Origin of the sequence: Xanthomonas cissicola (assembly GCF_008801575.1) — a bacterium.
GTDB classification, from domain to species: domain Bacteria; phylum Pseudomonadota; class Gammaproteobacteria; order Xanthomonadales; family Xanthomonadaceae; genus Xanthomonas; species Xanthomonas cissicola.
On sequence record NZ_VZPL01000019.1, the window covers coordinates 1 to 57,671 of the forward strand.

A 57,671-nucleotide genomic window follows, 5' to 3' on the forward strand; every position below is an offset into this window, starting at 1 on the left:
AACGGTTCATGCGTGTGTAGACCGTATGCCAGTTGCCAAAGCGCTTGGGTAGGCCGCGCCATTTGCAGCCATGCTCGGCAACGTAAAGGATGGCGTTGACCACTTGCAGGTTGGTCATGCTGACATTGCCGCGCTGCGCCGGCAGGCAGTGTTCGATCAGAGAAAATTGTGCTGGCGTGATCTCCATGCCCAATAGTTTAATCGCTCGGGCCATTAGTGTTAACAGGCCCTAGAAGGGGAAGCCCGCGTCCGATAAACGGGTGCGGTGATAGATTGCCGACGCCCTCCATTGCGAGAGGTCTGCTGCGTGGGTGGCTTGCGCTTGCGCGCGGTGGTGCGCTCAGTGATGCAGGTCGGTGCCGTCGCAATGCGCGCTTGTTCGCTGCGGATTGCAACGCGCCACGGCGTCGCCGTCGAAGCGAACCACGTAGCCGTTATCGGCCGGCTCGTTGATCGGGAAGTCGGTACTGAGCAATTGCGCGCCGCTGGCCAGCATGGCGTCGCGCCGCGCGGTGTCGTTGTGCTGCGCTTCTTTCAAGTCCGCATCGGTACGCGTAGGCACCAGATAGCCGGCCTTGACCAGCTTCTTGATGTCATCGGCAGGTCCGTCGTTGAGCTCGACGAAGGCTGCATCGTCTTCGCCCGGCACCGCATTGGTGAAACAGACCCGGCCGCGCAGCGACGGGTGTCCGGGCAGGTAGCTGGCGCCGGCAACGCGTTGGTCGAGCAGAAACACCACCTTGCCGCGCGCCTGGGCCAACGATGGCCAGCCGTGCGCGAGCACCGCCGCGTTGAGCGTGGGCGCGCGGCCGCGTACCTGATCGGGACTGATGTATTCGCCGGCTTGGAAGACCGAACGCACTTCGGCATCCAGCGCATCCATCGCTTTTGCATCGAAGGGTTCGGGTTGCACGCTGGGAAACGCCAACTGGATCGGCGCCTGCTTGGTTTCGAGCAGGATGAAGATGGGGACGTGGTCCGGATGCTGCTTCGACCATGCGCGGATTTCCTGCAGGCAGGCAATCAAGGGTTGGCAGTTGCTGCGCTGGTCCAGGTCCTGCACGTGCATGACCTTGAATCCGGGTCGGTCCATCACCCCAGTGGGTGCGCTTGCCGGTGCGGTCGGCAGACCGGCCTTGGCGATCTGCGCAACGATGGCCGGGTGTGCGTAGCGCCCGCCCTGTGCATCGGCGAAGACGTCCAGTTCGAGTTGGCGCACGCCATCGTTAAGTTGCTGCGTCAATGCGGGATGGCGGTAATCCAGCGCGGCAAACAGCGCCGGGTCCAGTTGCTTCAATAACGCCGCTTCGCTGGGCGCAAAGCCTGCGTGGTAGCTGTTGTGGCTGCCGATGTACTGCAGGTCGGTCAAGCGCGGCGCGGCTTGCGCGACAAGACTGCTCAGCAACAAGGCGGTAAAAATGGCGGCTCGCGAAGTTGTTCTTCGCTTTTGGCGCATCAACTTCGTTTTGCGATCGATGCCTGAGGTAAAAGCAGTAAATGCGTGAAAAAGGTGCATGCAGCACAGCCGGAAAGCGACGAGGTCGCCATCATCACGGCCCAGTTTGACGCATATCTTTCCGCTGTGTGTCCGTGATGCGTCAGTGCTTGTTACCGTGTGCTCGTGCCGTTTGTAAATCGCGGCATTTTTTTAAGAAGCAGCGGTCTGCCGCAATGCATAGGTCAGCAGCCGCGCCTGCAGGCGATCGCCAAGACTGTTTGGCGCTTCCAGCGCCATGCGTTGCAGACAGGCGATACCGTTAGCGTCCGATGCTTCGCGCGTGAGCAGGGCGCGGGCCACCGTGGCGATCTTTCCGCCAGTGCTGGCGGTTGCGCCTTTGAGCCAGCCCAATGCGGGTAGCAGACGCTGTTCGATCTTGGTGAAGTCGCTGCCAAGCGGGTAATCGGGCAAGCTGCCGTCGCGTCGAAATGGCGCCAGCGCCTGTTCCAGTGCCCGTGGTGTGTTGCGCTGCGCGCGTGGCGGCAATTCCGGTGCGATACGCAGCTTGCGCGACCGTTCCGCCTGGGCAAGCAGTTCATCCTGGAAGCGGGCGTCGCAGATGGCGGCCATTTCCAATACACAGTCCTGATCGGTCTTGTGGCGCAGGTCGGCGATGCCGTATTCGGTGATGTAGAGATCGCGCAGATGGCGTGGAATGGTGGTGTGGCCGTAGTTCCAGCGCAGGTTGCTGGCGGTGTGTGCGCCAGCCTCGCGGGTGGCGCGCAGCATCAGGGCGCTACGTGCCTGCGGCAGTGCATGCGCCATCGCCACGAAGTTGTACTGCCCGCCAACCCCGGACACGATGCGGCCATCTTCCAGCCCGTCGGAGACTGCCGCACCCAGCGCGGTCGCCATCATGCAGGAGTTGAAGAAGCGTGCATTCTTGCGTTTCAACCGGTTTAACGTCTCGTTGCCGCCATAGAGCTGATTGATCTCGCTGATGCGGCGCATGCCGATCGCCGCGCGTGTCGATGCATCCAGATCGCGCAACCATTGATATAACGCCGGCGAGCCGAGGTAGAAGGCGCCATGCAGGAACTCGCCTTCGGCAGCAAGCCGTGCGTGGTCGGCGGCGTCGGCGCTGCCATCGGCAATGCGCTGCATCAGCGGCAGGTCGTCATGCACCTTGCGACGGATCACGCCGCTGTCCACCAATTGCTTGAAGCCTTCGTTGAGCATTTCGCTGCAGCCGTACAAGCCGATGGCGAACGGCTCCAGGCCGCCGCTGGACTGCACGGCCGGGTGCTGCTCCAGTGCCGGATCCAGCGCATGCAGCACGCGGCGATAGGTCGCGTTGTCGGTATGCCGCAGCACCAGCGCATGGCTCAGCGCATCGGCCAGCGTGCCGATGCCAATCTGCAAGGTGCCGCCATCGCGCACCAGGGCACTGGCATACAAGCCGATGGCGTAGTCGACGCTGTTCACCGCTTGCCGCGGCAAGCCGAACAGCTGTGGAAACGGGCCTGGCAAATCGATGATCAGATCGAAGAACGCGGCATCTACCGCTGCGGCGCCTCCCATCCATGGCAACTGCGCATCGACTTCCGCCACCAGCATCGGGCGCGGCAAGCCGAGTGCCTGCACCGCATCCAGCGTGTCCTGGGTGATGTCGTTGTTGCACGACAACGACAGCCGCGTGCCGCCCGGTTCGCGCGCCACTTTTTGCACGATCAGGTTGGGCGCGCGTTGCGCCACCGCTGCGGCGGCATGCGTGTAGTTGAGGCTCGTGTAGTCGGCCTGGGCCTGGGCGGAATGCAATAGCCCGCCGGACTGCATGTAGAACTCTTCCACCTGCACATGCGCGGGCAAGGCATCGCGCAGCATGGCGTCGACATAGGCAAGGCGAGGGAAATCCTCGCCAAAATGGCGCGCGATGAACGGTGCGGCAAAGCGCGCCTGGAGTCCGGCACCCGGCCTGGGGGGATTGAGCGAGAGCGCCGTGTAAATCGCCAGTGGCCGCGACGGCGTGTCCTTGAGCTGTGCGTAGAGCGCGTTCAACAGGCGGTGCGGCTTGCCGATGCCCAGTGGTGCGCCCACGCGCAGCGGGCCGTCGATGCGTTGCAGGATCCGCTCCACGGCGGCGCTTAGATCGGTGAGATGCTCGGTCATCCGCGCAGAGTAGCCGAGCCGGTCGCGTGCTGCCTGCATCTCATACTCGTGCGCCATGCTCGGCCGCCATCAATGCGGGCAGGTGTCGGGAGCCCGTTCGATCACTGCTTGACAATCAATCCGTTTACGCGCGTAATCGGTAAAAATTACGGGTGTAATCGCATGCCGATCAGTGACGCAGAAGCGGTAGTGATGCACGTGCTCTGGGAGGATGCGCCGCGCACGGCAGAAGAGGTGATCGCCGCGTTGGCGCATACCGGCTGGGCCGAACCCACCATCAAGACCTTGCTGAATCGGCTGCTCACCAAGGGCGCGGTCGCGGCAGAAAAACACGGCCGCAAATATCACTACGCGCCCCTGCTGGCGCGCGAACAGTGGGTGCAGCAGCAGAGCGAAGGCTTGCTGCAGCGGCTATTCGGCGGGCGCGTTGCGCCGCTGGTGGCGCATTTCAGCGAACGCGGGAAACTCAGCGCGTCCGACATAGCCGAACTGAAGCGCCTGCTCCAGGAGTTGGACGATGCACCTTGACTTGCCTTTGCTGTTGCGCATCACGCTGTATGGCAGCGCCGCATTGCTGGCCTGTCTGGTGCTGCGGCGCGCACTGCGTGGCTGGCTGGGCGCAACAGCGGCGTATGCGATCTGGGCCGTTGTGCCGCTCGCCGTATTGGCAGCTGCAATACCGGGGCCGCCGATATCGGCAGCGTTGCCGAAGATGCCGGCGATGGTCGCGATGCCGCTCAATCTGCAAAGCAGCGAACATGCATGGGCGGGACAACTGCTCGCTGTGTGGGTAACCGGTGCGGTCGCGATGGCCGTTGCGCTCTGGTGGCGACAGCACCGTTTCGTGCGCCGCCTGGGTGTATTGCATGCGCTCGACGGCGAAATATGGGCGGCAACGCGCGATGTCGGCCTGCCGGTGTCTGTGGGTCTCTGGCGCCCACGCATCGTGCTGCCGATGGATTTCGATACGCGCTACAGCGCCGCCGAACGTACCTTGATCCTGGCCCACGAGCGCCTGCATCTGCGGCGCGGCGATCTGTATGCCAATCTGCTGGCGGCACTGTTGCTGTGCATCGGCTGGTGCAATCCGTTGATGCACCTGGCATGGCGCGCGTTTCGGCTGGATCAGGAACTGGCCTGCGACGCAGAGGTGCTGACGCGTTACCCAGGCAAGCGCCGCAGTTATGCCACCGCGATGCTCAAGACCCACGGTGGTGCCGGCTGGACGCCGACGGCCTGCCGTTGGAATGCGCCGCACGCGCTCACCCAACGCGTGGCTGCATTGCTGAAGCCTGCGGTGGAGATGCCCCGCGCGCGATGGAACCTGCGCGTCGTGGTGGCGATGGCGGTGATGCTCAGTGGCGCATGCTGGGCGTTCCAACCTGCACGATTGCAGGGCATGCGCGTACCCGGCAATGCGCTGGATTTCCGCACCATGCAGCCGCCCAGGTATCCGCCTGACGCGGTCGCTGCAGGCCTGGCGGGATTTGTCGAACTGCAGATCGCAGTGAGCCCGACTGGAACACCCGAGCATATCGCCATCGTGCGCAGCACTCCGGCGGGCGTGTTCGATCAGACCGTGCTCGACGCAGCACGCCACTGGCGCTTCACAGCTGCGCTGGAGGATGGCAAGGCAGTGGCGTCCGAGGTGCGCGTGCCGGTGAAGTTCGAACTGGATCCACCAGACACGGCACCGGCGGTTGCGGATATCCATCCCGGTACCGAAGCTGCTGCACGCCCACACGCTGCCGACCGGTCCGAACGTGTTGCCCGCTGTGCGCCTGCGGGATGCGCCTCACGCGGAGGGTTGCAATGAACCGCTGCCTGATCGGCAGCCTCGCCCTGATGCTGGCCATGAGTAGTTGCGCCACGCGCCAGCTCGCGGAACGGCAACGCAGCCAGCGCGAGGATTCGGTGGATCAACGCATGTTGCCTTCACAGCCGGACTGCGGCGCTACGGGTGTCCAACCCTACACACTGGCGCCGACGCAACGCTTTCGCATGCCACGCGCGTTGCGCAGCGAGGCCCCGGTGCTACCTGCCGATTCGCCGCGCCAGAGCCTGGCGCCCACCACCGTCTGCGCGCATCTCATTCTGAGCGTAGAGGGTGCGGTGCAGCGCGTGGATCCGATGTCCGACCGCGACGAATGCGCCGCCGGGTTGCTGCCGGACAACGCCGACCTCATGCAAGCGGTGCGTACTACCGCGCTGCGATGGCAGTTCGTTCCAGCCACGATATGCACCTATGCACCAGGGGTTACCCAGCCGGCAGCACCGGACGACTGCACCGACGCCACCCAGATCGAGCCGGTACCGGTGACGCTGTCGTTCGCGTTCACCTTCGAGGTGCGGCAAGGCAGGGTGAGTGTGCGGACCGGGAAGTTGGTGCGATAGCTGCTGCAGCCGTTGCGCAGCGTGTCCCAGTCACAACCAACGCTGGGCCGTCTTGCAACGCGTCGACGCAAGCGCCCTATCCACGCCCACACCACCGTCAATCCAGCACATGCACGCTGTCGGCAATGCGCTGTACTTCATCGGGGTTGTGGCTGACGTAGAGCATCGGCAGGCGAATCTCGTCGCGCACGCGCTGCAGGTAGGGAATCAATTCTTCGCGGCGCGCCTGATCCAGGGCCGACAGCGGTTCGTCGAACAGCAGAATCGCCGGTTGCGCCAACAACGCGCGGCCAATCGCCACGCGCTGCGCTTCGCCGCCTGAGAGGTTGCGTGGCCGGCGTTGCAGCAGCGGTGCAATGCCGAGCAAGGCCACCACATCGTCGAAGCCGAAGAGCGCCGTGCTGCGCGCATGCCGGCCGTAGCGCAGGTTGCGCCGCACATCCAGATGCGGGAACAGCCGCGCATCCTGGAACACATAACCGATCCGGCGCTGGTGCGTGGGCAGATCGATGCCTTGCCCGGCGTCGTACAGGCAGCGCCCATCGATACGGATATGCCCGGCCTGCGGGCGCACCAGGCCGGCGATTGCGTTGAGCACCGTGGTCTTGCCCGCGCCGGAGGGGCCCACCAGCGCCACGACGCGCGCGTCGTCCCGGATGCGGATGCGGCGCTCGAATGTACCGCGGTGCAGCTGCAGATCGATATCCAGCATCAGTCCTCCTCGCGCGGATGCGGCCTGCGCACCAGCCATTCGGACAGCAGCAACGCGGCCAGCGAAATCGCCAGCGCCACCCCGGCCAGCCGCCAGATGCCCGATTCCATCCCCGGGACCTGCATCAGCCCGTAGATGGCCGACGGCAAGGTTTGCGTTTCGCCGGGGATATTCGACACGAAGGTGATGGTGGCGCCGAACTCGCCGAGCGCCTTGGCGAACGCGAGCACCACGCCGGCGACCAGGCCTGGCCAGGCCAGCGGCAAGGTGATGCTGAAAAACACCCGCCACGGCCCGGCGCCCAGCGTGGCGGCGGCCGCTTCCAGGCGACGATCGGTGGCTTCGATGGACAGACGAATCGCGCGCACCATCAACGGAAATCCCATGACCGCGCACGCCAGCGCCGCGCCGGTCCAGCGGAAGGCGAACTGGATCCCGAGGTGTTCCAGCAACCAGCTGCCCACCGGGCCCTGCGTGCCCAATACCACCAAGAGCGCATAGCCGGTGACCACCGGCGGCATCACCAAGGGCAGATGCAGCAGCGCGTCCAGCAGGGCCTTGCCGGGGAAGCGGCGCCGCGCCAGCAGCCAGCCGCAGGCAATGCCCGGCGGCAGGCTGGCGAGCGCTGCCACGATCGCGACCTTGAGACTCAAGCCGATCGCGGTCAGCTCTTCCGGGGTGAACATCGACAAACGGTGCGCCTCAATCCTTCAGCGAAAAACCACGGCGCGCAAAGATCGCCTTGGCCGGCTTGCTTCCCAGCCAGCTCACGAATGCGGCGGTGGCGGGGTTGCTGCTGTTCTTCAATGCAGCGACCGGATACACGATGGCGTCATGGCTGTCGTCGGGGAAGGTGGCGACCACGCGCACCTTGGCATCGGCGCGCGCGTCCGAGCCATACACGATGCCCAGCGGCGCTTCGCCACGCGAGACCAGCATCAATGCCGCGCGCACGCTTTCCGATTCGGCGAGACGGTTGCTGACGCTATCCCATTGGCCGAGCTTGCGCAGCGCAGCGGCGGCGTATTTACCGGCCGGCACGCTGGCGGTCTGACCAACGGCCAGGCGCCCGTTCTCGCCAAGCGCCTTGGCGATGGCGCCGGGCGCGCGTGGATCCACGCGCAGCTTGCTGCTCGCCGGCGCAACCAACACCAGCGTATTGCCGAGCAGGTTGTGGCGCTGCGCGGGCAGTACCAGGCCGTGCTGTTGCAGATAGTCCATCCACTCCAGGTCGGCCGAAAAGAACACGTCCGCCGGTGCGCCTTGTTCGATCTGGCGTGCCAGCGCAGAACTCGCTGCATACGACACCCGTACCGGCGTGCCGGTCGCTTTTTCGTACGCGGTGGCGGCTTCGTCCATCGATTCTTTCAGGCTTGCGGCCGCAAACACCGTCACCGGGGCGGTCTGCGCACTCGCCAGCACAGGCAACGTCAGCATCAGCACGCACAAGGCGCGCTGCCAGAAACCGATCATGCGCATCGAAGGCTCCTCACCAGAACAGGGCCCCGATCATAGCGGCTACGCGATGCGCACCGCGTGGCGAGCCGGCGCGCGCTACAGGACCACTCCGGCCCAGCGCCCGGCCTGAAGATTGGTTTGCAGGGCCGGGCGGATCAACTTGGGTTCGGGCAAGGTGGCATCGCGCGCCTGCCGCTGCGCCACGAAGGTCTCCACGTCCACGCCGTCGCGTACATGGATGTTGCTGCGCCGCTGCGCGCCAATGCTGGTTTGATGCGCCACCGCGCGCCCGCTCGGGCCATAGTCGTGGCAGACGAACACGCGGGTGCTCTCCGGCAGCGCGTACAGGCGCTTGATCGACGCAAACAGCTGGCGGGCATCGCCGCCCGGGAAATCGCAACGCGCGGTGCCCGCATCCGGCATGAACAACGAGTCGCCAGGAAACAGCGCATCGCCGATCAGATACGCAATGCTGTCGCTGGTGTGGCCGGGCACCGCGATGACGCGTGCTTCGATACCGCCAAGCTTGAAGCGCTCGTCATCGGCAAACAGATGATCGAATTGCGAGCCATCGGCACGGAAGTCGTCCGGCAATGCGTACTGCGGGGCAAGGGTTCGTTGCACTTGGCAAATTCCCTCGCCGATGCCGATGCGCGCCTGCGGCCAGTGCTGCTTCAGCCACTGCGCCGCAGACAGGTGATCGGCATGCGCATGGGTTTCCAGCAGCCAGTGCAACTGCCATCCGTGTTGCTCGATGGCGGTAAGGATGCCCTGCGCCGCCTGGCTGCCGATGATGCCGCTCTCGGCCGCGTAGTCCAGCGCCGGGTCGATCACCGCTGCCGCACCGGTGGCCGCATCGGCGACCACATAGGTGAAGGTGTTGCTGTCGGCATGAAAGAAGGCAAGTACCTGGGGCTGCATCGGCGTCTCCACGTCAGGGGCTGGCCAGTGCCGCGTTGAGGATGGCGGCTAGCCGGTCACCCGCGATGCGTAGCTGGGTTTCGGCGATCGGGCGATAGGTGGCGATGTAGGTGGCGGGTAGCACGTGCGCGCTCGGATAGACGCCCGGCGTGACGGCGATCTTGCACGACGCCTGCGCCCATGCCGCAGCCGGTGGTGGCAGGACCGCAGACACCGCGGTGGCGGCCGGCAATGCCAGCAAGCGTTGCAGGTACGCATCGTCGCTCAGATGGCGGTCGTTGAGCATGCCGCTGTCCCACAGCGCATGCAGGTTGCTGCCCTTGCCGTCGATCTGCAGCTGGAAGTCGTTGCCGCCCTTGTCGTGCGCATAGCCGGCGTGCATCGGCTGATGGATGTCGCCGACGAAATGCACCACGAACTTCAAGGCCTGGCGGCGTACGTCCAACGGCTGGGTGCGATCTGCGAGCAGGGCGGCTTGCTGGTCGAGCGCGGCGATCACGCAGTTGCCGTCCGGGCAGTCGCGCGGCGGCGAGTACGCGCAGTCGTGTTCGCCCAGGTTGACGTAGTGCCACGGCCCGGAGCGTTTGCCAAGGTCGGGGTCGTGCTCGCGCAACTCATCGGCCCACGTGGCCACGCCGTGCAGTGTCGGGTCCGGCTCGCCGGCCAGCAATTGCGCTACTTGCGTGCGTGCCTGCGTGCTCAGTTCGGTTTCGGCGATGCGCGCCACCAGGCGGTGGCCTTGCGGGCCCCAGGCCAGGGCGGTGGTGGGGTGGATCGCGGCGGCCATTGCCGTCGCAGCAACGAATGCAGAGAGGGAAAGTGTCTTCATCCGGCGATTGTACGCATCGCTCCGGGACGGTTTGATGGCCATCCCCGGAGCTGCGACAGCCATGCCTCAGCATGGTGCCGACACGTGCCTGGAGCACGCCCGGATGTGGCAAGCAATTGTCGGGCGGGTTTGCACGCAATGCGGCAACCGCAGCATCCGCGTAAGGTCATGCCGCACCGGGCAGTGGCCGTCCCCATCTGGCGGTGAGCGCAGTCGCGTTGCCAGGCGCTCTTAATAATACACCAGGTACGACACACCGAAGGTCAACGGATCGATCCGCGCCTTGCCCAGTCGCGTGCCATTGAGGTCGACGTTGCTGCGCGAATCGGTCCAACGCGCATCCACGCGCAGACCGCTGCGGTCGTTGAAGATGAAGTCCACGCCGACATGCGCGGTGGCGCCGACCGAATCGTCGAAGCGCAGATCGCCACTGCCGATCGTCGGCTCGGTGTCTTCGCCCATGAAGGTGGTGTAGTTGATGCCCACTCCCACGAAAGGCGACACCGTGCCATAGCCGTTGATGTGGTACTGCAACAACACGCTCGGTGGCACCGACCAATAGCTGCCCACCTTGCCGATGCCCTGCAGTTCGAGGTCGTGCTTGCCTGCAACTGCCGCATGCACTTCGATACCCAGGTTGTTGAGCAGGAAGTATTCGTAGGTGAACGACAGTGCCGGCGCGCCCTTGATCTCGGCCTGGGTGCCGCCGACGGTGCCGCTATTGGACTTGGGCGAGACGTAGCCGGCACCGTAACCGGTCGTCCAATGACCGGCCGACTGTGCAAGGGCGGGTGCGGCCGAGGCGGCCAGTGCGATGGCGAGGGCGGTGCGAGTCAGCGTGTTCATGGAATCCCCGGTAGGTCGGACAGACGGGCGACGTGACCGACCTGTCCGCAACTCCGGCGGTGGATGCACGTCCCTGGACGGCAAGTGTGCCAGAGATGCGCCCACGCCGCGGGGATCAGAACCGGTGCACGTAGGCCACGCCGTAGACCAGCGGGTCGATATTGACCGTGCCGATACGGTTGCCGTCCAGGCGCGCTTGGGGATCGATATCGATCCAGCGCAGGTTGACGCGCAGTGCGCCGCGGTCGCTGAGCGTGTAGTCCACGCCTGCATGCAGTGCCAGGCCCCAGGAATCGTCCAGCTCCAGCTTGCTGCCGGCCAGGGCACCGCGGGTGTCGGTGCCGAAGAAGCGCGTGTAGTTGATACCGGCGCCAACGAACGGCGAGAACGTGCCTTGGGCATTGAAGTGGTACTGCAGTGAGATCACCGGCGGCAGATGCTTGGTGCTGCCCACCCGGCCCAGGCCGCGTATCGCAATGTCGTGCTCGAACGGCAGCGCAGCCAGCACCTCGATGCCCAGGTTGTCTGCGACGAAATATTCGGCTGTAAACGTGGGTTTGATGTCTTTACCCACGTCCACGTCGAGCGTGCCGCCGACCAGGCTGCCGTTGTCGGATTCGGGAGCGACCTGATGGGCGCCGACGGCAACGGTCCAGTCGCCTTTGGATTGCGCCAGTGCGGGGAGGCTGACGAAAGGAGCCAGGACGGCGAACAATAGGGTAGAGCGCATATGCATGGGAAGTCTCGTGGGGTGCAATGGATGTGGGAAGTCTTGGCGCTTGGCGTCGCCGCTGCCTTGATCCTGATCAATTCGGCCGTGCGCTCAGATGTGCGTGCCTGCAATGGCTGCAGTCACACTCCGCGCAGACGGCGGCGTTGCGCACCGTGCGGGTGCTCGTAGCGGCGCATCGCGCGCGTGGCATCGTGCGATGCGCTCGGCACAGCCGTCGGCGCGGGAGGGGCGCCGACGGTTGCGTGCGCAGTGGCGTCGACAGCGATCGCTCGCCGGTGCGATGTACCGCTTACTTGACCTTGGCGACCTTGGGTGCATCCACTTCCGGCATCGCCGAGCTGTGGTGGTTGATGATCAGCCACTTGCCGTCGCGCTTTTCGTACACGAAGGTGTAGCGGGCCTGCACGTTGCTCTTGTTGCCGGCCTTGTCGGTCAGCGTGAAGGTATACACGCCGGCATCCACGGCGCTGGCGTCATCGAGCACGCGCACGGTGCGGTAATTGACCACGCCCTGCGGCTTCTTGGTCAGGAACATCTCGAAGTAGTTTTCGATCTGTTCGCGCGAGGCGCGCACTTCGTTGGAGACCGTCGGCAGCAACACGCCGTCCGGTGCGTACAGATCGGCCACCTTGTGCGGGTTGCCGGTGGCCAGCGCCGCGTTCCAGGTGTCGAACAGCGCAGCGACTTCGCGCTCTTCGCCGCCGGCCGGCAGCTTGGCCTTGTCGGTGTAATGCATCACGCCGCCAGCCAGCGCCGGGGTGGCAGCCAGAGCCAGAACCAGAGAGAAGAGTGTGCGACGCATGGGGAATCTCCGTGTGATCGATGGGGGCCTCAGCAGGCAGGGCCAGTATCGAAATCCACGGGACGCCGAAATGCTGCTGTCCGGCATAGCGTTGAATATGCCTTTCAGCGTATCGATTTTTGATTTAAGTGGCTGAAATATATAGAGTGTGTTGGCTTTCAGTGTGTTGGATGACGGCGCTGCATGCGATCAGGCATGAGGTCCTCGGTGATTGATCGGCCATCGATGCTGTAACGTGCGCGGTGACCGTTCATGCGCGCTCACTCCGATGGACCGAACGCATCTGCGGATTGGTTCCTCGTAGAGCGTGGCGCAGAGCCCCGCTACCCGCTACCGAATCCCGAATCCGCGCCGCCCGCAACACGGCTGCGAACAAGTGACGCTGCTAGAATGACAGCCCCTTTCCATCCGCCGCGCTGTCGCGGTCGCAGGAGCTAGTGAACATGGCAATCAAGGTTGGCATCAACGGATTCGGTCGCATCGGACGCAACGTGCTGCGCTCTGCGGTGCAGAACTTCGCCAATGACATCGAGATCGTGGCCATCAATGACCTGCTCGAGCCCGACTACCTGGCCTACATGCTGCAGTACGACTCGGTGCATGGCCGCTTCAAGGCCGACGTCTCGGTCGACGGCAACACGCTGATCGTCAACGGCAAGAAGATCCGCCTGACTCAGGAACGCGACCCGGCCAACCTCAAGTGGGATGCCGTCGGCGCCGACGTGGTGATCGAGTCCACCGGCCTGTTCCTGACCAAGGAAACCGCACAGAAGCACATCGATGCAGGTGCCAAGAAAGTGATCCTGTCGGCGCCGTCCAAGGACGACACCCCGATGTTCGTCTACGGCGTCAACGACAAGACCTACAAGGGCGAAGCGATCATCTCCAACGCCTCGTGCACCACCAACTGCCTGGCGCCGTTGGCCAAGGTGATCAACGACAAGTGGGGCATCAAGCGCGGCCTGATGACCACCGTGCATGCGGCCACTGCGACGCAGAAGACCGTGGACGGCCCGTCCAACAAGGATTGGCGCGGCGGCCGCGGCATCCTGGAGAACATCATCCCGTCCTCCACCGGCGCCGCCAAAGCCGTGGGCGTGGTGATCCCCGAGCTCAACAAAAAGCTCACCGGCATGAGCTTCCGCGTGCCGACCTCCGACGTGTCGGTGGTCGACCTCACTGTCGAGCTGGAAAAGCCGGCCACCTACGCCGAAATCTGCGCCGAAGTGAAGGCACAGAGCGAAGGCGCACTGAAGGGTGTGCTGGGGTATACCGAAGACAAGGTCGTGGCCACCGATTTCCGCGGCGAAACCTGCACCTCTGTGTTCGACGCCGACGCCGGCATTGCGCTGGACTCCACCTTCGTCAAGCTGGTGTCCTGGTACGACAACGAGTGGGGCTATTCCAACAAGTGCCTGGAGATGGTGCGGGTTGTGGCCAAGTAATCGGCCTCTTTCGATGCAATAAAAAAGCGCCTTTTGGCGCTTTTTTATTGCAGATCGCAATTCCTGGAAGACCCTTATTCCGCAGTAATACGCATGTCTTCACCTTTGCCAGTGACCGAAACCCGGCTGCCGACCGCGAGGCCCGACACTTCTGCACTCGGTTTTGTCACGATTACCTGCGACTTGTTATCGAAACGAATATTCAGCATGTAGTGCGAGGCGGCGCCGTTGCTGATGACCTTTTCGCCCACCTGTGTGCCGGCATAAGTGCCTGCGGCGGCTCCAGCTTCAGCACCAAGTGGGCTATTGGCTTTAAGGCCGAGGAAGCTGCCCGCAATGCCGCCAAAGTTCGACGCCGCGTTCTTAAGCCTTTTAGTGCGTTCCGGAACATTGTCACCCTTGTTTTCAATGGGCTCCAGTGCTGCGATGGTTCCATGCCGTGCCGATTCGGCCATGACCGGGACGACAAGCACCCCCTGCGAGAGAGCAAGTGTCAGCCAGGCAGTACAAATCCAACTCCTTGTTTTCATCTCGGGCAGTCCTTTATTGATGGATCGATGTTGGGCTAGTGATGACGTTACTTCTTCTTCGCGCGCCCCCAGCTGCGCGCATGTTCATTGCACTTGCTGCCAGCGAAATCGTATCGGGTGATGATGCCGTCCGCATTGGCGATAAAGGTGATTTCACAATGATGTTCGGCAGGAACGAAGACTTCTTCGCTATGCTGGTTTTCCTGGAAAATTGGGGTGGGTGCCACACCATTGCCCCCGCCGACCATGCCGACAACTCCCCCTTGCGTGGTCCAATAATGGGTGCGGTAGTGCGCTTCTATGCCGAAGTTATACGTGTACGCAGTTTCCTGCGTTTCGATGTTTTCCGATGTGTATAGCCCTTTTCCTACAGGCCATTGCATCATCAATTCGCTAGCGTCGTGACCAATCCAGCTTTGGGCGACGCTTTCAGCGGTACCGAACACATCGGCAGATGCCTGCTGCGCGGGCGTCAGTAGCGCAATTGCGCATATCGCCAGCAGTGAGTCAGGTCGGAAGACAACGTGCATCGAGATGCGTCCTTGCAGGGCAGGCAAACCATTGGTCCTTGCGACTCGGGTGCTCACCCGTGCGCTGGCGCGTTTTTAGCATTCTGCGTAACGTTCTGCAAGCCGCTCATTATATATGTCTGCAAGACTGACCAACGTAGACATCGGCGCAACCGCATGCGCTAATCGTATGCTGCCAGCGATTACCTGGCGCTGGAACTACAGAGGACGTATGGGCACCCCAATGAATTCAAGGAGAGACAAACGTGCAGATCAATCGTAAGTGGATTGGCTCAATTGTGCTGGCCATGGTTGTAGCAGGACTGGCGCCACAGGCAATTGCCAAGAAGCAAACCGGTACGCCGGCCTGGATGAATGCCGATGGTGAGGTGATCAAGTCGTCCGATGTCGAGGCGGGCTACGGCGAGACCGTCAAGGGAATCAACGATTACGAAGGCGAAATCACCGGCAAGCCAGCGCCTGGCAGCAAGTTCACCCAGCTGAAAATCGGCATGCCGATGAAGCAGGTCACCGACCTGATTGGTCAGCCGGACGACCAGGGTGCTTACGTGACCGGCAAGGCATTTATCCCGTTCTTCTTCGGTGGCGACCGCTACCGTTACGAAATGGCCTACAAGGGCCAGGGACGTCTGGTGTTCGCTGGCAAGTCGATGGGGACCGGCGGCAACCTGATCTGGATCATCCATAACAAGAACGATAGCGGTTACCGCGAATAACCGTTCAAAGCGCCCGGTTCTCCGGGCGTTTTCTTGTGTGAGGCATGGGCGCAAGCACGCATGCGACTGCAGCTTTCCGACGCTTCATCCATCGTCTGAGCGAGAGACTGTCTGCCCAGCCGCAGCCCGAGGCTGTATGGTGCGCGCATTCGGCTGGACGCCGGCTCGGGGATTGCTGCGTTGGAAACGATAATCGTGTTGGTGGCCCTGGTGCTACTCGCCGTGCCGGTGGGTGTGGTGATCGCGCTGGTGTGGATTGCCGGGCTGCGGCGACGGGTGGCGGCTCTGGAGCAGCGGCTTGCGCAGTGGCAGAGCAGTGGTGCCGGGCCTGCGGATGCGCCGGCGCAAGCACCCGCGGACGCGCAGGGCAGGGCGTGGGAGCAACCGGACGTGGCGTCCGATGTAGGCGCTGGTCCGGGCGCCGTCGCCGACAGCGATCTACCTGGGTACCGCGCGTCCGTTGCAGCGGGTCAGGACGTTGGCTCGCCTGCGCCGGCTGCGGATCACCAGGCGGTTGGTGGGTCTGCCTCGGCGGTGTCGCCGCCCTTGCCGGCGCAGGCACCTGCAGATGCGATGGCGGGCAGTGCAAGCGCGACGTCGGAACGTCCCAGCGCGCAAGCGCAGGCGACGCGCGCCCAGTCGGCGCAACCGCAATCCGCACAACCGCAACCGCCTCGGCTTCCGGCCGCGCCCAGCGCCATCGCGCGCGCGGCCAGCGCCTTGAAGCGTTGGTTCACCGAGGGCAATGTGCCGGTCAAGGTCGGCATGCTGGTCTTGTTGGCCGGCGTGGCGTCGCTGTTGAAGTACGCCAGCGATCAGGGCTGGATGCGCATGCCGATCGAGCTGCGCTTGGCCGGCATCAGCGTTCTGGCATTGGCCGGTCTGATCTTCGGTTGGACGCAGCGCGCGCAGCGGCCGGGGTTTGCGTTGGCGTTGCAGGGCGGCGCCATCGGTGGCCTGTTGTTGACGGTGTTCGCGGCCTTCAAGTTGTACGGCTTGCTCGATGCCGGAACGGCGCTGGGCATCAGCGTGGTGCTGATCGCAGGTATGTGCGTGCTGGCGGTGCTGCAAGATTCGCGCACGTTGGCGGTGCTGGGCGTGCTGGCCGGTTTTCTTGCGCCGATCTGGTTGTCTACCGGCAGCGGCAACCATGTCGCGCTGTTCTCGTACTATGCCGTACTCAACGCCGGCATCGTGGCGATTGCATGGACACGCCCGTGGCGCGTGCTGAACCTGCTGGGGTTTGCTTTCACCTTCGGCATCGGCACCGCATGGGGAGCGCTGCAGTACTCCCCGGCAAAATTCGCCACGACCGAGCCGTTCCTGTTGCTGTTCTTCGCCATGTACGTGGCGATTCCGGTCCTGCATGCGCGCCGCGGCGACGGTAGTGCCGGCAGGCTCATCGATGGCAGCCTGTTGTTCGGAACGCCGCTGGTGGCCTTCGCGTTACAGGCGCGCCTGCTCGAGGGCGATCGGCTGCCACTGGCGTTGTGCGCGGTGGCGGTGGCAGCGTTGTACGCGGGCCTGGGCAGTTGGCTGCTGCGCCGCGCATCCACGCGCTTGCTGGGCCAGGCGCACGCGATGCTGGCGGTCGGGTTCGCAACCCTGGCCGTACCGCTGGCGTTGTCGGCACGTGCCACTGCGAGCGTGTTTGCGCTGGAAGGCGTGGGTTTGCTGTGGCTGGGGCTTCGCCAACAACGGCGGATCTCGCAGGTCAGCGGTGTCGCGCTGCAGGTGTTTGCGGCGGTGGGTGTCGCGTTCGGTGTGGATGCCTGGCGCCACGATGCGGTCGCGGTGGCCAACGCAACCTGCATGAGTACCGTACTGCTGGCGCTGGCCGGCTGGGCCAGTGCCTGGTTCCTGCGCGATGCAGGACATCGGCGGCGTGCGCTGCTGGCATATCTGTGGGGACTGGGCTGGTGGACGCTGTGCGGCGTGCACGAGATCCTGCGTTTTGCCGATCTGCGCAGCGAGCCGGATCTGCTGCTGGGCTTGGTCGCACTCAGTGTATGGCTGGCGGCCGAAGTGCATCGGCGCCGTCCTGCAGCGGCGCTGGTATGGACGGTGATGTCCGGTCTGGCGCTGGCGGCGCCATTGGCGCTGTGGCAAGGCGCAGCGCACACCCAGCCATTCGCGCATTGGGGCGCGTTGGCATGGGGTGTGTTTGCGGTGGCGGGCGCGCGTGCGCTGTGGTGCTTGCGCACGCAGCAAGGCGCTGGCGCGATGGCGGCGCAGTTCATCTGGTGGCTGCTGTGGCCGTTGGTCGTCTCGTTGGGCGCGGCCTGGCTGGCCGATGCGTTCCTATTGGCCAATGGCTGGCGTTGCGCCTTGCTGGCGGCGCCGTGGTTGCTGGTGGCGACGCTGGGGTTGTTGCGTTGGCCATGGCTGGCCTGGCCGCAGGGAACCGGCTTCGATCCTGCACGCAACGCGTTGCTGAGTTGCGTGTTCGCGGTATTGGGGCTCGGCTGGCTGCTCGCATTGCTGGATCCGGTGAGCGCTGCACCGTTGCCATGGCTGCCGTTGCTCAATCCCGCCGAGCTGGCGCAATTGGTGGTCCTGGCCTTGCTTGCGCGCTGGGCCTGGTCGGCACCCGCGCCGACATTGCTGCAGCATTGGCGCGTAAGTGCGCTGGGTGTGTCGGGGTGGGCGTTGATCACCGGCAGTACCTTGCACAGTGTGCATCACTGGGGCGGTGTGCCGTGGGATTCGGCGCTGATCGGCGCCACTTTGTCGCAGACCAGCCTCACCATCGTCTGGAGCGTGCTCGGCGTGCTGGGCTGGGTGATCGGCTCGCGTCGTGGGCAACGCGGGCTGTGGCTGGGCGGCGCGTTGCTGATGGGACTGGTCCTGGCGAAGTTGGTGTTGGTCGACCGCCAGCATCTGGGCAACTTACTCGGCATCGGCTCGTTCATGGCCTATGGCCTGTTGTGCACCGTGGTGGGCTATCTGGCGCCGGCACCGCCGCGTGCGGTTGCGGCCGAAGGTCATGCTGTCCAAGAGAACGGCGTCGAAAAGGATCGGGAATGAAAGCGATGCGATGGGCGCTGCTGCTGATGGTGCCGATGTTGGCGCAGGCCAGCGATGTGCGGCAGGACTACCGCCAGCAGTGGCCGCTGCAGATGACCGGCTCGGATGCCGGCCTCTATCAGGTGACCTTGAATGCGGCGGTGTATCGCGCCGCGCACGACGCGGCGCTGCGCGATGTCACGGTGATCGACGCGCATGGACAAGAGCTGCCCACCGCCTGGCTGCCGATGGATGCAGCGCCGGCGGCTGCGGTACGCCGTCAGCGCCTGCCCCTGTTTGCGCTACCGGCTGGTGCGGCGCCGGCCAGTGGCGACCTGCAGTTGATTGCCGAGCGCGATGCCAGTGGTGCGGTGCGCCGCCTGGAAGGCCGCTTTGCGACCGGGGCTGTCGCGGCGGGCCACGGTGTCAGCTGGTTGATCGATGCCAGCGCGCTACGCGATCGCCCGCGTGCCCTGTTGCTGGATTGGGAGGGCGACACGCCGGTGCAGGCCCAGGTGCGCGTGGAAGGCAGCGACGATCTGCGCGACTGGCGCGTGCTCGCCTCCAACGCCACGGTCATGGCGCTGGACAATCAGGCGCAGCGACTGCAGCAGCGTCGTATCGCCCTGAACGATGGTGCGCGTTACTTGCGCCTGGTCACTGCATCGGGCGAGCTGCCAGCATTGCGCGTGGTCGAGGCGGAGCTGGATGGCATCGCCATGTCCACGCCGCCACAGTGGCTGGACTTGCCAGGCACCGCAAAAGATGCAGCGCTGGTGTATGCCTTGCCCGGTCGTTTTCCGATCAGCCAACTGGATGTCGGCGGCAGTCAGGTCGAGGCGGTCGAGTGGGTCGTGGCAAGTCGCGATACCGACGATGCGCCGTGGCTGCAGCGTGCCGGCCCATGGTTAGCGTATCGACTGGGCCAGGGCACGGCCGCCGCGTCGCCGCCGCAACTGCTGTCTGCGCCCGTGCGCGATCGCCAATGGCGGTTGGTCGCCGCGCAGGGGCGCAGCACCGCCGTGCCGATGCTGCGCGTCGGGTACCAGCCGGAGCGGCTGATGTTTCTTGCGCAGGGCCAGCCGCCGTATGCGCTGGTGGCCGGCAGTGCGCGTGCGCAGCGCACCGACGCACCATTGGGCGCAATGCTGCAGGCACTGCGGCGCGAACGCGGCGCACAGTGGCAGCCGGCGCAGGCCCGTCTGGCTGCGCAGGCACAGCCGCTGGCAGGCGAGGCCGCGCTGCAGCCGGCTGCTACGCCGCGCGACTGGAAGCGTTGGCTGCTGTGGGGGCTGTTGGTCGGTGGCGCCTTGCTGGTAGGCGGTTTCGCGGTGAGCCTATTGCGTAGTGCGTCGGCCGATCGCAACGGCTGACTGCGACCGCTTCGCACGGCGGTTTGCCGCTGCGGCGCGAAGGTCGGACAATGGGCGTCCCCCGTGACCAAGGCAGCCGTCTTGCCCGTCGTGTTCGACCAAGCATCCCGCGCCTCGCCAACCGCGTTGGCGGCCCCGCGCATGGTGGGCAAAGGGCGCCACGCGATCCGCCCGCTGGCGCAACGACATCGCGATGGCCATCCACAGCCAGTTGCCGCTGAGGCAAAGCGCTCACATGTTTGCACCGGCGCGTCTGCTGGGTGCTTCTGCATGACCATTCCCCACTCCCCCTTCCTAGACCGAACGAGCTGAGCCCATGTCCATTGTCCGCATGACCGACCTCGATCTCTCCGGCAAGCGCGTGTTGATCCGCCAGGATCTCAACGTGCCGATCGACAACGGCCAGATCACCTCCGAACAGCGCATCACCGCCTCGGTGCCCACCATCAAGCTAGCGCTGGAAAAGGGTGCGGCCGTTATGGTGACCTCGCACCTGGGCCGCCCCAAGGAAGGCAGCTGGACCGAAGAAGATTCGCTGGCGCCGGTTGCCACGCGTCTGGCCGCATTGCTGGGCGTGGACGTGCCGCTGGTGCGCGACTGGGTCGATGGCGTGGAGGTCGCGCCGGGCCAGGTGGTGCTGCTGGAAAACTGCCGCATGAATGTCGGCGAGGGCAAGGACGATGAGACGCTGGCGCGCAAGTACGCCGCGTTGTGCGACGTGTTCGTGATGGATGCCTTCGGCACCGCGCACCGCGCGCAGGCCTCCACGCATGGCGTGATCCGTTTCGCGCCGGTCGCGGCGGGCGGCCCGCTGTTGATGGCCGAACTCGACGCCCTGGCCAAGGCGCTGGACAACCCGGCCAAGCCATTGCTGGCGATCGTGGCCGGCAGCAAGGTGTCCACCAAGCTGGAGCTGCTGTCCAACCTGGTCAACAAGGTCGACCAGCTGATCGTCGGCGGCGGCATCGCCAACACCTTCATCGCCGCGGCCGGGCATGCCGTGGGCAAGTCGTTGAACGAGCCGGATTTGATCCCGACCGCCAACCGGATCGTGGCCGATGCCAAGGCACGTGGCGCCGAGATCCCGCTGCCCACCGATGTGGTCGTTGCCAAGCAGTTCCTGCCCGATGCGCAAGCCAGCGTGAAGTCGTTGGACGCGGTCGATGCGGACGATCTGATCCTGGATATCGGCCCGCAAACCGCGCAGCGCTACGCCGAACTGATCGCCAGTGCCGGTACCGTGGTGTGGAACGGTCCGGTGGGCGTGTTCGAATTCGAGTCCTTCAGCCACGGCACCGAAACCCTGGCGCGCGCGATCGCCAGCTCCAAGGCGTTCTCGATCGCTGGCGGTGGCGACACCCTGGCCGCAGTGGACAAATACGACATCGCCCAGGACGTGACCTACATTTCCACGGGCGGCGGTGCGTTCCTGGAGTTTCTGGAAGGCAAGACCTTGCCGGCAGTGGCCGCACTCCAGGCCCGCGGTCAGTGAGTGCAGCCACACTGTTTTTCGATCTGGACGGCACGCTGGTCGATTCTGAGCCAGGCATCGTTGCCAGCATCGTGCATGCCTTCGACGAACTCGGCCAGCCGCGGCCGTCGGCGCAGACCTTGCGCGCCTGGATCGGCCCGCCGTTGCGCGATAGCTTCACCGAGTGTTTTACGGACGACCCGGAGTTGGTGCAGCGCGCGCTCGGGCTCTACCGCGCACGCTACGACGCGGTGGGCTGGACAGAACTCAGCGTGTTCGACGGCATCGGCGAGGTTGTCACCGGCCTGCAGCGCGCCGGTCATCGCCTGGCCGTGGTGACCTCGAAGAATGAGCGCTATGCGCGGCGCATCGTCGAGCATCTGCCCTTCGGCGCGTGCTTCGAGGAGGTGATCGGTGCCAGCGAAGACGGCGAACGTCGCTTCAAGCCGGACCTCATTGCCGAAGCGCTGCGCCGTTTGCAGATCGACAAGACCGGCTGCGTGATGATCGGCGACCGGCGCATGGATATCGATGGCGCCAATCACCACGGCATCCACAGCATCGGCGTGTTGTGGGGCTTTGGCGACGAGGGCGAACTGCGCACCGCCGGCGCCGGTGCGCTGGCACGCACGCCGGCTGAACTGGCGGCGTTGCTTCAGTGATGAGCAGTTCGCGTCGGCCGTTGCGTTCGCTTGGTCGACGCGCCTGCAAATGCGGTTCGCAGCGCGCAGAACACGCTTCACCGCTGCCGGGTTAGGGTGGCGACCGTTCGCCTTGCTCATGGCAGCGCGGGCGCAGGCGTACGTACTGTCCCGCACTGTCTGTAAGACATGCCGGAATCGGAGGAAGGCTATGCCGCAATGCCATCCTCGGTACGTGACGTGTGTGTTAAGTTTCGCGGCTTTTACAGGGAGGCCATCATGAAAGAACGTCAACGCCGCACCAAGATCCTCGCCACCCTCGGACCGGCAACGGATGCGCCCGGTGTGCTGGATACGCTGTTCAAGGCAGGCGTCAACGTGGTGCGCCTCAACTTCAGCCATGGCGACCCCTCCGGCCAGGCCAAGCGTGCCGCCGAAGTGCGTGCCGCTGCGGCCCGCGTCGGTGCCGAAGTCGGCATCCTGGCCGACTTGCCGGGCCCGAAGATCCGTATCGAACGTTTTGCCGAAGGCAAGATCAAGCTGACCATGGGCGATCGCTTCGACCTGGTGGCCGATGCCAACGCGCCGGCTGGCGACCAGACACAGGTTGGCGTCAGCTATCTGGGTCTGCCGCAGGACGTGACTGCCGGCGACGTCCTGCTGCTCGACGATGGCCTGATGCAGTTGCAGGTCACCGATGTGCAGGGCGCGCGCATCGTCACCAAGGTGTTGAACGATGGCGTGCTGTCCGACCGCAAGGGCCTCAACAAGCAGGGCGGTGGTCTGTCGCTGGGCGCGTTGACCGAACGCGACAAGGAACTGATCGGCATCGTTGCCAAGATCGGCGTGGACTTCATCGCGGTGTCGTTCTGTCGTAACGCGCAGGACATGCACGACGCACGTCAGATCGCCCAGCAGCATGGCTGCGATGCGCAACTGGTGTCCAAGATCGAGCGCACCGAGGCGATCGAAAACCTGGTCGAGATCGTCGAAGCCTCCGATGTGGTGATGGTGGCGCGTGGCGACCTGGGCGTTGAAATCGGCGACGCCGAATTGCCGGGCCTGCAGAAGAAGATCATTCGCGAATCGCTGGCGCAGAACAAGGTGGTGATCACCGCCACGCAGATGCTGCAGTCGATGGTCGAAAGCCCGATCCCCACCCGCGCCGAAGTGCTGGACGTGGCCAACGCGGTCATCGACGGCACCGACGCGGTGATGCTCTCGGCCGAGACCGCCGCCGGCGCCTACCCGGTGCGTGCGGTGGAAGCGATGGCGCGCATCTGTCTGGGGGCCGAACACCAGTTCGAGTTCGATACCGACTTCGAAGCGGCGCAACGCAATCTGCAGCGCGCCGACCAGGCGATTGCGATGGCGACCATGTTCCTGTCCGAGCACATCGGCCTGGGCGGCGTGGTGGCGTTGACCGAATCCGGCGGCACGCCGCGCTTCCTGTCGCGCTTCCGCTCCAATATGCCGATCTACGCCTTCACCCGTCACGATGGCGCACGCCGCCAGATGGCGATGATGCGTGGCGTGTTCCCGATCAGCTTCGACAGCCGCGGCCTGACCCCGCGCGAGGCCGCACGTGCGGCGATCCGCCTGCTGGTGGAGAACGAGCGCATGGGGCCTGGCGACCGCGTGGTCTTTACCAGTGGCGAGCACATGGAAACCCACGGCGCCACCAACACGCTGCGCCTGCTGGAAGTGGGCGAAGACGGCCGCGCCACCGGTCTGGGCGAGCTGTAACGTCTGTCGACCGCATCCGGCGCATGACCTGAGCCGGAACAGACGCGCCACACAACGGCGGCCCCAGGGCCGCCGTTGTGCGATGTGGCGACCTGGCCGCTGGGCGCGCGCCAGCAACACGTAGGAGCGCACCTGGGCGCGACGGGCTGTATCGGGCATGCCCGTCGCGCCCGGGTGCGCCCGGGCGTCGCCGGATCGTTGGTCAACGGCCGGATCCGGCGAGTACCCAATGCCCACCACCTCACACGCGCACTGCTGCAACGGTGCTGGTGATGGCGGAACAAGACGCTGTCCACGATGTAACGCATGCCGCAGGCGCAGCTCTGTGTCGACAGACGAAGCAGCAACGCGGCCAACCCTCAAGGTGCCAGCTAACTCACGCATGGCTCGGTATCAACGCGCCAGCGCAGTCACTGCAGCCATGTGCATCCCAGCAGCGCAAGCGCCACGCCGCGCACCATGCTCGGCTTTGCCGATTCCCGATTCCCGATCCCCGATCCCCGATCCCCGATCCCCGCGATGCGAGCACGCAGCACACATCCTGTCACGCACGCACGTGTAATCGGTTGCAGGCATTCCGTGAAGGAATGTGTACGACTTTCGTCGCTATACTTTCGTTCTCCCCCGCAGCTGCCACAGGAACTACATGAGCATCGAACAGCTTGCCGAAACCGCCCAGGCGATGGTCGCCCCGGGTAAGGGCATCATCGCCATCGACGAATCGACCAGCACGATCGCCAAGCGTTTTGCCAGCGTCGGCATCGAGAACATCGAAGAGAACCGTCGCGCCTATCGCGAACTGTTGCTGACCACGCCCAAGCTGAGCGACTACATCTCCGGCGCCATCCTGTTCGACGAGACCATCCGTCAGAAGACCAAGGATGGCGCGCCGTTCGCCGAGTACATGACCGCCCACGGCATCATCCCGGGCATCAAGGTCGACAGGGGCGCGCAGCCGCTGGCCGGCATGCCGGGCGAGCTGGTGACCGAAGGCCTGGACGGCCTGCGTGCGCGTCTGGAGGAGTACTACACGCTGGGTGCGCGCTTCGCCAAGTGGCGTGCGGTCATCAATATCGGCGAAGACATTCCGTCCGGCACCTGCATCGAGGCCAACTCGCATGCGCTGGCGCGTTACGCTGCGCTGTGCCAGGAACAAGGCTTGGTGCCGATGGTCGAGCCGGAAGTGATCATGGACGGCAGCCACGACATCGAAACCTGCTACGAAGTGACCGAAGCCGCGCTGCGCTCGCTGTTCGGTGCGCTGTATGAGCAGAACGTCGTGCTCGAGGGCACCATCCTGAAGGCCTCGATGGTGATCTCCGGCAAGAGCTGCGAAGAGCAGGCCAGTATCGAAGAGGTGGCCGAATCCACCGTGATGTGCCTGAAGTCCACCGTGCCGGCGATCCTGCCGGGCATCGTGTTCCTGTCCGGCGGCCAGACCGACGAGCAGTCCACCGCCCACCTCAACGAAATGCACCAGCTCGGCAATCTGCCCTGGCCGCTGAGCTTCTCCTACGGCCGCGCCATGCAGCAGGCCGCGCTGAAGCTGTGGGCCAAGGACATGACCGGCAACTTCGCCAAGGCGCAGCAGGTCATCTACGAGCGCGCGAAGGAAAACGGCCTGGCTGCGCTGGGTAAGTGGAAGGGTTGATCGATTGATGAGGGCTGCAAGGCCGCCGCATCGATAGAACAAAAACGCCGGCAGCGATGCCGGCGTTTTTGTTTGCTGCATCCACGGGTTCGATGCCGCGCGAAAACGCAAAGGGCGCCGCTCGGCGCCCTTTGCTCAATCAACATCGCTCCATGGATTGCTCATCCAGCCGGTCGATGCGACATGCTGCCCACGTCAATCCAATCTCAGGCCGCCGCAGTTTCCTGCGTCGCCAACGCTTGCTGGTAGGCCTTATAGGTCGCCTCGTTATAGGCCACCAAGACGATGTGCTTGGGCACCTTGTGCGAGCGCTGCCAATCGCGCGTTTCGGTCACGGCGATGCGGGCCGCCTGATGCAGCGGGTAGCCGTAAATCCCGCAGCTGATCGCCGGGAACGCAATCGAGTGCAGCATCATCTGTTCGGCGAGTTTCAGCGATTGCCAATAGCAATTGGCCAGCTGTTCGGGCTCGTTATGCCTGCCGTCGCGCCACACCGGGCCAACGGTATGAAAGATGTGGCGTGCCTTCAGATCGAAGCCGTCGGTGATGCGGATTTCGCCGGTGGGACAACGCACGCCTGGACGCACTTGCGGCAGTGCTTCGCAGGCTTCCAGCAAGCGCGGGCCGGCGGCACGGTGGATGGCGCCATCGACGCCACCACCGCCGAGCAGGGATTCGTTGGCGGCGTTGACGATGACGTCGACGTCGAGTTCGGTGATGTCGCCTTGCCAGACTTCGATTCTCATAGCGCGATAATTATGCGAATTGCATGATGGGCGCGTGATGGGGAGCACGCTGCGGAATCGGCACGCTATCGGCCATTCATCTCACCTGCTGCGACTGTCTGACGGGGTGAATGCATGCCGTCCCGTGTCGGGCCGGGCGCTCTTTTGGAGCGATCGGCAGCAACCATTGTCACGCGCGAGGTGATGCGTGTTGCGGCTACAACCAGCGGCGGACACTTACGCAGTAGTCGTTGTAGTGGCGGCCGAATTCGGCGCGTGGACGCGCCTCTTCGAACGGGATGACATAGCGCTGCAGCGCAAGCCACGGCAGCGGCACCAACACAACCGCCCACAGCAGGCCAAGTTGCAGGCACAGGCCGACGTAGCTCAGCACCAAGGCCAGGTACATCGGGTTGCGGGTGACGCGATACGGGCAGTCCAGCACCAGGCGCGAGGGGTGACCGCTGGGCATGATGGTGGTGCGCCGACGCGCGAACAGGATGAAGAAGCTCACCGCCAGCGCCAGGCCGAGACAGGCGATGCCGCCGCCCACCACTTCGATCCAGGCCAGTGGCGTGGGAGGGGGGAGAGGCAGATCCAGCGCCTCTTGCAGCCATGCGCCCAGCCCCAGGGCTAGCGCGAAGTGGACCGGGGAGGTCATTTTTACCAGCCATGGCGCCCGCGCGGCGCGGGTCTCGCTGTGTCCATACGGCTGGTTGCTCACACATCTCTCCCTACATCGCGGCCGCCATCCTAACGTTTCCTTGACATGGACGGGAGTGCGGGCGTGTCTGTAGCTGGAAACAGAACGGAGCTGCACCTAGCGCAAGGCGTGCCGGGCGCGCTGCCACGTCCTTGGTTTCGGCAATACCGCGTGCGCTTTCGCCTCGAGGCGGTCACGGATCGCGAGCATGAAGTGCCCGCCGCGACGCGGCGTCTTCCGGCGCAAATACACTGTTCAGCCGTGGCCAAAAAGCCGCGCATTGCGCGGCTTCAGGTCTGGTCATCAACTGCGCCCGATCAGGGCAGCCCGGCCAGCCAGTCGTCGTCGGAGCCTTCGTTGATGTCGGCGAAGAGCGGGGTCGAGAAGTAGCGCTCGCCAGTGTCGGGCAGCATCGCCAGGATGACGGCGCCAGGCACCGCGCCTTCTGCCACGCGCAGCGCGGTGGCGACGGTGGCGCCGCCGGAGATGCCGGTGAAGATGCCTTCTTCGGCGGCCAGGCGCCGCGCCACGGTGATGGCGTCGGTGTCTTCCACGCTCAGCACCTCATGGGCGACCTCGCGGTTGAGCACCTCGGGTATGAAGTCCGGGGTCCAGCCCTGGATCTTGTGCGGTTTCCAGTCCTGGCCTTGCAGCAAGGCGGCGCCAGCCGGCTCCGAGGCGGTGATGCGCACTTCCGGGCGCGCAACGCTCAGGACCTCGCCCACGCCGGTGAGGGTGCCGCCGGTGCCCCAGCCGGTGACGAAATGGTCCAGCCGGTGGCCGGCGAAATCGCGCAGGATCTCGGCGGCGGTGGTGTTGCGGTGGTAGGCCGGGTTGGCCGGATTGGCGAACTGGCTGGCCAGGAACCAGCCGTGCTGTTCGGCCAGCTCTTTCGCTTTGCGCACCATGCCGCTGCCGCGCTCGGCAGCCGGCGTCAGGATGACCTTGGCGCCATAGGCACGCATCAGCTTGCGGCGTTCGATGGAGAAGGTTTCCACCATGGTGGCGACGAACTTGTAGCCGCGTGCTGCGGCCACCATGGCCAGTGCCACGCCGGTGTTGCCGGAGGTGGCTTCGACGATGGTGTCGCCGGGCTTGAGCAGGCCGCGCTGTTCGGCGTCTAGGATGATCGCCAGTGCCAGCCGGTCCTTGACCGAGCCGCCGGGATTGAACGATTCGACCTTGACGTACAAGGTCACGTTATCCGGGGCGAGGCGTTGGAGCTTGACCACCGGGGTGCGGCCGATGGTGTCGAGAATGTTGTCGTACAGGGCCATGGGGTCTCCGTCGGAATCAGGCTGCGTGGGCCAGTGTGGGCGTGTGGGGCGTTGCGCCGGGTGAGTGCGGCGGCGAGGCGCTCAGCGGCGCGCTGCCGAACCAATGCAGCGTCTGCGCCAGTGCCGTTACCTCGCCCAGGATCAGCAGCGCCGGTGCGGTCACGGCGTGCTGCCGGGCGCTGGCGGCCAGGTTGGCGAGCGTACCGGTGATTACCCGTTGCTGCGGGCGCGAGCCGTTTTCGACCAGCGCAAACGGGGTGGTGGGTGCGCGGCCGGCCTGCAGCAGGCGTTGCTGGATGGCGTCCAGACCGGCCACGCCCATGTAGAACGCCAGGGTCTGGCGTTCCTGGCCAAGCGCCTGCCAATCCAGCGTGTCCAGCGAATCCTTGCAGTGCGCGGTGATCAGCCGCAGCGATTGCGCATGGTCGCGGTGGGTGAGCGGAATGCCGGCATAGGCGGCGCAGGCGATCGCGGCGGTGATGCCGGGAATGACCTGAAAGCCGATGCCGTGCGCGCGCAGGAATTCCAGCTCTTCGCCGCCGCGGCCGAACACGAATGGGTCGCCGCCCTTCAGCCGTACCACGCGGCGACCGGCCCGGGCGTGTTCCAGCATCAGGCCGTGAATCTGTTCCTGCCGGGTGCTATGGCCTTGCGCCGACTTGCCGACCTCGATGAGGTGCGCGCCGTGCCGAGCCAGGCGCAGGATCTGCGGGCTGACCAGGCGGTCGTGCAGCACCACCTCGGCCTGACGCAGTGCGCGCAGCGCATGTCGGGTGAGCAGGCCCGGATCGCCGGGGCCGGCGCCGACCAGGCTTACGTTGCCGGGCGCCAGCGTGCCGATCGCGCTGCGCGGTCCTGTGGAGCGCGCAGGAACCGTTGCGGACGCCGCAGGCGCTGCGGCGTGGGTCAGCAGCCGATGGGCACTTGCTGCTTGGCGCAGGGCGTCGTTGAGCGCTGCCGATTCGCTGGCGGCGACGGTGAGCCATAGCGGTTGGTCGGACTGCGCCAGCCATGCCGGGTCGAACCGACCGGCCAACCAGCGCAGCCGCCCTGCCTGCGCCCAGTGCCGCAACTGCGCGGAGAGCTCGGGCGCGCCGACCAGCGGCAGCGCACCGGCCTGCAGCAACTGGCCAGTGGCGTGCTCGGCATCGGCGCCGCCGCCGACCACCAGGACGGCACGGCCACGCAGGTCGGCAAGCAGCGGGAACGCAGGAGTCACGGTTCGGCAGCATCGTTGGAGGAGGGCCAGACCGTAACGCCGGCTTATAGCCGTCGGAAATGACTTCATACATCCTAAAAATAGCGTTCGGTTATAAGCTGGCCCGCAGAACTCCTCTACAGTCGAATCCCTTATAGCGCCTCGCGCTTTTTTGGATATAAGCCATGACGCTGACCCAACTTCGCTATCTGGTGGCCATCGCCGATGCCGAGCTGAACATCACCCTGGCCGCCGCGCGCGTGCATGCGACCCAGCCTGGCTTGTCCAAGCAGCTCAAGCAGTTGGAGGACGAACTCGGCTTTCTGCTGTTCGTGCGCAAGGGGCGCAGCCTGGATGCAGTGACGCCGGCCGGTGTGGAAGTGATCGAGCGCGCGCGTGCAGTGCTGTCGGAGGCCAACAACATCCGCACCTATGCCGCCAACCAGCGCCGCGAAAGCCAGGGCCAGCTGACCCTGACCACCACCCATACCCAGGCCCGCTTCGTGCTGCCGCCGGCGGTGGCGCAGATCAAGAATGCCTACCCGCAAGTGAGCGTGCATCTGCAGCAGGCCGCCGAAAGTGCGGCCCTGGATCTGCTGAGCCAGGGCGATGCGGACATCGCGGTGGTCAGCACCGCCGGTGGCGAGCCGAGCGCCGGCATCGCAGTGCCGCTATACCGCTGGCGGCGGCTGGTGGTGGTGCCGCGGGGGCATGCATTGGATCACCCACGCACGGCGCCGGACATGCATGCGCTGGCCGAACATCCGCTGATCAGTTACGAATCCTCCACCCGGCCGGGCTCCTCGCTGCAGCGCGCGTTTGCGCAGGTGGGACTGGAGCCGAGCATCGCGCTGACCGCGCTGGATGCCGACCTGATCAAGACCTATGTGCGCGCAGGGCTTGGCGTGGGATTGGTCGCGGAAATGGCGGTCAACGCCTTCGACGAGGATCTGCGCGCCTGGCCGGCGCCCGCGCCGATTGCCGAGTGCATCGCCTGGGCGGTGCTGCCGCGCGACCGCGTCCTGCGCGACTACGCCCTGGATCTGGTGCATGTGCTCGCGCCGCAAATCGACAAGCGCGATCTGCGCCGGGTGCTGGACGGCAATCAGGCACCGAACTGGCCCCTGCCGCCGACCTGGGAATCGCTGACCCAGACCATCACCAGCTGAGCGGCACGATGACCGAGCCACTGCGTCCGGCACTGAGCAGACTGTGGTCGTCCGAGCCGGACGGCGGCATGTCGCTGCAACTATCGGCCAGCATCGAGGGCCGCGAGCATGAGGTACTGACGGTGCTGGCCGACCCGCGCGACGAAGCGTTATGGGTGGCCGTGCAGGCGGGCAGCACGCGTGTGCAGATCCCGCTGGCGGTGCTGCGCAAGGCGCTGGACGTTGCGGCCGAGGATGTGCATTCGGCGGAGTGGTTCGCGCGCCAGGATGCGGCTGCGTCCGACGTCTGACGCTGCGATATGGGCGGCTAGCACACCCTCGCGAGCAGTCGTCAGGCGGTGTAGACAGCGCACAGGAGTGGGACTGGACGTGTGTGCATATCCGTTCCAGGTACTGGCTGCCTGGCGGTGCAATCGGTGCGTTCGCGATGACGCCGGTGCTGCGCTGCAGCGCAACTGCCCCGAAAAAATGTCTATAGGATCAAGGCGATGCGCATGTGCCCAACTGCGCCGCAGCGTGTGCTGTGGGTGATTTTCCCTACCCGTGTCAGGGCGATGCAGTTGGCGTCTACCGGGCGCATCAAGTTGCGTGCTGCGTTGTCGAAAACCCTTATAGCAACCATGACGCGACACTCTCGGACGTCTAGGGGTGGACGGCGCAGAGCTGGCGATGCAGGTGATCGCATCGCCGGTGTGTTTCGCGGTGTCGTCGAAGGTTGCTAGCGCTGTCGCATCGCTGTTGCGCGAGGCTGTGCACAGAGCGGCTGGCGCATCCGGGTCCCTGGGGAGAGGCCTGGCGTGCTTGGCGGCGGACCCGGGTCGGGAGCCCGGGTCCGCCTTTTTTTGTTCCGCAGCGGCACCTCGGTTGAAGATGGAACACCGCTCAGACGTGCCATGCCACTGCAGACAGTGCGCGATCCGGGCCGGCGCTGGTTTCCATGCCTGCGGCGAGCCGCCGGGTCTCCGCGGTCGCCGCTGACGCGGGCTTTCGCGTGGCATGTGGTGTCGGCTGCTGCAACGTCGGCGCGACGGGATGGAGTGGCCGCGCGTTCTGGTCTGGCCGCAGACCGCTGCCCCAACCGGTAAACCCCAGGCGTTCGCCGCGCAGCCCGAGCACGCTGCGGGCCACACATCTTTAGGCCAATGGAATCCGCACCGAAAAACAGGTGCCGCCCTGCGGGCGCGGACGCACGTCCACTTCGCAGCCCAACGTCTCGGCAGTGCGATGCACGATCCACAGGCCGATGCCCAAACCGTCGCTGCGCGGGTCGGCCTGGCGGAACGCCTGGAAGACCTGCTCGGGTTGGTCCATGTTCAAGCCGATGCCGCTGTCGATGATGTTCACTTCCGCAAAACCGGGACGGCGGCGGGTGCCGACCAGCACGCGGCCGCGTTCGGTGTACTTGATGGCATTGCCGACCAGGTTGCCGATCAAGGTGGTCAGCAGCGTGGGGTGGCTGCGCACGCGCAGCGAGGTGTGCACATAGCGAAGGGCCAGATACTTGTCGATGGCTGGTTGACGCCACACGCCGAGGATCGAATGCAGCACGTCTTCCAGCTGCAGTGGCTGCAGGTCCGGCATGGCGGCCTTGCTCGCGGCCGCCAGCGTGGCCAGCTCGTCCAGGCTGCGGCCGACCAGGCTGATCGCGTCGCGCGCAGCGACCAGGTTGGGAACGGCGTCGACGTCGGCGTGCCGGCGCATCTTGTCGATGGCGTAGGCGGCAGTGCGCAATGGGGTCTTCAGATCGTGCCCGGCGATGGCCATCAGGCGGCTGCGGTAGCGATCGGATTCCTCGGCGATTGCCAGTGCGCGCCGAAATTCCAGCTGCGCCATGGTCTGGCGTGCCAATGCGCGCAGGGCTTCCACCTGCTCGTCGGTGAGCTGGCGCGGTTTCCGGTCGAGCACGCAGACCGTGCCAAGCGGCAGGCCGTCGGGTGTCTTCAACAAAGCACCTGCATAGAAATGCAGCGGCGCCTCGCCGGTGACCAGTGGGTTGCGCGCAAAGCGGATGTCTTCGCGCGTGTCGGGCACCACCAGTACATCGTTGTCGAGCAGCGCATGCGCGCACATCGACTTGAACAGCGGGGTCTCGCGCTCGCCCATCCCCAGCTCGCTCTTGAACCACTGGCGGTCCGCATCGACCAGGCTGATCAGCGCGATCGGCGTCTGGCAAATGATCGAGGCGAGCCGGGTGATGTCTTCGAAGGCCGCTTCGCGCGGGGTGTCGAGAATGCCGTAGCTGCGCAGCGCCTGCAGACGCAATGCTTCGCTGGGGGGCTTGGGTGCGCAGGGAAGCGGTTCGGCCGCTCGATCGGACAGGACGGTACTCATGCGCGTAGCTACAGGGTGGAAGCGGCAAGCATAGGGCATGCCAAGGCCCTTCATGTGTCTGCGGTCACAGAGGTCGGACGAAACTGTGACTGCCGACCAGGATGGCGGCGCGTGGACGAGGCCGGCGTGCGGCAAACGGGCCTGCGGCTGCAGCGGCTGGCCCATCCGGTTCTGGCGTGCCGGCTCCGGCGCATGCCTGGGCGCGGGTCATCCGGGTATGACCGGGCCAGCCGGGTGCGACATGCGGTCGCGCATCGGCCGCGACCATCGCCCCGGCTTGCGTGGCGGCTTACACTTCGACGCATGCTGCGTTTGTCCCGTCGCCATCGGTTGTTGCCCCTGCTTGCCTGTCTGGCGGTGGCGCTGATGCTGGTCGCACCGCTGATCAGCCGCTGGAGCCAGGCGCAACCGATCGAGCCGATGTGCATGGGTGTTCCAGCGTTGTCTGCAGCGCGCGCGCTGCAGGCCGGTCATCGAACCCAGCCGGCCGGTCTGGCTGCGGATGCGCACTCCGGCGCCGTAGCGAACATGCAGCACGCCGGCACCCACGACGCAGCGACACATGGGCAAGCCTGCGATTACTGCGTCTTGGCCGCACGCTTGCTGCCATTGCTGATCGTGGCGTTGCTGTGCCTGCTGCAACCGCGGCCGGCTCCGGCTCCGGTGCTCACCCAGGCAGGCGCACGCTCGGTCTTTCGATGGGCCGCACTCGGCGCACGTGGACCACCGCTGGCCGCCTAAGGTGGCCCCTGTGCGGGCGTCCACGCAGCGATGCCCCGTGCGCGCCTGAGATTTTCGGCGTCCCTGCCGGGCAGTGCGGGCGACTCGCGTCTTATCGAATGATGCCGATGCGCGCCGCAATGGTGGCAGCGCACGGCTGTGCGGCCGTGCAGTCACGGCGAAGGGTTGGTCATGCGTCTGCGGTTGTTGAAAACGATGTGGTATGCGCCGTCGTTGGCGCTGGTGTGGGGGCCTGCATGCGATGTGCAGGCGCAAGACGCGGCACTCACGCTGGGCAAGGTGCAGGTGAGCGAACACGCGCAGCGCAGCCCGAGCACGGCGCGCGTGCTGAGCTCGGTGGATGTGATCGGCGGCGAGCTGCTGCACGATCAACATGTGGACTACAGCTGGGAACTGCTGATGCGCGCGCCCGGGGTGCAGGTCACCCAGTTCCGCATGGGCACCGATGCGGGGCGCTTTTCGTTCCGCGGATTCAATGGCGAGGGACGCATCAATGCGGTGAAACTGCTGATCGACGGCATCCCCAGCAACGACAATGCCGGCGCCATGCCGTACCTGGACGCGGTGTTTGCGCAGGACATCAGCGCGATCGAGATCGTGCGCGGCACCAACGACGCGCGCTATGGCTTGAATGCCATTGCCGGCAGCGTGGACGTGCTCACCCGTACCGGCGGCAACGACGGCCGCTTGAGCGTGACGGCCGGCAGCTTCGATGCGCGCGAAGTGCAACTCAGCAAAGGGTTCGAACAGGGCGCCTGGAGCCAGAACTATGTGCTGGCCTGGCGCGACTCGGACGGGTATCGCGATCATGCCGACGCACGCAAACGCAGCGTGGCGGGCAAGTGGTTCTACACCGACCCGGACGGTGCATTCCGCGCAGGGCTCACCACGCGGTACTACGACAACTACGCATTGGAAGCCGGCTATCTGGACGCCGCCACCGCGCGTGCGGCGCCGCGCAGCTCGCCGGACTATGCGCAGAACGACCGCAGCGAGCGTCGTGTGCGCCAGACTGCGTTGCATGCGGACGGTGCGCTTGGCGAGCAGGCGCAATGGAGCGCCAAGGCCTACCAGAACGACTACCGCAACCAACGCTGGGTGCGGTTTTCTGCGGCCGGGCTGCAGCAGGAACGCGATGCCGACGAAACCCATCGCGGGCTGTTGCTGCGTAGCAACTGGCAGCCGGACTGGGGCGCGCTGCAGGCCAACCTGGAAGCCGGGGTGGATGCGCAGTGGCAGGACAACCAGTCGCAGCGGTATCGCACCGTGGCCCGTGTGCGCGGGGCAAAGCTGCGCGATTGGGACTACGATCTGCGGACGCGTGGCGCGTATGTGCAGGCCGTGCTGACCCCCATTGCGCGCTTGCAGCTGGTGCCGGGGTATCGCATCGATCGTGTCGATGGACAGCTGCATGACGTGCTGGCCGGCAGCATTGCGCCAACCTACGACTACGGCACCATCAAGCAACCCAAGTTCAGTGCGAGCTACCGCGTGGGCGAGCAGAGCAGCGTGTATGCGAACTGGGGACGTACGTTCCAGATCGGCAGCGGCGATGGCGCCTACCGTCGCCAGCCCGGCAACCTGGGGCCCTCGATCAACGAAGGTTGGGAGACCGGCTTCAAGTTCGCGCCGTCGGCCCTGGTGGACGGGCGCCTGGCGTATTGGGAGCAGCGCGCATCCGGGGAGGTGGCCACTGTTTTCGGCGTCAATGGCGTGGTAGGCATCGGCGATGTGGCCAATGTCGGCCGTACGCTGCGGCGCGGGTGGGATGCGCAGCTCAACGTGCAGCCGGCTGAGCATTGGCGCGCGTGGGTCTCGTATTCGCGGCAGAAGGCCAGCATCGCCACGCCCGATCCGAGCGCCCCGGCCACGCGCGGAAAGGAAATCGAAAACGTGCCGCACTGGTTGGCCACCGCCGGGCTGGAGTGGCAGGTCGGTTCATCGGTGCAGGTGAGCGCCTGGGGCAATGCGCAAGGCGATTACTACCTGGAACGCACCAACACGCTGGGCCGCACCGGTGGCTACGCCTTGCTCAATCTGGGCGCGCGCTGGGCCGTGGATGCGCGCAATGCGCTCAGCCTGCAGCTACGCAACGTCACCGATCGTGCGTATGTGTACGCCTGGTACGACAGTGGCAGCTCCGGTTACTCACCCGGCGATGGGCGTGCGTTGTCGGTGTCGTGGGATTGGAGCTTCTGATGTCTGCAATCACCGATCGGGGAGGCGTCGCCGAGGCACGCCAGGGTAGCCGCTGGCGCTTCTATCGCGCGGTGTGGCGCTGGCATTTTTATGCCGGGCTGCTCGTGCTGCCTTTCATCATCTGGCTGGCGGTGACCGGGGCTGCGTTCCTGTACCAGGACGCCATCGACCGCAGCGTGCACCACGGGTTGAAGGTGGTGCCGATAGGCGATGCGCGCCTGCCCGCACAGCAGTTGGTTGCCGCTGCACAAGGGCGCTACGGCGGCAGCTTGTTTGTGTACACCACGCCCAAACGCGCCGATGCGAGCGCCGAGATCGGGCTGGTGAATGCGCAAGGCGTGCGGCGGGTGGCGTATGTCGATCCGTACCGTGCGCGGGTGTTGGGCGCCCTGCCCGAGCACGGCACGCTCAGCTGGACGATCCGCCGGCTGCATAGTCTTGCGCTGGTGGGGCCATATGCCCGCGGCCTGATCGAAATGGCCGGCGGATGGGCCATCGTGCTGGTGCTCACGGGGGTGTATCTGTGGTGGCCGCGCGGGCGACGCGGCGGCGTGATCAGTGTGCGTGGCAAACCGAAACAGCGGCTGTTCTGGCGCGACCTGCACGCAGTGACCGGTGCCGGGGTCGGTGCGATCCTGCTGTTTCTGGCGCTGACCGGCATGCCGTGGTCGTGGCTATGGGGCGCGCAGGTCAATCGCTGGGCCAATGGGCATGATTTCGGCTATCCGGCCGGGCTGCGCGTGCAGCAGCCGATGTCGCAGCAGCGCTTGGCCGACAGTGGCGAGCCAGCGTGGTCGTTGCGGCAGGCGCGCCTGCCGGAATCTGTGGTGCCTGCACAGCGAACTGGCGCGGTGGATGAGCACGCGCATGGTCAGCAAGCACGTGCGTTGCAGATGGGCGACGAGCATTTTGAGCACTCCGGGCACTCCGAGCACTCCGGGCACTCCGGGCACTCCGGGCACTCCGGGCACTCCGGGCACTCCGGGCACTCCGGGCACGGAGCGCTCCCAGCGAACGCAGCGCATGCAGGCCGCGAAGAACACGCAGCGCACCCTGGCCAGTCGGAGCACGCGGCCCAGCACGCGCACTCGGCAGACAACGCACATGCCGATCACGGCGATTCCGCTGGATTCGCTGCGCCGGGACGCGGCGCGATCGGTCTGGACGCAGCGATGGCGCGTTTCGAGGCACGCGGCATCCTGCCGGGATATAGCGTGGCGCCGCCGCGTGGTGCGGCCGGGGTCTATACCGCGTCGGTGTACCCGGCCGATCTGCAGCGGCAGCGGGTGATCCATTTGGATCAGTACAGCGGTGCGGTACTGCTGGACATGCGCTATCGCGACTACGGGCCGCTGGCCAGGCTGCTGGAATGGGGCATCAACGTGCATCTGGGGCAGCAATACGGCACTGCCAATCAGTTGATCCTGTTGTTCGCCTGCATCGCCATCGTGCTGTTGTGCGTCAGCGCGGCGGTGATGTGGTGGAAGCGCCGCCCCAGCGGTGGCTTGGGCGTACCGCCGTTGCCTGCCGACCCGCGCACGCTACGCGGCCTGATGGCGTTGCTGGTGCTGTGCGGGCTGATCTTCCCGCTGGTCGGCCTGTCGTTGTTGCTGATGTGGGCGTTCGATCGTTACTGGATGCGGCGCGCTCACGCCGATGCCTCGGCGGGGTGATGCGTGCGCCGGTGCATGAGTGCAGCTCGCAGCGCACTGCCGTTGCATCCTGGATGCAGCATGCCCATGCAGCTGCCGCACACGCTGGTGAAGCGTCACTCGTACAAGCGCAACTGGCAATGGGCCGCTGACGCTAGATATCTTCGTGGATGCCGCACTCGCGCTTCAGACCGTAAAAGCGCGTGTCTTCTTCGCGCATGCCGGGCTCCCAGCGACGCGTGGTGTGGAAATCGCCGATGGACACGTAGCCTTGTTCCCAGAGCGGGTGATACGGCAGGTCGTGCGCTTGCAGGTATTGCCACACATCGCGATCTGTCCAGTCGGCAATCGGGCTGATTTTGTAACGCTCGCCGCGTTTCTGCACGATCGGCGTCTGCGCGCGGCCGCCGGACTGGCTGCGGCGCAGGCCGGTAAACCAAGTGCCGACGTCGAGTTCGTTCAAGGCTCGGCGCATCGGTTCGACCTTGCGCAGATTGTTGTATTGATCGATGCCCACCATGCCTTGCTCCCACAGGCGGCCGTGGCGTGCTTCCATCCAGGCGCGGCTGACCAGCGGGCGATAGACCTTGAGATTGAGCTTGAGTCGCTCGGTCAAGGCATCGGCAAAACGGTAGGTTTCCGGAAACAGATAACCGGTGTCGATCAGGATTACCGGGATGTCCGGACGTTGCTGACTGAGCAGATGCAAGGTAACCGCCGATTGCGCGCCGAAGCTGGACGACAAGGCCGCGTTCTGCGGGCCGTGCTGCAGCGCCCAGGCCACGCGTTGATCGGCACGCAGCCCTTCCAGCTGCGCATTGAGCGCGTCCAGATCGTCGAACGCGGAAGAAGTGATCGATGCAGCAGGCAGCGCGGTCATGCGAGCAATTCCAGGTCGAGGCGACGGTGCGTGGGGTAGGGCGGCAATGCGATCACCCCGGCGCGATGCAGGAAATCGCCGAAGCCTTCATCGTTGGCGTGGTCGCGTTCGGCGGCATAGCGCGCCAACAGCGGTTCCAACGCGGCCAGGATCTCCGGCTCGGTGATGTTTTCGCGATACAGCGTATTGAGCCGCTGCCCGCGACGGTCACCACCCAGCATCAGGTTGTAGCGCCCGGGCGCCTTGCCGACCAGCGCGATCTCGGCAAGATACGGGCGCGAGCAGCCGTTCGGGCAGCCGGACAGGCGCAGCACGATCGGCGTCTCGGCCAGGCCGTGCTGTTGCAGCAGCGGCTGCAGCGCCGCGCTGAAATCGGGCAGATAGCGCTCGGCCTCGGCCATTGCCAGGCCACAGGTTGGCAGTGCCACGCAGGCCATTGCACCGCGCGCCAAGGCAGTGGCGGACTGGTTGCCGGCGTCCAGCCCGTAGTGCGCCACCAGCGCATCGACGCGTGCGCGCTCGCTGGCCAGTACGCCGGCGATCACCAGGTTCTGGTTGGGCGTCATGCGGAACTCGCCAACGTTCAACTGCGCGATTGCGCGCAACCCACTCAGATGTGCTGCGGTATCGGTGTCGGCAATGCGACCGGCCGGCAGCGACAGGGTCAGATGCCATAGCCCGTCTTCGCCTTCGACCCAGCCATAGCGGTCGCCGTTGTGGTCGAACGCGAACGGCTGCGCCGGTTGCAGTGCGAAGCCGGCGCGGCGTGCGATCTCGGCCACGATGGTGTCCAGCCCGTGGTCGTCGATGGTGTACTTGAAGCGTGCGCGCTTGCGCACCGCACGGTTGCCGAAGTCGCGTTGCGTGGTGACCACCGCAGCGGCGATATCCAGCAACTGTTTGCGGGTCACGAAGCCGATCACGTTGGCCACGCGCGGCCAGGTCTCGGCATCGCCGTGCGAGGCGCCCATGCCGCCACCGATGCTGACGTTGTAGCCCAGCAACTGCCCATCGCGCAGGATGGCGATAAAGCCCAGATCGTTGGCGAACACGTCCACATCGTTGAGCGGCGGTGCGGCGAAACCGATCTTGAATTTGCGCGGTAGATAGCGCTCGCCATAGATCGGCTCGTCCTCGCTGCCGGAGCCGGACACGCGCTCTTCGTCCAGCCAGATTTCGTAGTACGCCCGCGTGTTGGGCAACAGGTGTTCGGAAACGCGCGCGGCATCGGCATACAGCGTGGCATGCGCCTGCGACAGCAGCGGATTCGCGGCCACCTGCACGTTGCGATTCACATCGCCGCAGGCGGCCAGCGTATCGATCAGAGTGGCATTGATGGCCTGCATGGTGGCCTTCAATTCGCGCTTGATCACGCCATGAAACTGGAATGCCTGGCGCGTGGTGATGCGTAGCGAATGATTGGCGTAGCGGGTGGCGATGCCATCCAGTGCCAGCCATTGCGTGGGCGTGATCACCCCGCCCGGCGTGCGCGTGCGGATCATGAACTGGTACGCCGGCTCCAGCTTCTGCCGCCGCCGCTCGTCGCGAATATCGCGGTCGTCCTGCTGGTAGCTGCCGTGGTACTTGATCAGGGTCTGATCGTCCTCACGCAACGCACCGGTCACCGCATCGGCCAGGCTCTGTTCCAGCGACCCACGCAGACGGCGGCTTTCGGATTTGATGTCTTCGACGGAGTGGCTCATGAGAATCGAGAATCGGGAATGGGGAATCGTGAAAAGCGGCGCAGTTGGTCGGAAGAACTCGGACATGGGCTGTTCCCATTCCCGATTCCCCACTCGCGATTCCCGGCACTAATAGACATCCCGTGCATAGCGCCCCTCCACCTGCAGTTGGGTGAGATACGCGGCGGCGGCCTCGGCATCCTGGGCGCCGTGGGTGGCGACGATGTCGAGCAGGGCCGCATGCACGTCCTTGCCCATGCTGGTGGCGCCGCACACATACACGTGCGCGCCGCCCTGCAGCCAGGCATAGACCTCGGCGCCACGCGCGCGCAGGCGATGTTGCACGTAGAGCTTTTCGGCCTGGTCGCGCGAGAACGCCAGATCCAGCGCGTGCAACTCGCCGCGTCTCAGGGCCAGCTGCCATTCGGCCTGGTACAGGAAATCGGTATTGAAATGCTGGGCGCCGAAGAACAGCCAGTTACGGCCCTTGGCGCCGGTTTCCGCGCGCTCCTGCACGAAGCCGCGGAACGGCGCCACGCCGGTGCCCGGGCCGATCATCAGGATGTCGCGATCGGCATCGGCCGGTACCCGGAAGCGCTCGTTCGGTTCGATGTAGACCGGCGTGGTGTCGCCTTCGCCAAGCGCGGCCAGAAAGCCGCTGGCCGCACCCAGATGCGCATGCCCATGCGCCTGGTAGGTGACCTCGTCCACGGTCAGATGCACTTCATCGCCCACGCGCTTGCGGCTGGAGGCGATGGAGTACAGCCGCGGGGTGAGGGGACGCAGCGCGGCGAGCAGGCCGGCGTGGTCCCAATCCGCCGGCCAGCGGCGCAGCACGTCGATCACTTGATGATCGGCGAGCAGCGACGCCAGGCCGGCAGTCTGGGTGGGGGCGAGCAGCGCTTGCAGTTCTTGCGCGCCTGCGCGCTCGGCATGTGCGGTGAGGAACGGCCGCGATAGCTTGGTCAGTTCGCGCTGGGTGGCGAGCCATGCATGCAATGCCAATGTCTGCTCGCCGATGGTGACCGCGGCATCGCCGTCCAACCGCAAGGTCTGCAGCACCGCATCGACCAATGCGGGCGGATTGCGGTGGCGGATGCCCAGCGCGTCGCCCGGCTCATAGCTCAGGCCGCTGCCTTGCAGCGAAAATTCCAGATGCCGCACGCGCTTGCCGGGCGCCGAATAGACGCGAAATCCCGGGCCCTTGAAGTCGCGTCCGCTGATGATCTGATTGGACAACAACTCGGCGGCGAACGGCTGCTGGTGCGACCACACCGGCGTGGCCGGGCTGCTGCGCAGCGGCGTGACCGTGGCCGAGTGCAGGCCGCCCTTGAGCTGCTCGCGCGCATGCGTGAGCGCCTGTGCGCGCCACGGCAGGGCAACGCTGTCGATGTCCAGATCGGCTTCGCCGCGCGGCTGCACGCGGCTGCCGCCCAGTTCGGCCAGGCGCTCGTCGATGCGCCGGGCAATACCGCAGAAATCGGCATAACTGGAATCGCCCAGGCCCAGGACCGCGTACTTGAGCTCGGGCACCTTAGGCGCGCGACGGCTGGTCAGGAATTCCACCAGGCCGATCGCATCGTCTGGCGGGTCACCTTCGCCCTGGGTGCTGATCACCACATACAACAGCCGCTCACTGGCCAGCTCGCGGGTGGGGTAGGCGTCGGCGCGCACCAGGCGCACGCTCAGACCCGCGGCTTCGGCCTCGGCGGCTAGGTGCTCTGCCTCGCGACGGGCATTGCCGGTCTGGCTGCCGTACACCACGGTCAGGCGTTGGCCTTCCTGGGCGAGTGGGTGCGCCTGTCCGCCCGGCAACACCGCCAGCGAGCGCGGCGGATGGCCCTGCGCCAGCCCGGCAGCGTAGCCGGACAGCCACCACAGCGATGCGGTGTCCAGGCCGTCGACCAACCGGTCCAGCAGCACCTTGCGCTCGTCGGGCAAGGGGCTGGGCGGTAGCGCGGAACTGGCGGCGGTCATTCGGATCCGGGGGGCTTGATGAGAGTGACGATGTTAGGGAAGCGTTGCGCCCACCAGAAAGGAATTGCCGTTATCGCGTTATGCCGGGCGCTTATTTCGTGCAGTCATCAGGGCGGCACACACTGCGGCGCCTTGCCCTACCATCGGCTGGTCTGCCCGCCGACATCCACGATATCCCGATGACTCTGCCGCCGCTGTCCCATCTCGACCGGCTCGAAGCCGAAAGCATCCACATCCTGCGCGAAGTCGCCGCCGAGTTCCGGGTTCCGGTCATGCTGTATTCGGTGGGCAAGGACAGCTCGGTGCTGCTGCACCTGCTGCTCAAGGCGTTCGCGCCGTCGCGGCCGCCGATCCCGCTGCTGCATATCGACACACGCTGGAAGTTCCGCGAGATGATCGCCTTCCGCGACCGCCGCGCGGCCGAGACCGGGGTGGACCTGCGCGTGCACATCAACCCCGACGGCGTTATGCAGGACGTTGGCCCGATCAGCCACGGTGCCGCCGTGCACACCGACATCATGAAAACCCAGGGCCTGAAGCAGGCCCTGGAGCACGGCGGCTTCGATGCGGCGATCGGCGGGGCACGCCGCGACGAAGAGAAATCGCGCGCCAAGGAGCGCGTCTTTTCGTTTCGCACTGCGCGCCACCGCTGGGATCCGAAGAACCAGCGCCCGGAGTTGTGGAATCTGTACAATGCGCGCACCGGTCCGGGCGAAAGCGTGCGTGTGTTTCCGCTCTCCAACTGGACCGAGCTGGACATCTGGCTGTACATCTACCGCGAGAAGATTCCGGTGGTGCCGCTGTACTTCGCCGCCCCGCGCCCGGTGGTGGAGCGCGATGGTGCCTGGATCATGGTCGACGACGCGCGCCTGCCGCTGGACCCGGGCGAAACCCCGCAACTGCGCTCGGTGCGCTTCCGCACGCTGGGCTGCTACCCGCTCACCGGCGCCATCGACTCCAACGCCGACACGCTGGAAGCGGTCATCGCCGAAATGCTGGTCAGCACCAGCTCCGAGCGCCAGGGCCGCATGATCGACCACGCCCCGGGCGCCTCGATGGAACAGAAGAAGCTTGAGGGGTATTTCTGATGGGCAGCGAATGGGGAATCGGGAATGGAGAATCGGAACAGCAGATTGCCGCGGATGCAGTGAGGGAGGGCACCGCCGTTGCGATTCCCGATTCCCGATTCCCGATTCCCGGCACCATCGGTGCCTACCTCCATCAACACGAATCCAAGCCGCTGCTGCGCTTCATCACCTGCGGCAGTGTGGACGACGGCAAGAGCACGCTGATCGGGCGGTTGCTGTACGACAGCAAGCGCCTGTTCGACGATCAACTTGCCGCGCTGGAAAGCGACAGCCGACGGCATGGCACCCAGGGCGGGCGCATCGACTATGCACTGCTGATGGACGGGCTGGCGGCCGAACGCGAGCAGGGCATCACCATCGATGTGGCCTACCGCTATTTCGATACAGACCGGCGGAAATTCATCGTGGCCGATTGCCCCGGGCACGAGCAGTACACGCGCAACATGGCCACCGGCGCGTCGACTGCCGATGTGGCGGTGGTGCTGGTGGATGCGCGCAAGGGCCTGCTCACGCAGACCCGCAGGCATAGCTACATCGTGTCGTTGCTGGGCATCGGGCATGTGGTGCTGGCGGTCAACAAGATGGACCTGGTGGACTACGACGCGCAGGTGTTCGCCGACATCGCAGAAGGCTACGCCGCGCTCGCCGCGCAGCTGGGCATCGGCCAGGTGCAGTGCATTCCGATGTCGGCGCTGGCGGGCGAAAATCTGTCCAGCGCTTCGATGCGGATGCCGTGGTACAGCGGCCCGCATCTGCTGCAGCACCTGGACACCGTGCAGTTGGAGCCGCCGGACGCCGCCAGCGGCCTGCGCCTGCCGGTGCAATGGGTCAACCGCCCCAACGCGCAGTTCCGTGGCTACGCGGGCACGATTGCCGCCGGCCAGGTGCGTGCGGGCGATGCGGTGGTGGTGGTGCCGTCCGGACGCCGCACGCAGGTGGCAAGCGTGCGCGATGCCAATGGCGAGGTCGACAGCGCGCGCGCCGGGCAGGCGGTGACGCTGACTTTGCGCGATGAGATCGACATCAGCCGTGGCGACATCATTGCCGCCATCGACGACCCGCCGGAAGTGGCCGACCAGTTCGCCGCGCATCTGCTGTGGATGGACGATGCTGCGTTGCTGCCCGGCCGTCCGTACTGGCTCAAGATCGGCACCCGCACGGTCACCGTAAGCGTCAGCGACATCAAGCACAAGGTCGATGTGAACACGCAGGAGCGGCTGGCCGCCAAACGGCTGGAGCTCAACGAAGTGGGCTACTGCAACCTGGCGCTGGACGAGCCCATCGCGTTCTCGCCCTATGCGCGCAACCGCGTGCTCGGCGGTTTCATCCTGATCGACCGGCAGAGCAATGCCACGGTGGCCGCCGGCACGCTGGAATTCGCGTTGCGCCGCGCCGGCAACGTGCACTGGCAGCATCTGGACGTGGATCGCGGCGCGCGTGCGCGCATCAAGGGCCAGGCGCCACGCGTGTTGTGGTTTACCGGGCTGTCGGGTGCCGGCAAGTCCACTGTCGCCAACCTGGTGGACAAGCGCCTGCACGCGCTGGGCTATCACACCTTCATCCTGGACGGCGACAACGTGCGCCACGGGCTCAACCGCGATCTGGGCTTCACCGACGAAGACCGCGTGGAAAACATCCGTCGTGTGGCCGAAGTGGCCCGCCTGATGGCCGATGCCGGCCTGATCGTGCTGGTGAGTTTCATTTCGCCGTTCCGCGCCGAGCGGCAACTGGCACGCGAGCGCTTCGACCAGGGCGAGTTTATCGAGGTCTTCGTGGACGTGCCGCTGGCGGTCGCCGAGGCGCGCGACGTGAAAGGGCTGTACCGCAAGGCGCGTGCCGGCCAGATTCCCAATTTCACCGGGATCGACTCGCCGTACGAGGCACCCCAGACTCCGGAGATCCATCTTCACGCCGATGGTGAGAATGTAGAGGCGCTGGCGCACCATGTGCTCGAATATCTGGGGCTGGAACGCTAAGCACGGCTAACACCGCAGGGCAGGCGATCCTCAGGCAAGCGCGGTAAGTGTGCGCAGCGGCGGTGTATGACCCCATACATGCCGTTGCTGCAGACCGGTTGCGCCCGTCTGGCGAATGCGCAGCCGGGTCTTGGTCGCGCCGACCAGCGCATCGTGCCAAGGACGGCAAGGGTCTTTGGTCATGGTGCAAAGCGCGCCCTTTCTGTCAATTCATGACGGCTAGGTCGGTAAACTTTCGACGTACCCCGCCAGGATGTCCTGATGCTTGTTCTGCCCAGCGCGCGCGTTTTCGCCGCGCTCTTGTTGGCCGTTGTGCTGGTCGGTTGTAGCCGTCAGGCCAGCACGCCGGCCGCTGCCAAACCCATTCCGGTCTCTGTGCAGGCGGTGGCCACCCAACCCTGGAACTCGACCGTGCAGTCGATCGCTACCGTGCGCGCGCGCGAATCGGTGGCGCTCACCGCTGCAGTCAGCGATGTGGTGGAACAGGTGTATTTCGACAGCGGCGACGAGGTCAAGGCCGGGCAATTGCTGCTGCGTCTGCGCGGCAATTCGCAGCAGGCGGCGTTGACTGCCGCACAGGCCACCTTCGAAGAAACCGACCAGTTGTACCGCCGCCAGTTGAGTCTGGTTGGCCAGCAATTGGTGGCCAAATCCACCGTGGACACGCAACGCGCCTTACGCGATGCCGCGCAGGCGCGCGTGCAGCAGATGCGCGCCGAAATCACCGACCGCGAAGTGCGTGCGCCGTTTTCCGGCGTGCTGGGCATCCGCCAGATCAGTCCTGGTTCGCTGATCACCTCCAGCACGGTGATCGCCACGCTGGACGATGTGGCGCGTATGTACGTGGATTTCCAGGTGCCGGAATCGCAGTTCGGCCTGGTGCAACTCGGTAATGCCGTGAGCGGCAGCGCGGCGGCGTATCCGGGCGCGCAGTTCCAGGGCGAAGTGGTGACCATCGATTCGCGGATCGACGAAACCACGCGCTCGGTGACGGTGCGTGCTGACTTTCCCAACGACTATCGCCGGCTTCGCCCGGGCATGTTGCTCGATGTGCGGTTGTTCCAGCCGGCGCGGCAGGCGCTGGTGATCCCGGAAATTGCGGTGGTGCAGGTGGGGCGCGAATCGTATGTGTTCCGGGTCAAGCCCGACAGCACCGTGGAGCGCGCCGATGTACGGCTGGGCGAGCGCCGCGATGGCAAGGTGGAAATTCTCGAAGGCGTCAGGGCCGGTGAGCGCATCGTGGTGGATGGCACCGGCAAGCTGCGCCCGGGCGTGAAGGTTGCCGATCAGGCGCCACCCGCAGCACCCCGCCCGCAGGCGGCCGCACAATGAAACTCTCCGACCTATCGATCACCCGCCCGGTGATGGCGGTGGTGATGAGTTTGCTGCTGATCGTGTTGGGAGTGATGTCGTTCACCCGCCTTACGCTGCGCGAATTGCCGGCCATCGATCCGCCCATCGTGTCGGTGGATGTGGAATACACCGGCGCCTCGGCGGCAGTGGTGGAAAGCCGCATCACCCAGGTGCTGGAAGACGCGCTGGCCGGCATCGAGGGCATCTCCACCATCGAGGCGCGCAGCCGCAATGGTTCGTCCGATATCAGCATCGAGTTCGTGCAATCGCGCGATGTGGAGGCGGCCGCCAACGATGTGCGCGACGCGGTCAGCCGCGTGTCCGACCGCATGCCCGACCAGGCGCGCCCACCGGAGATTTCCAAGGTCGAAGCCGACGCCGACCCCATCCTGTGGCTCAACATGAGCTCCAGCACGATGGACACGCTGCAGCTGTCCGACTACGCCGAGCGCTACGTGGTGGATCGTTTTTCCAGCCTGGACGGCGTGGCGCAGGTACGGATCGGCGGGCGCCAGCGCTATGCGATGCGCATCTGGCTGGACCGCGACCAGCTGGCCGCACGCGAGCTTACCGTGGCCGATGTGGAAGCGGCGCTGCAAAATGAAAACGTGGAGTTGCCGGCCGGCAGCATCGAATCGGCGCAGCGCGATTTCACCTTGCGCGTGGAGCGCAGTTATCTCAAGCCCGAAGACTTCGCCAAGTTGCCGTTGAACAAGGGCGAGGGCGGTTACGTGGTACGGCTGGGCGATGTGGCCAGGGTGGAGCTGACCTCGGCCGAGCGGCGCGCCTATTTCCAGAGCAATGGCGTGCCCAACGTGGGGCTGGGCATCGTGCGCAACTCCACCGCCAATGCGCTGGACGTGGCGCGCGAAGCGCGCGCGCAAGCCGAAGAAGTGCAGAAGTCGCTACCGAAGGGCACCAACATCTTCGTTGCCTTCGATACCACCACCTTCATCGATGCGGCGGTGGAGCGCGTGTATCACACGCTGGTGGAAGCGGTGGTGCTGGTGCTGGTGGTGATCTGGGTGTTTCTGGGCAGCGCGCGCGCCGCGCTGATTCCTGCGGTGACGGTGCCGGTGTGTTTGATTGCCGCGTTCATTGCGCTATACGCCTTCGATTTTTCGATCAACCTGCTTACCCTGCTGGCCTTGGTGTTGTGTATCGGCTTGGTGGTGGACGACGCCATCGTGGTGGTGGAAAACATCCAGCGCCGGATCGATCTGGGCGAACCGCCGCTGGTAGCCGCCAAGCGCGGCACCGGGCAGGTGGCGTTCGCCGTGATTGCGACCACGGCCGTGCTGGTGGCGGTGTTTCTGCCGGTCGGTTTTCTGGAAGGCAATACCGGGCGGCTGTTCCGCGAGTTGGCGGTGGCGCTGGCGGCGGCAGTGGCGATTTCGGCCTTCGTGGCGCTGACGCTGACGCCGATGATGTCGTCCAAGTTGTTGCGCGCGCATGGGCAGGCCAAGCCCAATCGCTTCCACCACTGGTTCGATGGGCGCATGCAGGCGGTGTCCGGTGCGTATGGGCGCTCGCTGGAGCGGCATGTGCACCGCACCTGGATCTTTGCGCTGCTGATGCTGTTGGCGCTGGGCGCCAGCGCATGGCTGATGGGCCGCATTCCCTCCGAACTGGCGCCGGCCGAAGACCGCGGCAATTTCCAGATCATGATCGACGGACCGGAAGGTGCCGGCTTCGATTACACGGTGGGGCAGATGCATCAGGTGGAAGACATCCTGCGCCCCTACGTGGGGCCGGACAAACCCATCGTGCGCGCCAACCCGCGCGTGCCTGGCGGCTTTGGCAGCAGCGAGGAAATGCACACCGGCCGGGTCAGCGTGTTCTTGCAGGATTGGGAAAAGCGCACCCGCCCCACCACCGAAGTGGCCGATGAGGTGCAGCAGAAACTCAACGTGCTCAGCGGCGTGCGTGCGCGCACGCAGGTGAGCGGCGGGTTGGTGCGTAGCCGCGGCCAGCCGTTTCAGTTGGTGCTGGGCGGGCCGGATTACGCGGAGATCGCGCAGTGGCGCGATCGCATCCTGCAGCGCATGGAAGCCAACCCAGGCTTGGTCGGCCCGGACTCGGATTACAAGGAAACCCGCCCGCAGATGCGCGTCAATATCGACCGCCTGCGCGCAGCCGATCTGGGCGTGCCGGTCACTGCCATTGGCGGCGCGCTGGAAGCGCTGATGGGCTCGCGCCGCGTCACCACCTTCGTCGACAACGGCGAGGAATACGACGTGATGCTGCAGGCTGGGCGCGAGGGCCGCATGTCGCCGGAAGACCTCACTGCCATTCGCGTGCGTTCCAACCGTGGCGAGCTGATCCCGCTCTCCAACCTGGTGACCTTGAGCGAAGTGGCCGAAGCCGGCACCTTGAACCGCTTCAATCGCCTGCGCGCGATCACGATCACCGCCGGCCTGGCACCGGGTTATCCGCTTGGCGATGCCATTGCCTGGGCGCAGCAGGCCGCGCAGGAAGAGCTTCCCGAATATGCGCAGGTGGACTGGAAAGGCGAATCGCGCGAGTACCAGCAATCGGGCAGTGCGGTGTTGCTGACCTTCGGCATGGCGCTGCTGGTGGTGTATCTGGTGCTGGCCGCGCAGTTCGAAAGCTTCGCGCACCCGTTGGTGATCATGCTCACGGTGCCGTTGGCGGTGCTGGGCGCGCTGGTAGGGCTATGGCTGACCGGCGGCACGCTCAACCTGTTCAGTCAGATCGGCATCGTGATGCTGGTGGGCCTGGCGGCCAAGAACGGCATCCTGATCGTGGAATTCGCTAACCAGTTGCGCGATGAGGGGCGCAGTGTGCATGCGGCCATCGTGGAGTCGGCATCGGTGCGTTTGCGCCCGATCCTGATGACCTCGATTGCGACGGTGGTCGGCGCGATTCCGCTGGTGGTGGCCGGCGGACCCGGCTCGGCCAGCCGCGCCACCATCGGCGTGGTGGTGATCTTCGGCGTCTCGCTGTCCACGTTGTTGTCGCTGTACGTGGTGCCGGCGTTCTATAGCCTGATCGCGCCGTTTACCAAGTCGCCCGAAGCGGTGGCACGCCAGTTGGAAACCCTGGAAGCGCAGACGCCGTCGGTGGGTGGGCATGCGTGAACGAAGCCGGCAGCGCTACGGCTGCCGGCATTCGTCGATGCGGAGGATGGCGTCAGGTCATCGATGCGCCGGGCCGGCGTGTGCATTCGTCCATCTGAGCGGCCCGCGTCTGCGCCGCGCAATTCGTTGCATGCGGCAGCGATGCCGCGCGCTGCAATGCGTCTCGTATGGTTGTCCACGGTAGGCTGGCGCTGCGAACCTCATAACGGTGCCCAGCCCAGAAGGGCGCGCGTTGTGGCCGGTGTTGTGGGCGCTGCGCGGCGTGAGTGCGAGCCGGTCGCCAACCAATGGCCCATGACAGGCATGGATGAATATGGTGCACTTCGACGATTGCCATCCCCGGAGTTGTCGATGCGTCGTCTTGCCTGCCTGCTTGCTCCTTCTCTTCTCGCGTTGTGCTGCGGCAACGTGCTGGCACAGTCGTCCGCCGAGGCGGTTCCCAATGGTCGTCTGCCGAGCTGGGCAGTACCGGAGCGCTACAGCCTCGCGCTCAAGATCGACCCGGAGCAGGCCCAATTCAGCGGCCGCACCACCATTCGCGTGCAGCTCAAGCAGGCGTCCGACCATCTTTGGTTGCACGGCAAGGAGTTGAAGGTCAGCAAGGTCACCGTCAAGCCCGGCAAGGGCAAGGCGCTGACGGCACGCTACGTGGAAGCCGATGCGCAAGCCGGCGTGGCGCGGCTGGACTTCGGCCGCACGCTCTCGCCGCAGACGCTTACCGTGGAGATCGCCTACAGCGCGCCGCTCAACCAGCAGCTGCAGGGCCTGTACCAGGTGAAATACCAGGGCAAGGCGTATGCGATGACGCAGATGGAGCCGATCAGTGCGCGCTACGCGTTCCCGGGCTTCGACGAGCCGGCGTTCAAGACGCCGTTCGACATCAGCCTGACCGTGCCCAGCGATGACCAGGCGCTGGCCAACACCATCGCGACCTCGACCAAGCCGGCCGGCAAGGGCTGGAAGACGGTGACCTTCGCCCCGACCGTGCCGCTGCCGACCTACCTGGTCGCCTACGCCGCCGGCCCATGGGACGTGGTGGATGTGGCACCGATGCCGGCCACCCCGCAGCGTCCGAACGCCACGCCATTGCGCGGCATTGCCGCCAAGGGCCAGGGCCCGCGCATCACCCCTGCGCTGGACCAGACCCCGGCCATCATCGCCGCGCTGGAGGACTACTACGCCTTCGGCTACCCGTTCGACAAGCTCGATCTGGTCGCTGCGCCGGACTTCAGCGCCGGCGCGATGGAAAACCCTGGGTTTGTGACCTTCCGCGATTGGCTGCTGTTGCTGGACAAGGATTCGCCGGCCGAGAACGTGCAGCGCTCCTTCAACGTCAATGCGCACGAACTGGCGCATCAGTGGACCGGCGACACCGTGACCATGGCGTGGTGGGACGACCTGTGGCTCAACGAAGCGTTCGCCACCTGGATGCAGCAGAAGATCACCATGCAACTGCATCCGGAATACCACGCCAATCTGGACCGTATCGGCGGTGCGCAGCATGCGATGGAGAACGACAGCCTGGTGAGCGCACGCAAGATTCGCCAGCCGATCACCGGCAATGGCGATATCGAAACCGCCTTCGATGGCATCACCTACCAGAAGGGCGCGGCGGTGCTGGCGATGTTCGAAGCCTTCGTCGGCGAAGACGTGTTCCGCGAGGGCATGCGCGCCTACATCGCCAAGCACAAGTTCGGGAACGCGACTGCCGACGACCTGGTCGATGCGGTCGCAGAAGCGGCCGGCAAGGGCGATGATTTAAAGGCCGCATTCCGCAGCTTCCTCAACCAGCCGGGCGTGCCGTATCTGCAGACCCAGGTGGCGCGCGAAGGCGGCAAGACCGTGGTCAAACTGCAGCAGCAGCGCTACCTGCCGCTGGGGTCCACCGGGTCTGCCGCGCAGCAATGGGGCGTGCCGGTGTGCGTGAAGTACGGCAAGGGCAAGAACCAGGTCGGTACCGCCTGCCAGTTGCTTGAAGACGGCAGCGGCAGCATCGTGCTGGAAGGCGCCGGCAAGAACACCTGGGTGTTCCCGAATGCGCGTGGCGCCGGCTATTACCGCTTCTCGCTGCCCAAGAAGCAATTGGCGGCGCTGGGCAAGCAGGTCGGCCAGCTGGACGATAACGAGCAGCTCGCCTACGCCGATGCGATCAATGCGGCGTACCGTCACGGCGATGCCGACAACGCGGCCGTGCTGGCGGCGCTCGCGCAGCTGGCGCCGTCGGCATCGGCAGATGTGTCCACCGCGCTGCTGGACCGTTTCGGGTGGATCTGGCGTTACCAGGCCACCACCGAGGCGCAGCGCGGCGCATTGCGCAAGGCTGCCGAACAGGCGTATCTGCCGCGTCTGCGTGCGCTGGGTTACGCACGGCGCAGCGGTGAGTCGATCGACGACACTGCGCTGCGCACGTCGCTGGCCAGTGTGTTCGCCTTGCGTCTGCAGAACGCTGAGGTACGCAAGGCCCTGCTGGCGCAAGGCGATGCGGTGCTGGCCGGCGGCAAGGGTGCGCTGGATTTCTCCGCCGCCAACCCGGACCTGCTCGGCACCGTACTGGCCGTGACTGCCCAGGAACGCGGCGCGCCGGCAGTGCAGGCACTGATCGATGCACTGCGCACGCATGCCGACCCGGCCCAGCGCAACGCCATGATCGCCGCACTGGGTGCAGTGCAGGACCCGGCGCTGCTGAAGCAGGTGCGCGATTTTGCGTTGACCGATGCGATCAAGGTGGGCGAGATGAAGAGCCTGCTGATGCGCGGGCACAGCGACGAGCGTTCGCATGATTCGATGTGGGCCTGGTTCACCGCCAACTTCGACCGCATCGTGCAACGCAGTGGCTCGTTCGATGGCGGCGGGTTGCCGGCGCTGGGTGCATCCGGTGGCTGCAGCGTGGAGGAGGCCGATCGCCTGGATGCGTTCTTCAAGCCGCGCCTGGCCAAGCTCAGTGGCGCCGACCGTGGCCTGGCCCAGACCGGCGAGACCATCCGCCTGTGCGCTGCGTTGAAACAGGCGCAAACCGCCCAGCGCTGAGTTGCGGCGTGCGGCCAGTGTGCGCAGTATCGTGGGAGTCGCTGCTGCGCATGCCATGACCACCGCAATGGACGAGTCGCTGATCGTGCACGGGGAAGGCTTCGTGCTGCGCCGCTGGCGCCCGGACGACCTGGATGCCTTGCTGCGGCATGCCAACGACCCGCTGGTGCCGCGCGGATTGAGCGAGCGATTCCCTCACCCATATACCCGTGCCGACGGCGAAGCGTTCCTGGCAGGCAGGGTTGTCGATGTGCGGGACCCGGTGCTGGCCATCGAGATCGATGGCCAGGCCTGCGGTTCGATCGCCGTACGCCCAGGGCAGGGCGAACGTCGCTACTCGGCCGAACTGGGGTATTGGATCGGTCGCACGTACTGGGGCCGCGGCTGGATGACACGTATCGTGGGCACGTATGTCGCCTGGGCGATGCAGACCCTGCCGCTGTATCGCGTGCAGGCCACCGTGCTCGATACCAATCCTGCATCGGCCACGGTGTTGCTGCGCAATGGCTTCGTCGAAGAAGGCGTCAGCCGCTGTGCGCTGCTCAAGCCGGATGGGCTGCACGATCTGCGTGTGTTCGCGCGGGTGAATCCACCCGCTGCGGTTTGCGTGCCCGTCTGCGCATCCGCCCCTGCGTGATTGCACGCCCGTGATAGCGAGCTGCGGAACGTGAAATAGCCGCCTCGCAGATGCTGCGCGCAGTCGGTCACTTCAACCTCGCCCCGGCAGGGCGGCACGACGTTCGACAGGCTTCGGCCCGGCCGCCGTAGACGGACCATCGCGCCAGTGGCTTACCATCGTCGTCACTGCTTGTGCGGCGGCGGCCCTGCGGGTGCTGCAACACGACCGACACGCATACGGCGAAACGGCCGGAAACAGCCGTTTGGCACTGCAAGCAACACGAACTTCTGGATCCGACAATGACACAGCATGATGGACGCGGCGGACGGCCGCCACGCGATGGCGGCTCCGGCCCCTCGCACAATCCGTGGGGCCGCGCTGCGCCGCGCACACCGGCGCCGCGCAGCGCCGCACCCCGTGCTCCAGCGCAGCACGCTCCAGCCGCCACGCCATCTGCCGCTGCAGCGAGCGGCAACGCGCGTGAGGTGCGGCTATACGGCATCAATGCCGTCCAGGCCGTGTTCAAGACGCGCCCGGAAGCGCTGCGCAAGCTGTACCTGAGCGAGGCGCGCATTCCGCAATTCAAGGCGCTGCTGGCCTGGTGCGTGACCCAGCGCATCGGTTATCGCGTGGTGGAAGAGGCCGATCTGAGCAAGCTCGCTGCCAGTGCGCACCATGAGGGAGTGGTGGCCGAGGTGCTGCGCGTCACCCCGCACTCCTTGCAGGAATGGCTGGCCGCGTTGCCGCAGGGCCCGGTGCTGGCGCTATGGCTGGACGGGGTGGGCAATCCGCATAACTTCGGGGCGATCTTGCGCTCGTCGGCGCACTTCGGCGTGGCCGGTCTGTTGCTGCCGGCCGGCTCCACGCTGGGCCTGTCGGGCGCGGCCGCACGCGTGGCCGAAGGCGGCGCCGAAGCGGTACCGCTGGTGCAATTGCCCGACGCTGCAACGGCGTTGGCGCAGCTGCGTCAGGCCGGTTTTGCGATTGCTGCCACACTGGTCGACGGTGGCCAGGATGTCTTCGCCGCCGCGTTGCCGCAACGCCTGGTATACGTGATGGGCGCAGAAAGCGACGGTATGGACCGCGCATTTGCGCGCGATTGCGATCTGCAGTTGTCGATCCGCGGCAGCGGCAAGGTGGAAAGTCTCAACGTTGCCTCGGCCACCGCGGTCTTCCAGGCCGCCTGGCACGCGCGCATGCTCACCGGAGAACACTGATGTTGCGTTTTTCTGCGTTGTTGCTTGCGACCGGTTGCTTCTTCAGTGCAAACGCGTCTGCCACCACGACGGCGGCACCACCCGAGGTGCGTACCGATCATGGTGCGGTGCGTGGCCAATGGCAGGACGATGGCAGTGCGGTCTTCCGCGCGATCCCCTTCGCTGCGCCGCCATTGGGTGCGCTGCGCTGGCGCCCGCCGCAACCGGTCGCCGCATGGACCCAGGTGCGCGACGCCACTCAGGCCGCCACGCCGTGCGTGCAGCCGGCGCTGGGCTGGAACAACGCCATGGCCAGGCGCGGCACCGAAGATTGCCTCTATGTCGAAGTGCAGACACCGCAGCTGCATCCGTCCAAGCCGCTGCCGGTGTTCGTATGGATCCACGGTGGCGCGAACGTGGCGGGCGGCGCCGATGGACATCTGCCCACCAACCTGGTGGCGCAGGGCATGCTGGTGGTGACGCTGCAATACCGGCTGGGCGCGCTGGGGTTCCTGTCGTTGCCGGAGCTGGCCGATGGCGACTACAACGCTGCCGGCAATTACGCCTTGCTCGATCAGATCGCCGCGCTGCAATGGGTGCGCGACAACATCGCGCAGTTCGGCGGCGACTCCGCGCGAGTCACGATTGCCGGGCAGTCGGCCGGCGGCCAGGACGTGGGCTTGCTGATGCTCAGCCCGCTCGCACGCGGCCTGTTCTCGGCAGCCATCGAACAGAGCGGCACTGCCGGCTTCGGCCTGCCGGCGCGCAGCCTGGAAGACAATCGCGCGCTGGGCGTGAGCATTGCCAAACGTGCCGGCATCGATGATTCGGCCACGCGCCTGGCGCAACTACGCGCGTTGCCGGTCGACCAACTGCTCAAGGCCGCGCAGGGCGTGGATGTGCCGGCCCTGGATGACGACGGCTACATCTGGTTGCAGGCGGTGGTCGACGGGCGTGTGCTGCCGCGTGCGCCGGCGCAGATGCTCGCTGCCGGCGCGCAGGCAAAGGTGCCGCTGTTGATCGGTTACGTGGTGCAGGAACTGCGCTATGGCGGCGAGGAAGGCGCCGAGAAGCGGGTGCGCCGCGACTATCCCGACCACGCGGGCGCCATCCTGCAAACGCATCGCGCCGTTGTCGCGCAGCGCGCCGAACGGCAAGGCAATGCATCCATGCAATTGTCCACCGATCTCACCTTCCGCTGCCCGGCGGTGACCGTGGCGCAACGCCAGGCTGCGCTTGGCGTGCCGGTATGGCATTACGTGTTCGATGCCGCCGTGCCCGGTGGGCAGGTGACGCATAGCGCAGAGTTGCCGTTCCTGTTCAAGAACCTGCCGATCGGCCAACCGCCGGTGTTCCTGCAGCGCTATTGGGCTGCGTTCGTGCAGCATGGCAATCCGAATGCCAAGGGCCTGCCGGCCTGGCCGGCATTCACGCCGGCGCATGCAGGGCTGCAGTTCGATGCACGTGGCGTGCAACCCTTCAAGGATGCGCGTCCGGCGGTGTGTGCAGGCGTGGAGTTGCCCTAATCGATCGCGCGCGCGCAACGGTGCGCGCGATCGACCCAACGCAACTCGATTCAGCGTTCGCAGCCTGGCCCACCGAAATAGAAACCACCATTCTGCATTTCCGGCGACAAGCCGGTGCGGGTGACGCCGGCATCCAAGGCATACGGATAGCTGTAACCGGCCATCGCCAGCGTGTAGCAGGACGGATGCTCCACGCTCAGCGACGACAGGCGCTGCACGGGGTGGGTGACCATCGCCGCATCGCGGTAGAAGTGGTTGGCCTGGAATGCGGCCTGGCGATAGCCGGCCGCTGCGAACTGACCGCTCCCCATGCGTGTGCTGGCTACACCGCTGTTGGTCGAGACTTCGCCGCCCGCGCTCACGTACGCAACGCGTCCATTGGCGAGATCGCCCGAATACAGTGATGCCTTGTAGTAACCGATCCATTCGCCGTCCAGGCGCAGCCACCAGTTGCCGTCGGTATTCTTCTGGAATTCGACACCCAGCATGGTCTGCTTGCCGCCTGCAATACTGAATCCTGCGGCCGGCTGAGCGCCCAGGACATGTCGCGTGCTGGTCTGCACGAAATCGCTGCAATCCAGATTATGACAACCTGTAGTGACGTAACCGTCCTGGGTGGAATAAATGAAAACGATGGGCTTGTTGCCCCAGCCTGCGTCTGGCTGGATCTCCCAGCCCACTTCAAGTGTTTGCACTTGCTCGCTTGCGCTTTCACCAACGATCCATATCTGACTGATGGTTTGTTTCTCGTTGGTGGAGCGTAACGTGGGTGCCCAAAGATTGATGTCGGCTCCGGCGCCTGTGACCGATGTGCCGGCGGTATCCAGAAAGACGCTGGAGTAGTAATGCGTTACCGGCGCTGCTTCCTGCACCGCCGGCACGGCGTCAGCCTGCCTGGGAGCGATCGCGCGCGGGGTCGTGCCGCGTAGAAAGCTACGCAGATTCGCATGCTTGCTCATCTCGGCCAAGCCGATGCGTTCGAACGGCACGCTGCCGGTGTCGCAACGTTGACCCAGGTTGACCGGCGCCACCGTACCCTTGTTACTTGAGAGGGAGGGTGGTACCGCCGGCGTGCTGCCATCGCGCAAGGCAGGTTGCTGCGCACTTGGAATGCAATCGAACACCTTGCCGTCCTGTTGCACGCTGCGCAGCACGGTCAGACCGTTGTAACGATTGAACAGATAACGCTGCATTTCGGCGAAGGCGGTGGGGTCGCTGACCTTGGCCGCAGCCCCACGTGTGGCGTAACTGAGCTGCGCCTGCGCATCCAGAAACGCCTTGAAGTCGCGCGTGACCTGCGGGAATGCCCGCGATGCAGCCAGCGACGCGCCAAGCGCGTCGCGTTGGGTGGGTGCGACGCTTACGGTGGCCGGTGTGCGAAGCAAGGGTGGCATCAGTGTATCGATGCTGCGGTCGCTGGTCGTCGAGATCGATGGCGATAGCAGCGTGGCGGCGCCGGCTGTGGGAGCCAGTGCAAAAACGCAAAGCGCAGCAATCGCGTGGCTGATCGATATCGGCCGATGAGAACGGAAGGTCATGTGTTGTCCCTTGGCGCCGGAATGAAACTGCCTGCACGCGGCGTACCATGCAGGACAGCAGCTTCAGCCCGCAGGTGCATTCCGAGGTCCGTTCGGGGCGCATGCCTGCGTTGAAGGCGTGCGCAGTCTAGCTGTGCAAGAAACAACTGGATGGGCAACGATGCATTGCGTGACATCAGGCACGAAGCAAGCGCGATGCGCTAAGCGGATGCCATGTCAATGGTCATGCACACCTTTGCGTACGGCGTCTTGCTATTGCGCAAAGGTGTGCCAGTTCACTTCACTATCAGCATGGCTGCTCT

48 protein-coding genes (1 of these 48 running past the window's edge) are annotated in these 57,671 nt (G+C 65.5%); 24 read left to right on the forward strand and 24 right to left on the reverse strand.

The window, feature by feature from the left end; genetic code table 11:
- From F7R02_RS10240 to F7R02_RS10250, 3 genes are all read right to left on the reverse strand, one after another.
- Positions 1–187, reverse strand: a 187-nt coding sequence (locus tag F7R02_RS10240) for a transposase (RefSeq protein WP_151210039.1), incomplete at its 3' end; no start/stop codon positions are given.
- A 153-nt stretch (positions 188–340) separates the two neighbouring features.
- A complete protein-coding gene (locus F7R02_RS10245; RefSeq protein ID WP_151210087.1) occupies positions 341–1,516 on the reverse strand; it encodes a phosphatidylinositol-specific phospholipase C1-like protein in 1,176 nt (391 codons plus the stop codon).
- Positions 1,517–1,648: 132 nt separating this feature from the next.
- The gene (locus F7R02_RS10250; protein ID WP_151210090.1) at positions 1,649–3,607 is read right to left on the reverse strand and encodes an acetyl-CoA hydrolase/transferase C-terminal domain-containing protein; all 1,959 of its coding nucleotides are present in this window, start codon (positions 3,605–3,607) and stop codon (positions 1,649–1,651) included.
- A 162-nt stretch (positions 3,608–3,769) separates the two neighbouring features.
- On the opposite strand from F7R02_RS10250, the gene F7R02_RS10255 reads away from it, so the two are divergent.
- Genes F7R02_RS10255 through F7R02_RS10265 form a run of 3 tightly spaced genes read left to right on the forward strand, consistent with a single transcriptional unit; the run spans position 3,770 to position 6,001 of the window.
- Entirely contained in the window at positions 3,770–4,135 is a 366-nt protein-coding gene (locus F7R02_RS10255; RefSeq protein WP_003490181.1) for a BlaI/MecI/CopY family transcriptional regulator, read from the forward strand.
- The gene (locus tag F7R02_RS10260; RefSeq protein ID WP_078589569.1) at positions 4,125–5,423 is read left to right on the forward strand and encodes a TonB family protein; all 1,299 of its coding nucleotides are present in this window, start codon (positions 4,125–4,127) and stop codon (positions 5,421–5,423) included. Before F7R02_RS10255 ends, F7R02_RS10260 begins: the two co-directional genes overlap by 11 nt.
- Positions 5,420–6,001, forward strand: coding sequence for a hypothetical protein (locus F7R02_RS10265; RefSeq protein WP_078589567.1), 582 nt, complete (start codon positions 5,420–5,422; stop codon positions 5,999–6,001). The genes F7R02_RS10260 and F7R02_RS10265 overlap by 4 nt, the downstream gene beginning before the upstream one ends.
- A gap of 97 nt (positions 6,002–6,098) precedes the next feature.
- On the opposite strand, the gene modC is transcribed toward F7R02_RS10265, so the two are convergent.
- The 8 genes from modC to F7R02_RS10305 form a co-directional block, all read right to left on the reverse strand.
- Positions 6,099–6,713 carry a molybdenum ABC transporter ATP-binding protein gene (gene modC / locus F7R02_RS10270; RefSeq protein ID WP_003490175.1) on the reverse strand — a complete coding sequence of 205 codons (615 nt, stop codon included), beginning with the start codon at positions 6,711–6,713 and terminating at the stop codon, positions 6,099–6,101.
- Complete coding sequence (gene modB, locus F7R02_RS10275) at positions 6,713–7,399, reverse strand: molybdate ABC transporter permease subunit (protein ID WP_172397206.1); 687 nt, start codon at positions 7,397–7,399, stop codon at positions 6,713–6,715. The genes modC and modB overlap by 1 nt, the downstream gene beginning before the upstream one ends.
- A gap of 16 nt (positions 7,400–7,415) precedes the next feature.
- Positions 7,416–8,192, reverse strand: a complete 777-nt coding sequence (gene modA, locus F7R02_RS10280) for a molybdate ABC transporter substrate-binding protein (protein ID WP_078589563.1) — start codon at positions 8,190–8,192, stop codon at positions 7,416–7,418.
- Positions 8,193–8,267: 75 nt separating this feature from the next.
- Positions 8,268–9,092: an MBL fold metallo-hydrolase gene (locus F7R02_RS10285; protein ID WP_078589573.1), complete on the reverse strand. Its 825-nt coding sequence runs from the start codon at positions 9,090–9,092 to the stop codon at positions 8,268–8,270.
- A gap of 13 nt (positions 9,093–9,105) precedes the next feature.
- Positions 9,106–9,879 carry a S1/P1 nuclease gene (locus F7R02_RS10290; RefSeq protein WP_139370891.1) on the reverse strand — a complete coding sequence of 258 codons (774 nt, stop codon included), beginning with the start codon at positions 9,877–9,879 and terminating at the stop codon, positions 9,106–9,108.
- A 273-nt stretch (positions 9,880–10,152) separates the two neighbouring features.
- Complete coding sequence (locus F7R02_RS10295) at positions 10,153–10,767, reverse strand: OmpW/AlkL family protein (protein ID WP_078589561.1); 615 nt, start codon at positions 10,765–10,767, stop codon at positions 10,153–10,155.
- Between the two features lie 115 nt (positions 10,768–10,882).
- Entirely contained in the window at positions 10,883–11,503 is a 621-nt protein-coding gene (locus F7R02_RS10300) for an OmpW/AlkL family protein (protein ID WP_078589559.1), read from the reverse strand.
- Between the two features lie 286 nt (positions 11,504–11,789).
- Entirely contained in the window at positions 11,790–12,302 is a 513-nt protein-coding gene (locus F7R02_RS10305; protein ID WP_078586085.1) for an SgcJ/EcaC family oxidoreductase, read from the reverse strand.
- Positions 12,303–12,745: 443 nt separating this feature from the next.
- Between F7R02_RS10305 and gap the strand changes: the two genes are divergently transcribed.
- Complete coding sequence (gene gap, locus F7R02_RS10310) at positions 12,746–13,747, forward strand: type I glyceraldehyde-3-phosphate dehydrogenase (protein ID WP_003490161.1); 1,002 nt, start codon at positions 12,746–12,748, stop codon at positions 13,745–13,747.
- Between the two features lie 74 nt (positions 13,748–13,821).
- On the opposite strand, the gene F7R02_RS10315 is transcribed toward gap, so the two are convergent.
- Entirely contained in the window at positions 13,822–14,220 is a 399-nt protein-coding gene (locus F7R02_RS10315) for a hypothetical protein (RefSeq protein ID WP_078589571.1), read from the reverse strand.
- Between the two features lie 104 nt (positions 14,221–14,324).
- Positions 14,325–14,807 carry a hypothetical protein gene (locus F7R02_RS10320; protein WP_078583327.1) on the reverse strand — a complete coding sequence of 161 codons (483 nt, stop codon included), beginning with the start codon at positions 14,805–14,807 and terminating at the stop codon, positions 14,325–14,327.
- A 287-nt stretch (positions 14,808–15,094) separates the two neighbouring features.
- Between F7R02_RS10320 and F7R02_RS10325 the strand changes: the two genes are divergently transcribed.
- The 7 genes from F7R02_RS10325 to F7R02_RS10370 all read left to right on the forward strand — a co-directional run bounded on the left by F7R02_RS10325 (position 15,095) and on the right by F7R02_RS10370 (position 25,411).
- Positions 15,095–15,523, forward strand: a complete 429-nt coding sequence (locus tag F7R02_RS10325; RefSeq protein WP_139369247.1) for a hypothetical protein — start codon at positions 15,095–15,097, stop codon at positions 15,521–15,523.
- A gap of 180 nt (positions 15,524–15,703) precedes the next feature.
- Entirely contained in the window at positions 15,704–18,550 is a 2,847-nt protein-coding gene (locus F7R02_RS10330) for a DUF2339 domain-containing protein (RefSeq protein ID WP_078589557.1), read from the forward strand.
- Positions 18,547–19,902, forward strand: a complete 1,356-nt coding sequence (locus F7R02_RS10335) for a DUF3999 domain-containing protein (protein WP_078589555.1) — start codon at positions 18,547–18,549, stop codon at positions 19,900–19,902. Before F7R02_RS10330 ends, F7R02_RS10335 begins: the two co-directional genes overlap by 4 nt.
- 316 nt (positions 19,903–20,218) lie before the next feature.
- Entirely contained in the window at positions 20,219–21,394 is a 1,176-nt protein-coding gene (locus F7R02_RS10345; protein ID WP_005922388.1) for a phosphoglycerate kinase, read from the forward strand.
- Positions 21,391–22,035, forward strand: coding sequence for an HAD family hydrolase (locus F7R02_RS10350; protein WP_016850060.1), 645 nt, complete (start codon positions 21,391–21,393; stop codon positions 22,033–22,035). The genes F7R02_RS10345 and F7R02_RS10350 overlap by 4 nt, the downstream gene beginning before the upstream one ends.
- Positions 22,036–22,293: 258 nt before the next feature.
- Positions 22,294–23,760: a pyruvate kinase gene (gene pyk, locus F7R02_RS10355; protein ID WP_003487265.1), complete on the forward strand. Its 1,467-nt coding sequence runs from the start codon at positions 22,294–22,296 to the stop codon at positions 23,758–23,760.
- A gap of 646 nt (positions 23,761–24,406) precedes the next feature.
- Positions 24,407–25,411: a class I fructose-bisphosphate aldolase gene (locus F7R02_RS10370; RefSeq protein WP_078589178.1), complete on the forward strand. Its 1,005-nt coding sequence runs from the start codon at positions 24,407–24,409 to the stop codon at positions 25,409–25,411.
- A gap of 206 nt (positions 25,412–25,617) precedes the next feature.
- Here the strand turns inward: F7R02_RS10370 and F7R02_RS10375 are convergent, their stop codons facing one another.
- The 4 genes from F7R02_RS10375 to cobA all read right to left on the reverse strand — a co-directional run bounded on the left by F7R02_RS10375 (position 25,618) and on the right by cobA (position 29,335).
- Complete coding sequence (locus F7R02_RS10375; RefSeq protein WP_005930441.1) at positions 25,618–26,157, reverse strand: O-acetyl-ADP-ribose deacetylase; 540 nt, start codon at positions 26,155–26,157, stop codon at positions 25,618–25,620.
- A gap of 196 nt (positions 26,158–26,353) precedes the next feature.
- Positions 26,354–26,860, reverse strand: coding sequence for a methyltransferase family protein (locus F7R02_RS10380; protein ID WP_078589181.1), 507 nt, complete (start codon positions 26,858–26,860; stop codon positions 26,354–26,356).
- A 296-nt stretch (positions 26,861–27,156) separates the two neighbouring features.
- Positions 27,157–28,116 (reverse strand): cysteine synthase A, encoded by a 960-nt coding sequence (gene cysK / locus F7R02_RS10385; RefSeq protein WP_005914507.1) that lies wholly within the window; start codon positions 28,114–28,116, stop codon positions 27,157–27,159.
- 16 nt (positions 28,117–28,132) lie between these two features.
- On the reverse strand, positions 28,133–29,335 hold the full coding sequence (gene cobA / locus F7R02_RS10390) for a uroporphyrinogen-III C-methyltransferase (RefSeq protein ID WP_005930435.1): 1,203 nt from the start codon (positions 29,333–29,335) through the stop codon (positions 28,133–28,135).
- Between the two features lie 164 nt (positions 29,336–29,499).
- Here cobA and F7R02_RS10395 point away from each other — a divergent pair, with 164 nt between their 5' ends.
- Positions 29,500–30,483 carry a LysR family transcriptional regulator gene (locus F7R02_RS10395; RefSeq protein WP_003487249.1) on the forward strand — a complete coding sequence of 328 codons (984 nt, stop codon included), beginning with the start codon at positions 29,500–29,502 and terminating at the stop codon, positions 30,481–30,483.
- Positions 30,484–30,491: 8 nt separating this feature from the next.
- Complete coding sequence (locus F7R02_RS10400; protein ID WP_003487247.1) at positions 30,492–30,773, forward strand: hypothetical protein; 282 nt, start codon at positions 30,492–30,494, stop codon at positions 30,771–30,773.
- 844 nt (positions 30,774–31,617) lie between these two features.
- Here F7R02_RS10400 and F7R02_RS10410 read toward each other — a convergent pair.
- Complete coding sequence (locus F7R02_RS10410; protein ID WP_005922378.1) at positions 31,618–32,814, reverse strand: sensor histidine kinase; 1,197 nt, start codon at positions 32,812–32,814, stop codon at positions 31,618–31,620.
- A gap of 303 nt (positions 32,815–33,117) precedes the next feature.
- Here F7R02_RS10410 and F7R02_RS10415 point away from each other — a divergent pair, with 303 nt between their 5' ends.
- From F7R02_RS10415 to F7R02_RS10425, 3 genes are all read left to right on the forward strand, one after another.
- Positions 33,118–33,555: a DUF2946 family protein gene (locus F7R02_RS10415; RefSeq protein WP_005930419.1), complete on the forward strand. Its 438-nt coding sequence runs from the start codon at positions 33,118–33,120 to the stop codon at positions 33,553–33,555.
- Between the two features lie 195 nt (positions 33,556–33,750).
- Complete coding sequence (locus tag F7R02_RS10420; RefSeq protein WP_167521009.1) at positions 33,751–35,754, forward strand: TonB-dependent receptor; 2,004 nt, start codon at positions 33,751–33,753, stop codon at positions 35,752–35,754.
- Entirely contained in the window at positions 35,754–37,427 is a 1,674-nt protein-coding gene (locus F7R02_RS10425; protein WP_078589183.1) for a PepSY-associated TM helix domain-containing protein, read from the forward strand. Before F7R02_RS10420 ends, F7R02_RS10425 begins: the two co-directional genes overlap by 1 nt.
- Before the next feature lie 133 nt (positions 37,428–37,560).
- On the opposite strand, the gene F7R02_RS10430 is transcribed toward F7R02_RS10425, so the two are convergent.
- The 3 genes from F7R02_RS10430 to F7R02_RS10440 form a co-directional block, all read right to left on the reverse strand.
- Positions 37,561–38,286 (reverse strand): phosphoadenylyl-sulfate reductase, encoded by a 726-nt coding sequence (locus F7R02_RS10430; protein ID WP_003487235.1) that lies wholly within the window; start codon positions 38,284–38,286, stop codon positions 37,561–37,563.
- On the reverse strand, positions 38,283–39,989 hold the full coding sequence (gene cysI / locus F7R02_RS10435) for an assimilatory sulfite reductase (NADPH) hemoprotein subunit (protein WP_078589185.1): 1,707 nt from the start codon (positions 39,987–39,989) through the stop codon (positions 38,283–38,285). The genes F7R02_RS10430 and cysI overlap by 4 nt, the downstream gene beginning before the upstream one ends.
- 108 nt (positions 39,990–40,097) lie before the next feature.
- Positions 40,098–41,945, reverse strand: coding sequence for an assimilatory sulfite reductase (NADPH) flavoprotein subunit (locus tag F7R02_RS10440; protein ID WP_078589186.1), 1,848 nt, complete (start codon positions 41,943–41,945; stop codon positions 40,098–40,100).
- A gap of 179 nt (positions 41,946–42,124) precedes the next feature.
- On the opposite strand from F7R02_RS10440, the gene cysD reads away from it, so the two are divergent.
- Both cysD and cysN read left to right on the forward strand, forming a co-directional pair.
- Positions 42,125–43,033 (forward strand): sulfate adenylyltransferase subunit CysD, encoded by a 909-nt coding sequence (gene cysD / locus F7R02_RS10445; RefSeq protein WP_078589189.1) that lies wholly within the window; start codon positions 42,125–42,127, stop codon positions 43,031–43,033.
- Positions 43,033–45,009 carry a sulfate adenylyltransferase subunit CysN gene (cysN, locus tag F7R02_RS10450; RefSeq protein ID WP_078589191.1) on the forward strand — a complete coding sequence of 659 codons (1,977 nt, stop codon included), beginning with the start codon at positions 43,033–43,035 and terminating at the stop codon, positions 45,007–45,009. The genes cysD and cysN overlap by 1 nt, the downstream gene beginning before the upstream one ends.
- A gap of 30 nt (positions 45,010–45,039) precedes the next feature.
- On the opposite strand, the gene F7R02_RS26335 is transcribed toward cysN, so the two are convergent.
- Positions 45,040–45,192 carry a hypothetical protein gene (locus F7R02_RS26335; RefSeq protein WP_167521007.1) on the reverse strand — a complete coding sequence of 51 codons (153 nt, stop codon included), beginning with the start codon at positions 45,190–45,192 and terminating at the stop codon, positions 45,040–45,042.
- 78 nt (positions 45,193–45,270) lie between these two features.
- On the opposite strand from F7R02_RS26335, the gene F7R02_RS10455 reads away from it, so the two are divergent.
- From F7R02_RS10455 to F7R02_RS10480, 6 genes are all read left to right on the forward strand, one after another.
- Complete coding sequence (locus tag F7R02_RS10455) at positions 45,271–46,341, forward strand: efflux RND transporter periplasmic adaptor subunit (RefSeq protein ID WP_078589192.1); 1,071 nt, start codon at positions 45,271–45,273, stop codon at positions 46,339–46,341.
- Positions 46,338–49,463 (forward strand): efflux RND transporter permease subunit, encoded by a 3,126-nt coding sequence (locus tag F7R02_RS10460; protein ID WP_003487222.1) that lies wholly within the window; start codon positions 46,338–46,340, stop codon positions 49,461–49,463. Before F7R02_RS10455 ends, F7R02_RS10460 begins: the two co-directional genes overlap by 4 nt.
- A gap of 351 nt (positions 49,464–49,814) precedes the next feature.
- Positions 49,815–52,490 carry a M1 family metallopeptidase gene (locus tag F7R02_RS10465; RefSeq protein WP_078589194.1) on the forward strand — a complete coding sequence of 892 codons (2,676 nt, stop codon included), beginning with the start codon at positions 49,815–49,817 and terminating at the stop codon, positions 52,488–52,490.
- A gap of 67 nt (positions 52,491–52,557) precedes the next feature.
- Positions 52,558–53,127: a GNAT family N-acetyltransferase gene (locus tag F7R02_RS10470; protein WP_003487217.1), complete on the forward strand. Its 570-nt coding sequence runs from the start codon at positions 52,558–52,560 to the stop codon at positions 53,125–53,127.
- A 281-nt stretch (positions 53,128–53,408) separates the two neighbouring features.
- The gene (locus F7R02_RS10475) at positions 53,409–54,326 is read left to right on the forward strand and encodes a TrmH family RNA methyltransferase (protein WP_078589196.1); all 918 of its coding nucleotides are present in this window, start codon (positions 53,409–53,411) and stop codon (positions 54,324–54,326) included.
- Entirely contained in the window at positions 54,326–55,831 is a 1,506-nt protein-coding gene (locus F7R02_RS10480) for a carboxylesterase/lipase family protein (RefSeq protein WP_078589198.1), read from the forward strand. The genes F7R02_RS10475 and F7R02_RS10480 overlap by 1 nt, the downstream gene beginning before the upstream one ends.
- A 50-nt stretch (positions 55,832–55,881) precedes the next feature.
- Here the strand turns inward: F7R02_RS10480 and F7R02_RS10485 are convergent, their stop codons facing one another.
- Positions 55,882–57,369, reverse strand: coding sequence for a neprosin family prolyl endopeptidase (locus F7R02_RS10485; RefSeq protein WP_174706028.1), 1,488 nt, complete (start codon positions 57,367–57,369; stop codon positions 55,882–55,884).
- Between the two features lie 301 nt (positions 57,370–57,670).
- A protein-coding gene (locus F7R02_RS10490; RefSeq protein WP_078589200.1) for a glycoside hydrolase family 97 protein crosses the window boundary here: on the reverse strand, position 57,671 shows a 1-nt sliver of it. Its footprint extends 1,964 nt past the window's final position; only 1 of the gene's 1,965 nt is visible here; its start codon lies off the right edge, out of view — the gene reads right to left on this strand; the stop codon is cut by the window's right edge — 1 of its three bases falls inside, at position 57,671.

Excerpts from the sequence above, each read along its gene's own strand:
- F7R02_RS10410 (WP_005922378.1), bottom strand. The coding sequence starts at position 32,814 with ATGAGTACCGTCCTGTCCGATCGAGCGGCCGAACCGCTTCCCTGCGCA.
- F7R02_RS10345 (WP_005922388.1), top strand. The coding sequence starts at position 20,219 with ATGTCCATTGTCCGCATGACCGACCTCGATCTCTCCGGCAAGCGCGTG.
- modB (WP_172397206.1), bottom strand. The coding sequence starts at position 7,399 with ATGTTCACCCCGGAAGAGCTGACCGCGATCGGCTTGAGTCTCAAGGTC.
- F7R02_RS10400 (WP_003487247.1), top strand. The coding sequence starts at position 30,492 with ATGACCGAGCCACTGCGTCCGGCACTGAGCAGACTGTGGTCGTCCGAG.
- F7R02_RS10295 (WP_078589561.1), bottom strand. The coding sequence starts at position 10,767 with ATGAACACGCTGACTCGCACCGCCCTCGCCATCGCACTGGCCGCCTCG.
- F7R02_RS10335 (WP_078589555.1), top strand. The coding sequence starts at position 18,547 with ATGAAAGCGATGCGATGGGCGCTGCTGCTGATGGTGCCGATGTTGGCG.
- F7R02_RS10480 (WP_078589198.1), top strand. The coding sequence starts at position 54,326 with ATGTTGCGTTTTTCTGCGTTGTTGCTTGCGACCGGTTGCTTCTTCAGT.
- F7R02_RS10325 (WP_139369247.1), top strand. The coding sequence starts at position 15,095 with ATGGTTGTAGCAGGACTGGCGCCACAGGCAATTGCCAAGAAGCAAACC.
- F7R02_RS10290 (WP_139370891.1), bottom strand. The coding sequence starts at position 9,879 with ATGGCCGCCGCGATCCACCCCACCACCGCCCTGGCCTGGGGCCCGCAA.
- F7R02_RS10475 (WP_078589196.1), top strand. The coding sequence starts at position 53,409 with ATGACACAGCATGATGGACGCGGCGGACGGCCGCCACGCGATGGCGGC.
- F7R02_RS10425 (WP_078589183.1), top strand. The coding sequence starts at position 35,754 with ATGTCTGCAATCACCGATCGGGGAGGCGTCGCCGAGGCACGCCAGGGT.
- gap (WP_003490161.1), top strand. The coding sequence starts at position 12,746 with ATGGCAATCAAGGTTGGCATCAACGGATTCGGTCGCATCGGACGCAAC.
- cysI (WP_078589185.1), bottom strand. The coding sequence starts at position 39,989 with ATGAGCCACTCCGTCGAAGACATCAAATCCGAAAGCCGCCGTCTGCGT.
- F7R02_RS10305 (WP_078586085.1), bottom strand. The coding sequence starts at position 12,302 with ATGCGTCGCACACTCTTCTCTCTGGTTCTGGCTCTGGCTGCCACCCCG.
- F7R02_RS10265 (WP_078589567.1), top strand. The coding sequence starts at position 5,420 with ATGAACCGCTGCCTGATCGGCAGCCTCGCCCTGATGCTGGCCATGAGT.
- F7R02_RS10455 (WP_078589192.1), top strand. The coding sequence starts at position 45,271 with ATGCTTGTTCTGCCCAGCGCGCGCGTTTTCGCCGCGCTCTTGTTGGCC.
- F7R02_RS10245 (WP_151210087.1), bottom strand. The coding sequence starts at position 1,516 with ATGCACCTTTTTCACGCATTTACTGCTTTTACCTCAGGCATCGATCGC.
- modC (WP_003490175.1), bottom strand. The coding sequence starts at position 6,713 with ATGCTGGATATCGATCTGCAGCTGCACCGCGGTACATTCGAGCGCCGC.
- modA (WP_078589563.1), bottom strand. The coding sequence starts at position 8,192 with ATGCGCATGATCGGTTTCTGGCAGCGCGCCTTGTGCGTGCTGATGCTG.
- F7R02_RS10320 (WP_078583327.1), bottom strand. The coding sequence starts at position 14,807 with ATGCACGTTGTCTTCCGACCTGACTCACTGCTGGCGATATGCGCAATT.
- F7R02_RS10420 (WP_167521009.1), top strand. The coding sequence starts at position 33,751 with ATGTGGTATGCGCCGTCGTTGGCGCTGGTGTGGGGGCCTGCATGCGAT.
- cysD (WP_078589189.1), top strand. The coding sequence starts at position 42,125 with ATGACTCTGCCGCCGCTGTCCCATCTCGACCGGCTCGAAGCCGAAAGC.
- F7R02_RS10415 (WP_005930419.1), top strand. The coding sequence starts at position 33,118 with ATGCTGCGTTTGTCCCGTCGCCATCGGTTGTTGCCCCTGCTTGCCTGT.
- F7R02_RS10470 (WP_003487217.1), top strand. The coding sequence starts at position 52,558 with ATGGACGAGTCGCTGATCGTGCACGGGGAAGGCTTCGTGCTGCGCCGC.
- cysN (WP_078589191.1), top strand. The coding sequence starts at position 43,033 with ATGGGCAGCGAATGGGGAATCGGGAATGGAGAATCGGAACAGCAGATT.
- F7R02_RS10255 (WP_003490181.1), top strand. The coding sequence starts at position 3,770 with ATGCCGATCAGTGACGCAGAAGCGGTAGTGATGCACGTGCTCTGGGAG.
- F7R02_RS10440 (WP_078589186.1), bottom strand. The coding sequence starts at position 41,945 with ATGACCGCCGCCAGTTCCGCGCTACCGCCCAGCCCCTTGCCCGACGAG.
- F7R02_RS10375 (WP_005930441.1), bottom strand. The coding sequence starts at position 26,157 with ATGAGAATCGAAGTCTGGCAAGGCGACATCACCGAACTCGACGTCGAC.
- pyk (WP_003487265.1), top strand. The coding sequence starts at position 22,294 with ATGAAAGAACGTCAACGCCGCACCAAGATCCTCGCCACCCTCGGACCG.
- F7R02_RS10430 (WP_003487235.1), bottom strand. The coding sequence starts at position 38,286 with ATGACCGCGCTGCCTGCTGCATCGATCACTTCTTCCGCGTTCGACGAT.
- F7R02_RS10260 (WP_078589569.1), top strand. The coding sequence starts at position 4,125 with ATGCACCTTGACTTGCCTTTGCTGTTGCGCATCACGCTGTATGGCAGC.
- F7R02_RS10460 (WP_003487222.1), top strand. The coding sequence starts at position 46,338 with ATGAAACTCTCCGACCTATCGATCACCCGCCCGGTGATGGCGGTGGTG.
- F7R02_RS10370 (WP_078589178.1), top strand. The coding sequence starts at position 24,407 with ATGAGCATCGAACAGCTTGCCGAAACCGCCCAGGCGATGGTCGCCCCG.
- F7R02_RS10300 (WP_078589559.1), bottom strand. The coding sequence starts at position 11,503 with ATGCATATGCGCTCTACCCTATTGTTCGCCGTCCTGGCTCCTTTCGTC.
- F7R02_RS10485 (WP_174706028.1), bottom strand. The coding sequence starts at position 57,369 with ATGACCTTCCGTTCTCATCGGCCGATATCGATCAGCCACGCGATTGCT.
- F7R02_RS10395 (WP_003487249.1), top strand. The coding sequence starts at position 29,500 with ATGACGCTGACCCAACTTCGCTATCTGGTGGCCATCGCCGATGCCGAG.
- F7R02_RS10465 (WP_078589194.1), top strand. The coding sequence starts at position 49,815 with ATGCGTCGTCTTGCCTGCCTGCTTGCTCCTTCTCTTCTCGCGTTGTGC.
- F7R02_RS26335 (WP_167521007.1), bottom strand. The coding sequence starts at position 45,192 with ATGACCAAAGACCCTTGCCGTCCTTGGCACGATGCGCTGGTCGGCGCG.
- cysK (WP_005914507.1), bottom strand. The coding sequence starts at position 28,116 with ATGGCCCTGTACGACAACATTCTCGACACCATCGGCCGCACCCCGGTG.
- F7R02_RS10250 (WP_151210090.1), bottom strand. The coding sequence starts at position 3,607 with ATGACCGAGCATCTCACCGATCTAAGCGCCGCCGTGGAGCGGATCCTG.
- F7R02_RS10285 (WP_078589573.1), bottom strand. The coding sequence starts at position 9,092 with ATGCAGCCCCAGGTACTTGCCTTCTTTCATGCCGACAGCAACACCTTC.